The following is a 57,671-nucleotide window of genomic DNA, read 5'->3' on the forward strand; positions in this document are numbered from 1 at the left end:
AATGCAGAGTTCGATGTTTTAAATTATCAGTCAAAGGCTGTGCCCGAACATGCAGTGGTACATTTTGAAGGTAACGACTATGTATTTGTGGCAAACAATGACAGTACATTTGTAATGACGGGCGTGCAGACAGGCGCTGCTGCAGACGGTTTCGTTTCCTTAAAGACAGACAGCCTCTTCAACAAAAGAATCGTTATCAACGGCGCTTTTAATCTCTTAGGAGCTATGAAAGGAGGAGAAGAAGAATAAAATTAGTTTTACAATACAAACTTTAAAAATTAATAAAAATGAAAAAAGTACTTTTGGTTTTATTGATCATAATCATTGCCATACAATTCATACCATCCCAAAAAAACATTGCCGCAGGAGACAGCCCTAACAGTATCACCAAAGTTTATGATGTGCCGCCAGACGTGCAGCAGATATTAAAAACATCCTGTAACGATTGCCATTCCAACAATACCCAATACCCTTGGTACAACCGTATACAACCTGTAGCCATGTACCTGGCTTATCACGTTAAAGATGGTAAAAGAGAACTGAATTTTGATGAATTTGCTGCATACAGCCCGGAAAAACGCCTGCACAAGATTGAAGAAACCAGGGAAGTTATCCAGAAAAACGAGATGCCTTTACAGTCATATACCATCATTCACAGCGATGCAATACTTAGCGATGCACAGAAGCAAACCCTGATAAACTGGACGAACAGCATTGCACCGCATCACCATGAATAACAGGAACTGGTTAAAGAAATATGGATGCAGGTTCACACCCTGCATTTTTTTATCATAAAAAAGTTAAATACGTAAACCCTTAAAACTATTATCAATAATTTTTTTATTTTAGTACGAAATTTAAGCTAATAACACACGCATATTATGAGTTTTTTTAAACGACTGTTTGAGAATAAAAATACGCCGGAAACCAGGAATGCTGTGCAGGATCATACACCTGCATTGCTCTACCCGGTAATTCATCACGGCTCCTGGCAGATGTTGAATACAGTGGTGCGGCAGACTTTGTTCGGCACTACGGAGGCGCCGGAAGTGGTGGTAACTTTCGCTTATGATCAGCCTGAACTAAAATACTTTACTTACACAGAGCTTGACCGGCTTAGCAAAGAAGCGTCGGAAGCGGCTATAAAAAAGGCCTACGAAAATATTGACCAGTATCCCGCTGCCTTTACAGAAACAGATACCGGCCACGGTAAAATGCTGACAATATCAGGCGGGCGTTTCAGCAGCGAAAAAATACTTTCACCTGAATGTATGCGCGAAGCGCAAAGACGCTTGAACACAGACGAGCTGCTGGTTTCAATACCACGCAGAACCATGATGTATGTGGTTGACAACAAATGTTCTAATGAGCTCTACAATTATTTCCGCAACCTGCACCTGCTTAATTTTGGAGATCATAGCAATAAGAATGAACCAATCGTTAATGCTTTATTCCTTTTAAAAAACGGCGAGATTGTAAAATACCTCCCCATTGTAAATAAAGAGGATTTCCTGTCAGATGCAGAGATAACTGCTACCGGCGAAATTGTGGATGAATATGAATTTGCAAAGCAGTTGTACCAGGAAGAAAAGTACCCGGAGGCAAAGGCTAAGCTTATTGCCATTGTTACTAAAAATCCAGGCCACTACGAAGCGCAAAATTACCTGGCATTCCTGTACGAGCATAAGGAAAAGAATGTTGCCAAAGCAGAAGAACACTACCTTTTATCCCTGAAATACGGCCCTGATTATTCCGCAGCAAATCTTAATTATGCCAGCTTCTTATCGGCAAATGGCAGGCTTGATGAGGCTGAGGCTCGTTTAAAAAAATGCAACACGCTGAATGTAAACCAGTCTATGCTTGCATTTGAGTGGGCTTACCTGCTCGAACAACGCCAGAAATACGACCAGGCTATAGAAAAATACAAAGACTATGGCATGCTGATATACGACATTGCAGAACTGGAAGCAACGCTGGACAGGATACAAAGATGCCGCAAGAAAAAAGAAATATTTGAAAGCTAAAGTTTAAACTATGGAAAATTACGATCCCGCTTTAGAAAACGATTTTGAGGAAGCAGACCGGCTTATAAACGACAATCATATAGAAGAAGGAAAGGCATTACTGTTAAGCATCCTGGACCGTGAACCTACCTACGGCAAGGCGCACAACCATCTGGGGTGGATATACAATACCAAAGAAGACGATGCGGTGAAAGCTGAGAAACATTACAAGCTGGCATTAAAATACGCACCGGATTATCCTGCTCCGTATTTAAACTATGCATACCTGCTTTCCAAGCTGGCACGTTATGACGAGCTGCACAAACACCTGCAGCTATGCGATACCATACCGGGCATCAATAAGGCTGTACTTGCCAGGGAGTGGGGATACTATTATGAAGACATCCGCCAGTTCGACAAAGCTATAGAGAAATTTAAACAACAGGCCATTGAAGAGTACGATCTCAGCCAGGTTGAGAAAGCAGAAGATGCCATCAAACGCTGCCGGCTTAAAAAACAAATACTGGAAGCTTAGTCAATTCTTACAGGTGCCAGGTCTTCAAAGTCGAAGCTGAAATCTGTAATCGGCGAGATCGGCTTCATGCTGATTGATTGGGCCTTGCCATTTTCATTAAAGCCAAAAACCACGTAGGCATCAGCATCATAGCTCCTGTCGTCCCATTTGGCTATATAGGTGTTGTAATTGTAAGGCAGCAGTTCGCCTTTCAGCCGCGGTGAATTTTCACACGCAATACGCAATTTATTTCCCACCGTGTTGATATAAATATTTCCGAACCAGTTGTCTTTGTAAGTTCCTGCTATCTGTTCTTTCTTGGGCAGGTTATGCGGGCTGCTTTTCATTTGCTCCACCTGCTTATAAACTGCCGCTTTCAGGCTGTCTGAATGTTTGTTGAACTTTATGGTTGAGTTGGAATACGTGGTGAGCCAATCCCGGTTACTGATACCGAGATAGCTGTCTTTAATGGTATTGGAAATGGTGTTGAATGCTGCTCCGCTTTGCTGGTTGGTCAGTACTACAATGGCCAGCTTTAAGCCGGGTATCAGTATAAATTGTGTCACCGTACCTATCAGCCCGCCTGTATGTGTTATCTGTTGATATCCTTTTATATCGCTGAGAAAATAGCCGAGGCCGTAACCGCTGAACTTAGTATCGTAAGCGTTCTTAGCTGCAGTAGCTATAGGGATTTGCAAGCTGAAAACCTGGTGAAGCTGTTCCTTACTGATGAGGCGTTTTCCATCTTTGGTCACGCCATCATTCATCAGGAATTCAGCCCATACGAGCATATCGGCAACATTGCTCATAATGCCGCCGGCAGGGTTTGCCAGCGTATTCCAGTCGTGTGGTATGGCCACCACTCTGCCGTCAACAGGTGCATGTGCATCAATGATGTTGATGTTGTTTTTTACGCGGTTGTAAGATGCAGTACTGCTGGCCATTCCAACGGGTTTTAAAATACGTGTTTCAATAAATTCTTCCCAGGTTTTTCCGCTCACCCTGCGCAGTACTTCACCTGCAATATTGTACATATTGTTGTTGTATTGAAATTTAGAGCGGAATGAACTTTCAGGCTTCAGGTAGCGCACGTTGTGAATAATATCCTGTATGGTAAATTTGCCGCCTTCCGGAAAAAACATCAGGTCGCCTGCGCCCAGGGTAAGGCCCGACCTGTGTGTTACCAGGTCTTTGATGGTAAACTCCTCCGATACAAAAGGATTGTAAAGCGTAAATTCAGGAATATATTTTCTCACCTTATCATCCCAGCTTAATTTATTTTCGTCCACAAGCATAGCCAGTGCAATACACGTAAAACCTTTGCTGTTGGAGGCGATCCCGAATAAAGTTTTATCGTCTGCCGGAAGGTTATTTTTTAATGAGCGTACGCCATGGCCCTTTGAATATACTACGGTTCCATCTTTCAATACACCAACTGAAATGCCCGGAACATCAAACGCAGCGCGCGTTTTGTTGATAAGTGTATCTAAGGATGGTGCTGTTATTTGTGCTGCAAGAAAGCAAGGCAGAAAAAGCGAAACAAAGAAAATGAGGCATGCATGTTTTGATCTCATTGTTTATTTATGATTTTTTTCAAACCTACATAAATTTTTTTGAATAGATTTATCACTGTAAAAATTTTATCATGCACAAAACAGATCAGCAGGAAACCATCTGGACCATCGGACATTCTACTCATTCACTGGAGACATTCCTGGAGATGCTGCATAGTTGTAACATTGATCTACTAGTGGATGTAAGGAATTTTCCGGGTTCAAGAAGGTTCCCGCATTTTAATAAAGACCATCTTGAAAACGCCATGCCCGCCAATGGCATAGATTACCTGCATATGAAAAACCTGGGAGGCAGGCGCAAACCTGCACAGAATTCTGTCAACACCAGGTGGAAAAACGAGAGTTTCCGTGCCTATGCAGACTATACAGAGACCGATGATTTTAAAGATGCGCTGCACAAACTGGAAAAGCTCGGATCGCTGAAACGGGTTGCCTATATGTGTTCAGAAGCTGTGTGGTGGCGTTGCCACCGTTCCATCATTTCAGATAAATTAAAAATAAAAGGCTGGAAAGTATTGCACATCATGAGCGTTGGCAAAACTTCTGAACACGCTTTCACCAGCGCGGCACGCATAGAAGACGGCAATCTTTTTTATGCTGATAAAAACTTATTTGACCACTAAATTTATTACAACATTATGTGCCGCTAACAGCTTGCACAGCGGCTTTGATGCCCTCTGCATAGCTTGTTGCCTGCATTTGGAACCGCTGATCGAATTTTGAGCTGTCAAAGAAATAATCACGGTCATATTGATAAAGCATTTCTTTCAGTTCCCGCAGAATGGGGACAAAAATCCCCGCTACGCTGACCATTGTTTTGCTAAGGACATAGTGCCGCGCTTCTTTGTTCATGGCTGCGGCAGTCAGCGCGATAAGTTCTTTTCCTGTTAATTTTTCTTTGCTGGTTGGCAAATGCCAGGCCTGGCGGTAGGCATCGGGAGTATTGCCCAATAAAGCTACCGCTTTGGCAGCATCCGGTGTGTAGGTGAGTGAATGTATTTTACCGTCGTCTGCCTGCCAGAAGGCTTTTTTATTTTTCAGCAGGTTATCCGTCACGCCTATTTTCAATATACTGGCGTTTGCGCCCGGCCCATAGAAGTCTGCGCTTCTGGCTATCAGCGCCTGCAGTCCGCTCTGTTCCATTGCGTCTTCGATCATCCGAACTAATATATGCCGCACTTTTCCTTTTTCAGAGGGTGGGGCTACAGGTGTATTTTCTGTCATGTTTGCCAGGTGGTTTTTATGGTACATGTACACATTGTCGAAAAATACCAGCTTGCAATTATGCTCCAGGCACGCATTGATCACATTGCCCATAACTACCGGCCACTCACGTTTCCACACTTTCAGGTTGTAAGTCAGCCCTGCAGTAAGGTATGCTATATCTGAGCCTTTTACAGCTTCGGATACGCATGCTTTATTTTTTAAGTCACAGGAAAATAACTCATCATCGCTATGTACCTGCCGGGGATTCCTGGCTGCCAGCCTGATCTTGGGTGTATAGTTTTTGAGTTCTTTTGCCAGCAATGTTCCTATGGCGCCGCCGGCGCCTAAAATCGTTTGCATGTTCCGTTGTTTGGTTCACTGCAAATATAGATATGACTGCTGCTGCAAAACGATGACTGTGGTTAAGACTTTTGCTGCTCATACATTCTTCTTTTCATGCGGCTGAGGCTTTCGGGCGCCATGCCGATGTATTGTGCAATCAGCCTTTGAGGGAGTTTTTGAAAAATTTCAGGTGTTTCCTGCATCAGTTCATTGAAGCGTTGTTCCGGTGACAGCGATAGTAAAGACTTGGTTCTTCGAAAGCTGATGGCAGCAATCCGCTCTACCAGTATCCGGAAAAACTCATGTACAGACGCAACATTTTTAATCAGCTCCTGCAGCTCATTACAGGTGATCACAAGACAATTCGTAGCTTTTAATGTGGTAAGATAAGAGGGGCTGATAGATTTATTGGAAAAGCTTTCCAGGTCAGTGGTAAACTCATTTTCAAAAACAAAAGCGCAACTTTTTTCATTGCCTGCTTCATCAATGTAATACTGATGGATAGCGCCTTCCAGCACGAAATATACTTCTTTTGCCACTTCACCGGCACGCAAAAGGCATACATTCTTTTTATATTCCTTCGGCAAAAAACGTTGTGCTATTTCATTTTTATCATCGTCGGCCAGTTGCACATCACGGCTGATCACATCAAAAAGCTGCTGATAGGGTGTAGGCATAATGCAAGTTAACTGGTATAATTGAAATATGATCAATTTTCTTGTTTAGTCCAATTCTGTTTGTGGTGCGAGTTTGATTATTATAAATTTTTTTGATGATACCTTTGTAGTAAATTTGGTGAATAAAGAAAAGCCTTGCTTAATCCATTGACACTTTCAGTATCTACTGTTATAAAAATGACATCAATTGCTTTTATAAATTTAAAACATACTTATGAAACTACATTTGCTGATATTATTCTTAGTAATAGTATCATTGGGGTGTTCCCCAGATAATCCTGTTAGTCCTGTAAAGCCTGCAGAGGCTTACACGCTCAAGTTTAAGTCTTCTGCAGTGATAGAGACACAACAGATAAATGATGGGAAAACAGAAGCCATAGAGGCAAAAAAAGCAGAAGCTCTTTTTGGAAAACGTATTATTACATGGCATCCCAAAGAGTTGCGTTTCAGTAAGGATTCGCTCCTTATGGTAAAATCCGACGATGTTGTGGAAGCTTACAAAATTAAATGGGAAAAATCTGATTTGTTTGTCTACAACGATATAACCGAACAATGGCAATATTGCGGCAGCAAAAATGATAAAACTTCATTTGCTTTAAATACCGGGTTTTATATGATCAATAAACAAAGCAGTTTCAGCACGATAAAAGTAACAGGGCAGGAATATTTTCTAAAAAGTTCTGCTGACCTTGATCTCTCATCCCAAAAAGGAACTGCAATATGGCTTAGAGTACAATATATCTATGAATAATTGCAGCACAAAAAGTATACGGATGAAATAATCTAAAAAGCTGCTTATTCCATGTGACCATAAAGAAAAATTAAATATATAGACATGAAATAGCCATAAACAAATTTGCATACCAACCGCGAATGAATAAAGGCTATTCCATGTGACTATAAAGAAAAAATAAAAAATATACACATGAAAAAACCATAAAGATTAGGAATCTTTACCAACCGGGAATGATAATAAAGATTAAGGTTTTGGTTATTCCATGTGACAAACAGAAAAAATTAAATATTAACACATGAAAAAACTTCTGCTACTTTCCGCGAGCATTGTTGCATGTGGCTTTTGTATTAAAGCTGCTGCGCAATTAAATACCGCAATTGAATTTAGCCCTAAAGCTCCGGAAAAATTGTTTATAGGAGCACTTCTTTCAGCTAAAAGTCTGAATAAAGATCAGCATGAATTTATTGATGTTCCGCTTAATGATATCACGGTTAGTTTTAGTGTTCCGGTGAAATCCATTGATATAAATCCATCACTTCCGAATATGAAAAAAGCTTTGGAAAATGCCATACAAATAAAGCCTCCATCTCAAAACCTAAGCTTTTCTTATTCAATATGGGAATTATCTTCTTATAATCAATTGCCGCTATTGTTTGGACAACAGATTAATTTGCCTGAACTAACCGGTATAAAGAGCATCAGGAAGACAAAGAAGACACTGGTATGTATGGATATTTCACGTATAGCCGTTTCAATAGAAATGGATCTCCCGGAAGCCCTGATCGCGAAGCCCCTGCCTGACCAATATGATAAGAATGATGTTATATATGTAAGTTCGGTTAAATTCGGCCGCAGGGCAATTGTACTTATTGAGTCACGCGCTGATTATGGAGATATTAAATCTGCCCTGGAGACTATGCTTGCTAATAAACCCGCAGATGAGAAAAGCATGCGGGTACTCTCAAATGCCAATATCCGGACAATTACACAAGGAATTGAAAACTTTGAAGTAACTGATGAAAACCCCTTCAATAAGATCATCAATGACATAAATAAGCAAATAACAATTGCTGACTTCGGAGTGCCTATAAACTTTACAGCTGCCTATCTAAAGAACCATGAAGCCTTTGTAAATAAATTTTAGCAGTAAATTACTAATACGAAAACTTTGGCATAAATCTATGTTCCTCAACCCACAGAATCAATAATTTCTTTTTAGGGGAAAATGGCTACTTTTTCGCCCCTGAGTATCTGCAGTTTTTATACTTATATAGCATATTGCCAGGAAAAGTGTGAGAAATAATGCACTTTTAATAGGCAATAATTTGAATTCCTTTAAATAACTTAGACATTTGTTTCATTAAAACTCATTTTACGTTTCAGGAATAATCATTGTTAAAAACTCCATGAGCAACTACAGAAAATCATGATCTACATTTGAGATAAAAGAGTTGCTTCATACAGTAAATAGGCGTTTTGAAAAACAGGATCTGACATAAAAATGTTGTCTGTGACAGGGTATTGACACAGCTTGATAACAATGCTTCTAAACTCATATCGCTCTACGCTATGGAAGCTATCGGTAGCGAACCGGATGTGGTTGATTACAATCCTGAAATATACAAATCATATGAGCCATGATCCTGCATACCAACTGCGGATGAATAAGCGAAACAAAGTTCACTGGAAGTAATTCCATGTGGCCAAAAGGAAAAATAAAATATAAACACATGAAATAGCCATAAGCAAAGTTGCATACCGTGAATGAATATTGAATCTAAAAAAAATGGTTATTTCATGCGACGATTAAAAACAGCCGCAAAGCGGCGAACTAAAATATATACGCATGAAAAAAGTTGAAAAAATAAAACAGGCATTTCGCGATATGGATACCCGTTTATACCAGGCAGAGAAAGATTTGGAGGAAGTAATACAATTCCGTAAGCGGCTGAAAGAGATATCGAAAAATATGAAAGTATTGCAGGATTTTTACCATTCAGATGTCTGGATGAAGGGCAGAGATATCCTGTACGGCAACATTCAGGAAAATGAACATTTTTATTCTGTGAGAGAGGATCCTATATGGAATACAACCCAGGATTTTTATATCCAGAAAATAAAACTGCTTCAGCAACTGGCGAAGGAACTCTAAGAATTATTTGAAACATTTTGCATAAAAAGTCATTCAATCCGGTATGATTGTCATTTAAGGGTATATTGGTAAATAAAGTCGGCATATTTGTTTATTTTTGTAAGATAACAACTGATTTTATGGAAGAAACTTTAAAGACAGTAAGCGCTCCGTGCAGTGCGCCTCCCGCCGATAACACAAGAGTGAAGAAGCCTGACTGGTTGCGCGTGAAGCTGCCGATAGGACAGGAATACAGGAGCGTAAGGAATACCGTTGACAATCATAAACTTCATACCATTTGCGAAAGCGGCAACTGCCCTAACATGGGCGAATGCTGGGGCGAAGGCACGGCCACATTCATGATATTGGGTAATATCTGTACCCGCAGTTGCGGTTTTTGCGCAGTTGCAACCGGCAAGCCGTTGCCTGTGGATTGGGATGAACCGCAGCGTGTGGCAGAAGCCATTCACCTGATGAAAGTGAAACATGCTGTGATTACCAGTGTTGACCGCGATGAACTTCTTGACGGCGGGTCTATTATCTGGCACAACACCATTAAGGCGGTAAAAGCTTTGAATCCTGATACGACTCTGGAAACACTGATCCCTGACTTCAGGGCTCAAAAAGAAAATATTCAACGCGTGATTGATGCACATCCGGAAGTGGTATCTCACAACCTGGAGACCGTAGAGCGGCTTACCAGACAGGTACGTATACAGGCCAAATACCACAGGAGCCTGGATACGTTGCGCATCCTGAAAGAAGGCGGCATGCGTACAAAGTCAGGTATTATGCTGGGCCTTGGTGAAACCAAGGAAGAAGTGATTGAAGCTTTGAAAGACCTGGCAGCCGTGAAAGTAGATGTGATCACCCTTGGACAGTACCTGCAGCCAACACCCAAACACTTGCCGGTAGTGCGTTTCGTACATCCGGATGAGTTTAAAGAGTTAAGAAATATCGGTTATGAACTGGGCTTTGATTATATAGAAAGCGGGCCATTGGTTCGTTCATCGTACCACAGCGAAAGGCACGTGGTAGCCGGCTTCGGCAGAGAGCAATGGTTAAAAGAGCAGCAAGCAATCATTCAATAAAAAAATATTTATTATGCATAAATTATTTAAGCTGGTGATACCGGCGATCATGTTAGTGGCAGCAACGTCATTACAGGCACAGATCAAAAACCAGAAAACAGAAACCGCCAAAATATACGGCAATTGCGGCATGTGCGAATCCGTTATTGAAAAGGCAGGCAATGTGGCAGGTGTGGCCAGCGTAGACTGGGACAAGCGCACCAAAATAGCGTCGATAAGTTACGATAGTAAAAAAACAACCAAAGATGAAATACTCAAACGTATAGCAGCAGCGGGCTACGACAATGAAAGCTATACAGCTCCTGACAAGGTATACAACAATCTTCATGAGTGCTGCCGTTACAATCGTCCTAAAAGACAATGATTCAAACGGTATAAACCTGGTTCGCTCAACTATTCGCTCATCCTGATAACGACGGGAAATAAATAAAGATTAAAAGATTACCGATGAAACGTACACTATTCCTTATCGCGCTGCTGATTGGTAGTTCACAACTTTTAGCCCAGGACATCCCTGAAGGAAAGTGGCTTGGACAACTCCACAGGCCCGACGGCATAAACATCCCTTTCCAGTTTGAGACCGCTACAGTCAATGGCTCCACACAGGTACATTTTATCAATGCCGAAGAACGCTTGCTCGCCGATGAAATTGAGTTTAACGGCGATTCCGTAAAGCTGACCATGCCTTTCTTTGATGCATGGTTTATGGTAAAACCTTCCTACCAGGAACTTGTGGGAAATTACTACAAAAGATCCGGAGAGAAGATTACAATAATTCCGTTTTCCTTAGCATTTGATAATACGCAACGTTTCCAAAGTAAGCGCCCGCCAACCGCTGATATTTCAGGAAAATGGTCTGTAAGACTGGGCGAAAATATGCAGGATACCGGCATAGGGATTTTTAAACAGCATGCAAGCGGAAAGCTTACCGGTACAATACTTACGCCTACCGGCGATTACCGTTATATGGAAGGCATTGTAGACGGTGATTCATTAAAATTATCTGTATTCGACGGTGGGTTTGCTATGCTTCTTACCGCAGCCATTCGAGACAAGAACACCATTACAGGAGGTACGCTGTATTCAGGCATATCAGGCAAACAATCATGGTCTGCCACAAGAAATGATGCTATTCAGTTACAGGAAGAACCGGCATCAAAAATGCGTCCCGGGGAGAATAAATTAAACTTTTCTTTTCCTGCACTCACTACAGGCGAAATGATCAGTATCAATGATAAAAGATACAAAGGAAAAGTAGTGCTGGTACAGATACTGGGCTCCTGGTGCCCCAACTGTATGGACGAAACTGCTTTCTTAAGCGATTATTACAACAAAAACAAACAACGCGGCCTGGAAGTGATCGGCATAGCTTATGAACGTACAACTGATATAGGGAAAAATAAAAAATTACTGGAACCATACATCAAACGGTTCAATGTACAGTACCCCATCTTACAGCCGCCTGTTGCTGTTTCAGACCCGCAAAGAACTGAGAAAACATTGCCGCAAATAGATAAAATAAGTGCATTCCCTTCACTCATCTACATTGACCGCAAGGGGATTGTACGCAAAATCTACAGTGGATTCAGCGGGCCTGCTACCGGTGAGTTCTATGAAAATTATAAGCAGAAATTCTATGCAGAAATGGATAAGCTGTTAGGAGAGATGAATGGATAATGGACAATTAATAATTGATAATGGATAATTTAATTAGAGGTAATATTCATGTAAGCATTCGCCTCGCCCGAATCCTGAATAGCCTATGCCTGCATAATTTACGCTGCAATATTTCAGTATAATAATCAATTGTTCTCATGTAGGCATTCGCCTCGAAGTGAATGCCGGGAACAAAAAGAATCATTGCACCTGTTGCTTCACCAGATTTCTTCTGAAACGTTGCGCCAGGAATGAACATACCATCAGTTGTACCTGGTGAAAGATCATCAGCGGCAATATTAACCCAGCAATCGGAATGCCTGAAAAAATGATCCTTGCCATCGGCAAACCATTGGCCAGTGTTTTCTTTGAACCGCAAAAGAGAATGGCGATCTTATCTTCGCGATTAAACTTCATCGCAGTTGCCACACTGTAAATGATCACCATAACCAGTGCAAGCAGTAAACTACACACCAGTATCAGCTTCAGCAACATGATCGTGGAAATATTTCCCCAGGTGTTGCTCACCACAGATTCGCTGAATGCAATGAACACAACCAGTAATATAGTGCCGTTATCCACCGCCTTTGTAAACAGTCGTCTTTGCCCAAGCCAGCCGCCGATCTTATTGTGTAGCAAATGCCCCGCAACAAAAGGCACAAATATCTGAAGCACGGTATCCCTGATGGTTTCAAGGCCGCCGGCGGCAGCGCCCGATGCATTATTCTTCATCAGGACACCTACCAACACAGGCGTAAGAAACACTCCGATAAGATTAGATACCGAAGCGCTGCAAACTGCAGCGGGCACATTGCCTTTAGCTATGGAGGTAAAAGCTATAGAAGACTGCACGGTTGAAGGCAACAGGGATAAGTAAATAAGCCCTGCAATAATTTCGGTTGGAAACTGTGTAGCAAACAAAGGTCTCAGCGTAAATGTGAGCAAGGGAAATAAAACAAAAGTGCAACTAAATATGAACAGGTGCAGCCGCCAGTGCGTGATGCCTGCAATAACGGATTGCCTTGAGAGCAAAGCGCCATGCACAAAGAACAGCAATGCTACCACGAAGTATGAAAGATAGTCAAAGAATACCGCTGCACTGCCACGCACCGGAAAGTTGAATGCAAGGATCACCACTGCAATCAAACTCAACAGGAACGGGTCTTTCACGTATTTCATTTGTATGAATTCTAAGCGGGCAAAAATAGAATATAAATCTTTTAATCAAAAATCTTATTATTAGCAATTTTTGTGTTAAACCATATTTCTTTTAAGAAGATTTGAGTAACTTTATGTTACATAAAAACACATAGGTATGGAAGTAATAATTAACACGGATAACCATATTAATGGTTCAGAAGCGTTCAGGCAGGAGTACACAGCATTGATACAGAAATCCCTGAAAAGATTTGATGAGTACGTCACAGCCGTAGAGGTATATTTTTCAGATGAAAATAAGGCCAAATCATCGCCTGATGATAAAAGATGCGTTATAGAGGCCAGGGTAAAAGGCAGGAATCCCGACAGTGCCTCACACAATGCAGATACACTGAAACATGCATTTGACGGTGCTTTGGAAAAGATCAAGTCTGTACTTACCCGGGTGGTAGACCAGTACAAGACGCATTAAAATTAGAAGAATGGTTGACGTAAAAAGTCAGCCATTCTTTTTATATCATATGCGACAAAATGATCCCTAAAGCCACACTGGCGTTCAGCGACTCTGCTTTTCCCCTGGAAGGAATGGTGATTTTTTCGGCAATAAACCGCTGCAGGTTTTCTCTTATCCCCTTTGATTCGTTGCCTATGAGAATGACGCCTTCTGCAATTTTCGGATGTTGGGTTATATCATTGCCATCAAGCATGGCGGCATATATTTTCAGGGTATTGGCTCTCAAAAAATCTTCCAGGTCTGTATACATGATATTGATCCTGAAAATACTGCCCATGGTTGCCTGGATCACTTTCGGATTGTATTCATCTGCCGTATCCCCGGAAGCAATGATGTGTTGAATGCCAAACCAGTCTGCTATGCGTATGATCGTTCCAAGGTTACCGGGATCCTGTATGCCATCGAGCATGATCATTAACTTGTCATCTGGCTCTCTCTGCGGCTTTTGCTTTGCCAGCGCAATCACCTGGTTGGGCGTACGCAGCCCGCTTATTTGTTTTAATGCATCGGAGGAAATTACCTGTGCATTTGAATTTACACCATCAGTTTGCAGCCAATTTCCATCAACAGCGTATATTTGTTCAACCTGAAGGCCTGATTGCAGAAGTTCATTGACCATTTTCGGGCCTTCAACAATAAAAATATGCTCTTCATCCCTGTTTTTTTTCAGATGAAGGCTTTGTATATATTTGATATTATTTTTTGAGATCATCTTTATGCGTTTTATAAAAAGAATCAATACAACGGCAGCTGTTTTAATGCTGGTGATTTTATCAGTCAGCTCCTGTACAACCATTAAGGATGCGCCCTCGGGTGTGCCTTTTGTTTACCGCAACGAAGTTAAAATTATTGATCGTAATATAGCCGCTGACGAAAGAAAAACATTGCAGGAAAACCTGGGTAACTACTGGGACGACAGCCTGTATGCCAACCGCGTGCAAAAGTTCCTGGTGTTTACTGTGCTTGATAAGCCCCCTGTATTTGATACCGCCAATATATCTGCATCCATAGCTTATATGCAAGGTTACCTGCAGGCACAATCGTTTTACAATTCAGCACTAAAAGACAGCGTACGCATTGACAGCAGCAATAAAAACCTGCAAAAAACTTTTGTGCGCATGAATATAAAAACGGGAAAACCCACTATTATAGACAGTTTCGGCTATGCTTTTGATAACCCCGACCTAAAGCAACTTTCTGAACTCCACAGGAAGGAATCTGCTATCAGGCGTGGAAAAAGCAGGCTCACAAGGACTGTACTTTCCACAGAACTTGACAGGCTTACCGGTATTTACCGCAACAATGGTTATTATTTCTTAAGGAAAAATAATTTGATTGCAGAAGTTGATACAGCCGATGCCGCATTGCTGGAGCTCACGCTTGATCCTTTTGAGCAGGCAGTAAAAATGGCAGAAGTAGCCGCCAGGCGTAAAGAACAGCCTACTGCCAAAGTGCTGATAAAAGAACGCAAAAATGAAGACTCTACGCTTGCCTTGCAGGATGAAAGAGATTTTGATGTTTTTAAAGTAGGCAGGATCAATTTTTTTCCAGAAACAAAATTTACCGATATCCCGGATTCTATCCTGTTGCATACAGGCAGGTTTACCGATGTGTACACAACGCCACGCCGTGGTAACATATCTATTTATCAGAGTTTGGGAAAATTTCACCGCAGGCCTATACTGGAACACTTGTACCTTACACCGGGAGAGTTGTACAATGACAGTATGTATTTTAAAACCATCAACAACCTCAGTTCCATCGGCGCATGGCAGCAGGTAGACGCAAGAAACGTGGTGCGGGGCGATAGCGTTGATTTCAATTTCTTTATGGCGCCCGCGTTGCAGCACAATGCCACTGTGGATGTGGAGGCAAGCCGTAACAGCGGGGATTATCTCTTCGGATCAAATTTATTCGGGCTGGCACTGAACCTGAGTTTTAAAAACAGGAATGTATGGCGGCGTGCCATACAGGCTACCACCGCACTGCGGGCCGGAGTAGAATTAAATATTGCCAATTCCAATGCGCCGGGTGGATTGTTACAGACGCTGCAGCTGGGCGCAGGACAGTCACTGGTGTTCCCGAGATTTATAGTGCCTTTTGAACGCATCCGCGCTAAGAATTACAACAATGTGCGCACGGTACTGAATTTAAATGCCAGCTACACTGACCGCAAAGATTATTTCAGGCTGCGTTCGGTCACTGCCAACTGGGGATATGAATGGCAGCATGGCAGGCAGGCCTGGCTCTACCGCCCGCTCAATATAGAGCTGTATGGCTTAGATACGCTGCGTTTCCTGCGAACGGCATTTTCAGAAAACCCTTATTTGACAAAAGCATTCAATACCGGTACGGTTATCAGCCAGCAGGTAAGCTGGCGCTATACTTTTCCCAACCGGCGCATACCCGGCACCAATTTCTTCAGGGTAGGCGTAGAAGAAGCGGGCGCCCTGGCAGGCCTTATACCTGCATGGCGTGCTAATATATACCGCTACCTGCGGCTGGAATCTGAATACATTAAACACTTTGACTTCCGGAAAACAACGCTGGCCATGCGCGGCTTTGCAGGCGTTGGTTACAACTACAACCGCCTGGATAAGTTTGGTAAAACCTTACCTTTCTTTAAGCAGTTCGTTGCAGGTGGCCCCAACAGCATGCGGGGCTGGAACCTGCGCCAACTGGGGCTTGGAAGCTCGTTGCTGAGTGATACCTCCAGTACTTTCCGCGACAGGTACGGCGATATGCAGCTGGAAGCAAACCTTGAATACCGTTTTCCGATGTTCAATATCAGCTCCGTGAAATTCAATGGTGCAGTGTTTACAGATATCGGGAACGTGTGGAATGTGCACCGGCAGGAAGAACTTCCCAACAGTGAATTCAGTATCAACAGGCTGGGCAAAGACCTGGCTATTGCCCTGGGAACGGGGCTGAGAGTGGATTTCAGCTATTTTCTTATAAGATTCGACATTGGTTTTAAACTAAAAGATCCGGCACGGCTGGAAAATAACGGATGGCTTGATCCATGGAACTTTACCTGGAGAAATAATGAATTTCCGGCTACTATTAATCCGCTTAATGAAAGACCGATGTATAGAAACAACTATGCACTGCAACTGGGTATAGGACTGCCATTTTAAACAACATCAAATCATCTGCTGCAATTTTTTCTTGAATAGCTTGCTTTATGGCAAATTATACAATTAAATATAGAAAAGTTACGTGCTGCTGAATGGCAGGCGCTGGTAATACTTGTGGCAATATCTGCAAATGATTTTAAGGCTCAGCCGACAGTAAGATGGCAGGTATGTTCATTCGCTATCAGTCTTCTCCGTTTGCTATTGTTTTTCACTTAAATAGCGCCAATATCTTTTTGGAAGAAACTGGGTATGCAGTTTTATGTTTTTTCTTTCTTTGATGTTGGTACTGTTGTAGTAATCTTTCCACAAACTGGTATACAGCACTTCCGGTTCATCCACTACAGATGCGGGCAGTGTTGTGCTTTCAGCGTTCTGGAGGCTTCCATCAAAAGTAAAACTGATTTCTTGTACAGTATGCAGGTTGTAATATATGCCATAGCCTCTTTTCTTATCGTAAATGATCCATTGCTGGTCGGCAAACCGGTTCTTAAAATGCGTTGACAACAACGGTACAACATTGTGGTCAGGCTCAATGGCAGCATAATAAATATTGTCTCTGGTATGCTGAAACCTGATGAAGCCCTTCATGCGGTGCTGCTCCCTTGATACCTTGCGGGCAATTTTATTTACGGTAAGAATATGATTGTTGCCATAGTTGGTATATACAATTTGTTTAGAATCGAAAAAGTAGCAGATGCAGTCAAACAATGCCTGGTATGCATCAGGCAATTCGGAAAGGAATGCGCAATAGAGCTTAAGCTGCCATTCTTCCGTGATTTTTTTCTGCAGGCCTTTCCATACGCGCAGCGCTTTTGCCTCATCTGTATTAATAGTTAACTCATCACTGATCAGCGATGGGGTATGCAGTTGTTGGGGCACCACTTTCACATTGCGTGCTTTCCGTTCATACCGCTCAAACACACAGCACAACAATCCTTTGAAGGTATTATCAAAAATACAGGTCATTGAAAAAGGCTTAATTGGTTAGAGGTTACAGTCCTGTATTTACTATTTCCATTATGCAGGATAGCCTTTTTGATATGCATGGCTTCCGGGTCGCTGATGCGCAAGGGTGTATCTGCGCACACAATAAAATGTTGCGCACGGTTATACGAAATGCCTATTTTTTTTAACTGGTCTGTGCGCAGGCTGCCAAACTTCCTGGCCTGGATTATTTTTTTTGCGGAGGTAATACCAATACCGGGTACCCGCATAATCATTGTGTAATCTGCTTTGTTTATATCTACGGGAAACAGGTGCAGGTTGCGCAATGCCCAGCCGAGCTTAGGATCTACATCCACATCAAGATTGGGATTTCTATCGTTCAATATTTCATTCACATCAAATTTATAAAAACGCAGGAGCCAGTCTGCCTGGTACAGGCGGTTCTCTCTCAACAATGGAGGCTGGCTTCCGATTGCTGGCAGGCGCGCATCGTTGTTTACAGGCAGGTAGCCGGAATAATAAACGCGTTTCAGTGCATAGGTTTTATAAAATTCATTGGCTGTGTACATGATGTCTTTATCAGACTCCGGCGTAGCGCCGATAACCATTTGGGTGCTTTGTCCTGCAGGTACAAACCTGGGCGTATGCTTGATTATTTTTCTTTCATCTTTAAACGCAATGAGCTGGTTTTGTATCACCGACAATTCTTTTCTCACTTCTGTGTGTGATTTTTCAGGAGCTACCATCTTCAATCCCGCTTCGGTAGGCATTTCCAGGTTAATGCTCATACGGTCTGCATACAAACCAGCTTCTGTCACCAGCTCCTGGCTGGCGCCCGGTATGGTTTTTAAATGAATATAGCCGTTGAATCTTTCTTGCAGCCGCAGGCGTTTTACAATGCGCAGCAGCCGTTCCATGGTATAGTCGGCATTTTTAAAAATACCCGAACTCAGGAAAAGGCCTTCAATGTAGTTTCTTCGGTAAAAATTCATGGTAAGCTCTACCACCTCATCCACGGTAAAAGCAGCGCGTTTGATATCGTTACTTCGGCGGGAAGTGCAGAAGGCACAATCAAATATGCAGTGGTTGGTCAGCAAAATTTTTAATAATGATATACATCTGCCGTCTTCTGTAAAGCTGTGGCAGATACCGGAAGAAGCGCTGTTGCCCAGTCCTTTATTGTGATTTTCGCGCTTGCTGCCGCTGGATGCACAGGATACATCGTACTTGGCGGCTGCCGATAAAATCTGCAATTTCTCTCTTATTCTTTCAGACATGGAAAAAAGATTATTTGCTAACAAATTTAGTAAATAAAAATGCATTTGGCGCTAAAAATATTGGTAAAACTTATTTCGCCGGGCTAAGTTTTTTTTAGAAAAATATTTACCTGCTATATTTTATCTGAGGGATGCTATTGTTTACGATAACAATTTCCGTTTTTGTTGCTAAATTGCAGCCTATGCTTACAAAAAGAATTATTCCCTGCTTGGATATACATAACGGCAGGACTGTAAAAGGCGTAAATTTTGTGGAACTGCGCGATGCCGGCGATCCGGTAGAGCTTGCCAGTATGTACGCGGCGCAGGGAGCAGATGAGCTGGTGTTCCTCGATATCACAGCCACCATTGAAAAGCGCAAAACGTTTATTGAGTTGGTAGACAAAATAGCCCGGCATATCAATATTCCTTTTACGGTAGGCGGCGGCATATCTTCCGTAAAGGATGTAAGCGCTTTGTTGCAAAACGGCGCGGATAAGATCTCTGTCAACAGTGCAGCAGTGCGCAACCCGCAACTGATCAGTGAACTGGTAAAGCAGTTTGGCAGCCAATGTGTGGTAGTAGCCATAGATACTAAAAAAGAGGCGGATGGAAACTGGTATGTGTATCTCAATGGCGGCCGATTAAAAACTGATATCAACTGCATTGACTGGGCAAAACAAGCCACAGAGCTGGGTGCAGGAGAAATATTGCTTACTTCCATGAATCACGACGGTACCAGGCAGGGCTTTGCGCTGGACATTACCAAAGAGTTGTCTGAAGCGGTTTCAGTCCCTGTTATTGCCAGCGGCGGAGGAGGCACACAGCAGCATTTTCTTGATCTTTTTCAGCAAACCAAGGCAGAAGCAGCGCTTGCAGCAGGCATATTCCACTATAAAGAAATTGAGATCAGGGAATTAAAAAAATATTTACACGATAAAAAAATATCCATGAGAATGTAGATGGCTCTACTACTCATAACTACTTAACAATGGAAATTGATTTTTTAAAATATACCGACGGGCTGGTGCCTGCAATTGTCCAGGACAGCAATACCAAAACCGTGCTGATGCTGGGCTTCATGAACCGCGAAGCATTTGATAAAACAAATGAAACCGGAAAAGTTACTTTCTTCAGCAGAAGCAAAAACCGCTTATGGACAAAAGGCGAGGAGAGCGGAAACTTTCTTTTATTAAAGGAAATAAAGACCGATTGCGATAAGGATACATTGCTTGTAAAAGCTGAGCCTGCAGGCCCTGTGTGTCATACAGGAGCGGATACCTGCTGGTCAGAGGAAAATACATCAGCGGATTTCCTTTATTATCTTGAAACGGTTATAGAAGGCAGGAAAGGCGAGGATGCTGATAAGTCCTATGTTTCAAGCCTTTTTAAAAAGGGCACCAATAAGATAGCCCAGAAGGTAGGGGAAGAAGCAGTGGAGCTGGTGATAGAAGCAAAAGACAACAATGATGACCTCTTTTTAAATGAAGCTGCCGACCTGTTGTTTCATTACCTGATATTGCTAAACCAGAAAGGATTCCGGTTAAAAGATGTAATGGATATTTTAGAAAGCCGGCATAAAAAATAATGTGCAGCAGAATCATATCGCTGTTGCTATTCGGGCTATTTACAATGACAGCAAATGCCCAAAACATGCTTGAATCCATATCCGCGCTTGAAGGATATGTACAATACACAACCGGCCTGAAAGCTTATGAAGACTCCTTGCTCTACTACAGGACTGAGGTAGGGGGCAATTACACGCCTGCTGAAAGAAAGATCATTCTGGAGAAATACGCCGGCGCTATAAAAACTTATAAAAACAAACTGGCCGGTTTTATCACCGCACACAAGCACGATGCGTGGAGCGCCATTGCTTTGCTCTCTGCCATTTATGCGCAGGCAGAAAACGACCTTTCTGTATTACAACAATATGCAGATACAATCCGAACGTATGCACCGCAAACAAAGTATCAGGCCGCATTGATGGAAATTGTCAACGCCAGGAAAACTGTTGCCGCAAAACGCGCAGCAGATCTTGCCTTACCCGATAGCAACGGCAAAACAGTTGTTTTATCAGGCGTAAAAGGGAAGTTGATTGTACTTAACTTCTGGGCAAGCTGGTGCGGGCCTTGCAGGCAAAAGAATGTACAATTAAAACAGCTGTACAATGCTTACCAAAGCAAGGGCCTTGAAATAGTGGCTGTATCACTGGATCAAAACAAGCATGCCTGGCTCAATGCCGTAAAACAGGATCAGGCAAACTGGATCAACCTGTTGGCACAACATGGATTTGTGAGCTATGCTGCGTTAGGCTACAATGTATCGGGCTTGCCCAAAACATTCCTGTTGGATGGTAATGGTAACATACTGGATAGTAATTTGCAGATGACTGAACTTGTTAAGCGCCTGCAAGCGCTGTAAATACCTGTAATTGAAAATTTACCTTCATACAAAAACATTTTCATAATTTTCTGGCGGCAGATAGCGTAGCGTTATAGGTATTTCTTTTTGCGTTTTAAGCTTAACATGTCCGGCCTGCTACTGTTACCTGCATTGATGAGAACGGTTTAACCGCAACGTTTCTGCTGTTTTTATCAATGTTGATCGATGAGTACTTATGTGTAAAAAATAAAAATTAAAATATCATTTTCAAAAAAAGAAACAGGTAATAGGAAGTCCTGTAGTTTTACGCTGGCAAACATCTAAGAGCCCTATTTTTAGAATAGTAGCCTGTGTGCCATGCCAGGCTTTCGCTGTTTTATATTCCTTCACATTTATGAGAAAATAAATTTAAACTTCTTATTTAGAGCTATTTATAAATTCTATGGCACGGTTTTCCTTCTTAATATACGAACAACCATTATTCATTTATTAAAAAATAAAAACTATGGAAAACGAAAACATGCACAACGAAAACTTACACAATCAAAGTCATAACTACGACAGCGACAGAGTTTATTCAAGAGTATTTGATGACAGGGAAAGCGCTGAGGCTGCTTACAATGATCTGACTGCACGTGGATACACTCATGATGATGTAGACGTATTAATGTCAGACCAAACAAGAGATAAATATTTTAAGAATGATGCCCATGATTCAGCATTAGGCGATAAGGCTATGGAAAATGCAGGAACAGGTTCTATGATCGGTGGCGGTATAGGTGCGCTGATAGGAGCTGTAGCCGCCATAGGATCCAACGTATTATTGCCCGGTCTCGGGCTGGTAGTTGCAGGACCAATTGCTGCCGGGCTTGCAGGGGCCGGAGCAGGGGCATTAACAGGTGGTCTCATCGGCGCTTTGACAGGAGCCGGAGTACCTAAAGATAAAGCCGAAGAGTATGAAAGAAGGATTAAAGACGGTGGTATTTACATGGGCTTTAAACCCAAGAACGAAGAAGATTATTCTTACTACAACGAGAAGTGGTAGTAAAAACTTTTACCCTAAAAAAAAGAGAGTTGTATTACAGCTCTCTTTTTATATGATCCAATGTGTTTCAAAATTAAGATTGGTACTCAGGTACGGAAAAATAAAATGAACTGCCGTTTCCCTCTTTACTTTCCGCCCAAATCTTACCATTGTTTTTTTCCACAAACTCCCAGCAAAGGATCAAACCCAGGCCTGAACCTTTCTCTTCCGCGGTTCCCGGACGTGTAATATTGCTATCAATTCTGAACAATTTGTCAATGTGTGCCGCACTGATGCCGATGCCGGTGTCTTTTACACAAAATACAACCGTATTGTTTTCCAAATAGGTGGTCACTGCTATGCTTCCACCGGCGGAGGTAAATTTGATGGCATTATTTACTAGGTTGCGCAATACCGTTCGCACCATTTCTTTGTCAGCAAAGGCATAGTGATCGTTGATGTGGAAATGTATTTGAATGCTTTTCAACCCGGCAAGCTGGGTCTTAACCACCTTTATTTCTTCCAGCAAACCTTTTATCGATACCTTTTCAAAAGAAGGCACCAGCTTGCCAGACTGCATACTGGACCATTTCAGCAGGTTTTCAAATAAATTATACGCATGGCGGGATGCTGCATTAATATTCCCGGAAAAGCCGGTAATCTGGTTCGGGGACAGGCTCATGGAATTCTTGGCCAGCATATCACTATACATAGTGATGGGTGTAAAAATATTTCGCAGGTCGTGTGCTATGATAGAGAAAAACTTGTCTTTTGTAGCATTCAGATCTTTTAATTTTGATTCATTGCCTTTAAGCAGGTCATTCTGCTGTTTATACTTTTCATTCAGCAATACGTACTCTTCATTTTTCGCAGCAAGCTCATTAGATAAATTTTTGTACCTGATCTCGTTTGCCTTTATGGTTTTAAAAAGCGTCTCTGCGGGTTTCATAAAACCTTCTTCCACATTGGCACGGTATATACAAAAGAAAGTGATCACTTTAGCATAATGGCCTATCTGGTTAAAAATATCAAAGTTTGAAAAGTAGAGGGCAAAACATATTTCAGAAATGATCGCTGAAACAATAGACATAAAAATGTAGCTGTAAATCCTCTTATCGAAATAATTCTTGTTTTGATACAGCATAAACAAAGCCATCAGCAGTATAAAAATGATCACATATTCGGCATATATTTTTATAGCCGTCTGGCCGTGACCCTCAATATAAAAGGGTGGTAAAATATTCCATTTCAGGATAGCCGCAATGATTACTGCGGTAATGGCTGCATAGATCAGAAATGCCGCCGTAGGATTGGGCCGTTTATTTAATTTTAGAAAAGTAAAACCTGTAAACAAAGTGGCAGACTCCAGCAGCCGGGTCACAATCCAGAACTGAGGTGCATAATGGACATTGGATTGTATAATGTTCATACCGTCAAAAGTTACGGTATGCATTAAATCAAGCACCCCAATGAATAAAGACGATATGCCTACAACCAGCAAGTAATGGTTCTCTATATGTTTGCGAATATTCCAGGTGATGGTAAACAACGATATCATGATCACAATAGATGTAAGCTCTACCAGGATATGAAACAAGAGATAATTGTAGCGTGCAATAACGGAAAGAGCAATCAACCCGGTGAGAATGAAGCCGAAGGCCGTAAGGATATCATTTGATTTGATCTTGTTTAAAAGATGCATTGTTAGTTAGTTAACAAGGTTATTGCCTGCTCGAAAGTAAATGATTTTTTTATAATTCATTGATTTAAAATAGATATATTTCATCACCGTTCTGTAAAGTGTTTATCAACCCGCCTTTACAACTTATCAACATATCGCGTTATTTATTTGGTTTTGCTAAAAATGTTAGTAATTTCGTTGGAGAAATTATGGTGTAATGTCTTACAACAAAAACAACATTGTCAACACAGACAGAGGAAGGGTGATCATGTACATCGACATGAACAATTACTTTGCAAGTTGCGAACAGCAGTTAAATCCCCGGTTGCGCGGGCGCCCGATAGGCGTGTGCCCCTATGTGAATGATAATGCAGTGATCATTGCACCATCAAGAGAAGCAAAAAAAGCAGGGGTTACAACAGGCATGCGTTTCGATAAAGCCAAACAGCTTTGCCCCGATATAGAAATGGTGGCATGCAGGCCAGTAAAGTATAGAAAGTTTCATGTGGAGATTATGAACATACTGCGCTCTTACTGCGAAGATGTGATCCCTAAAAGCATAGACGAAGCGGTAATGAACCTTACCAGCTACAAGTACCTGTATAAAGATGTTCATGCATTGGCTAAAGAAATAAAAAGGCTTATAAGCGGCCAGGTAGGCGAGTACATTACCTGTTCCATAGGCATTTCGCAAAACGTGTTCCTGGCTAAGCTTGCCACGGAAATAGAGAAGCCTGACGGCCTGATAGAGATCACACCGGAAAATTTAGAAAATTATTTACTGCGCATGAAGCTTACCGATTTGCCGGGTATTGCATCTGCCAGCCAAAAGCGGCTGAACCTGGCGGGCATTTATCGGCCCGTAGATATGTTGAATGCTTCGGAGTCCTTGCTGCGCAAGGCTTTCGGTGGAGTAGTAGGCAACTATTGGTACCATCGCCTGCACTTTACCGAAGTGGATCTTTATACGGCAGAGTACCGGCGAATGAGCGCCATGCGTACCCTGTCTGCACAGACACGTTCCAGTAAAGCAGCCTTAATGGGTATGTTGGTATCGTTGTGCACCAAGCTGGAACAGCGCATGGTAAAGTCTGATATTTTTTGCACAGAGATCTCTTTTTATGCAGATTACTACGACAATACTTCCTGGAAAACCACTATCAAAATACAGGAGCCTTTACAGGATGGGATAGATATGTTGCACTATATTCAGCAACGCATCCGGGTGCATGAAGCTCAGTCTGCATCTGTAAATATATTTACAAGTAAAATGCGCTCCATGGGTGTGCTCGTCGGCGACTTTATCAGTGCAAGCCACCTGCAATACAGCCTTTTCGATAACAAAATACAGAAAGACCTGTTGCGCAAAACGGTTTACAATATCAAAGACAAATACGGAAAGGATATTGTGCGCAAAGCCGCAGAAACAGTAGAAGGCACGCACCTGAAAGACGCTATCGGCTTCGGCTCCGTGAAAGACCTGTATGATAATGCCAGCCCCGGAATTTTTGAAAAAGGGTTCAATAAATATTTATTGGAATGATGCCCGATTAAAAAAGCAGGCCCGTATGAGCCTGCTTCAATAATAAGTGTAAGCTATTCATTTCCTGATCTACTTATGGTATCTTCTATTAAATGATCTATATAGTTGCGCAACGGTTCGTTTTCCAGTTTCTGGGTTACATCAAATGCAAAGGCATTTACCAGCATGGTCTTTGCAGATTCTTTGCTGATGCCGCGTGTCTGCAGGTAAAACATTGACTCCTTGTTAAATTGCCCGATGGTGGAACCGTGGCTGCATTTTACATCGTCGGCAAAGATCTCTAACTGTGGTTTGGTATTGATCTGTGCATTGCTGCTGAAGAGCAGGTTGTTGTTTTGCTGGAAGGCGTTGGTTTTCTGCGCCGGCCGGAAAACATGTATTTTACCATTGAATACACCTTTACCGCCATCTAAGATTACACCTTTGTACAACTGGTTGCTTTCACAGTTGGGATAGCGGTGCTCTACCAGCGAATGGTTGTCTATAAGCTGTCCGTTGCCGGCAAGATACAAGCCGTACATATGGGTTTCGGTATTTTTACCGTCAAGAATTACGTTCAGGTTATTGCGCACCAGTTCAGATTCGGGAATGGTAATGGTGTAGTTATCATAATGGCTGTCTTGCTGCTGTGTAATCTGTACATGTGTTACAAACCTTTGCTTTTTACCGTTTTTCTGGAAAATTGCGTGAGAGCAGCGTGCATTGGATTCCACATGTATTTCGGTAACACTGTTTACAAAATAAGCATGCTCGTCCATGCACAGGTAAGATTCAATGATCTCTGCCTTAGAATCATTTTCCAGGTACACAATGTTCCTGGGTTGTATCAGCGAATTTTCAGCGGCAGAGAAAATATGCATGATCTGCACGGGCTTATCCAGATAGCAGCCTTTTTTTACATCAAAGAAATATCCTTTTTTAAAGTAAGCTGTATTCAGCGCAGCAAAAGGAAATTTCTCCACCGGCAGCTGGTAGTTTATTTTCTCAATGAAGCTGTCATCACCCAAAAGATCGGTTATAGGATGTATAATGAATTTATCATTTTCCGGCAGCACACTATAATTAAAATCTATAATCCCGTTTACCATCACCAGCCTGTAAGATTCCAAGCCCTGTATGGATAAGGCTTTTATAGCTTCTTCAACTTTTGTTTTTTCTACATCTGCTGCCAGGCCAATGTGGTATTGTTCGTTTACATAAGGCTGGATATTTGTAAAACGCCACTCCTCGTTTTTTACAGTAGGAAAGTTGCTTTGCTTAAAATAATCAAATGCCGACCTCCTTAGTGCAATAAGGGCAGGAGCTTCATAGGCATTGATATGATCTTCAAAATTATTAATTAATGATTCGTATAGAGACATCGTAATGTTTATTTGGGATAATGAAAAGCATGATTTTTCAAACGCACAATTTCTGATTACTTATTGATCAGCCAGTCGTACCCTTTTTCTTCAAGTTCCAAAGCCAGTTCTTTAGTACCTGATTTAATGATTTGCCCGTTGTACAATACATGTACAAAATCGGGAACAATATAATCCAGGAGTCTTTGGTAGTGTGTGATCAGCACAAATGCATTTTTGGCTGAGCGTAATTTGTTCACGCCGTTTGCCACGATCCTTAACGCGTCAATGTCAAGGCCTGAGTCGGTTTCGTCGAGTACTGCCAGCCTGGGGTTAAGCATTGCCAGTTGAAATATTTCATTTCTTTTTTTCTCGCCGCCGGAAAAACCTTCATTCAGAGAGCGGTTTACCAGCTTGGCATCAAACTCTACCAGTTGTTGTTTTTCTTTGGCTAGTTGCAGGAATGACTTGGCATCCATAGGCTCTTGGCCGTGATAACTGCGTATTTCGTTCAAAGCTGTTTTCAGGAAATTGATGTTAGATACACCGGGTATTTCTATCGGGTATTGAAAGGCCAGGAACAAGCCTTCGCGTGCGCGGTCTTCGGGAGACATATCCAACAGGTCTTTGCCATCCAGCATAACTTCGCCTTCTGTTACTTCAAAGTTTTCTCTTCCTGCCAGTACCGATGCCAGCGAGCTTTTTCCCGATCCGTTGGGGCCCATGATGGCATGTACTTCTCCTGCATTTACTTCAAGATTAATTCCTTTCAGAATTTTTTTATCCTCAACACCTGCGTGTAGGTTTTTAATTGTTAGCATAATTATATGTGATATAGTAATATTTCTATATTTCCTTTTATGTTTTTTAATCTTTTATCCGAGGTAAAAAATGGTATGTCTAAAAATTGCGAAGTAGCTAAAATAATGCTGTCAGGCAATTTCAACCTGTTTTTTTTCCTTATGCTGATTGTGGCGGTTTTAATTTGACTGTTGATATCAACTATCTTACAGCTTTTTAAAAGCCCGGTAATGATAGATTCCTCTTCCTCATTGAATTCTGAATAGCTTAACAGTTCAATTTCTGTTATAAAAGATATGTATATGTCACGTCCTTCCAGGATTTGGGCTATAGCCTTATTACCGTTGAGCAGATATAAAATAATATTCGTGTCAACTAAAAGTTTACTGCCATTCATCCCTCATTTTTTTTTGTATATCCATTGGCTGCTCTTTCAGCTTAATCAGGCCGCAAAACTTTGCTGCATCAAAACCGTTTTTTTTCTGTTTTGATATTCTTGCTTTCAGCAGTTTATCAATGTCCTCTCGTTTAGTGGTTTTGTCAATTACCAATACCATAATCTATATTTTAAACATCTGTAATCTGCAATTTGTAATCTGCAATTGCAATCTGCAATTTACCCCACACTTCCTTCCAATGTAAGGCTGAGCAGTTTTTGAGCTTCTACAGCAAATTCCATGGGCAGTTGGTTGAGTACTTCCTTGGCATAGCCGTTTACAATCAGTGCTACTGCCTGTTCGGTATCTATGCCTCGCTGGTTTAGATAAAAGATCTGGTCTTCGCCTATTTTAGAAGTAGTAGCCTCGTGCTCTACCATTGCTGTATTGTTCTTACTTTCTATGTACGGGAATGTATGTGCACCGCATCTGTCGCCTATAAGCAAAGAATCACACTGTGTGAAGTTTCTTGCAAATGCAGCGTTTCTGCCCATAGCCACCAGCCCGCGGTAGGAATTTTGCCCTTCACCGGCGGAAATGCCTTTTGATATGATCCTGCTTTTTGTGTTTTTACCCAGGTGGATCATTTTGGTACCTGTATCAGCTATCTGGTAGTTTTTTGTAACGGCCACCGAGTAAAATTCGCCAACAGAATTATCGCCCTGCAATATCACGCTCGGGTATTTCCAGGTAATGGAAGAGCCTGTCTCTACCTGCGTCCAGGAAATTTTAGCATTGGCGCCGCGGCAGGCACCGCGTTTGGTAACAAAATTATAAATGCCGCCTTTGCCCTCTTTATCTCCCGGATACCAGTTCTGCACCGTTGAATACTTGATCTCTGCATTTTCCATGGCTATCAATTCTACTACGGCTGCGTGCAATTGGTTTTCATCGCGTTGAGGCGCTGTGCAGCCTTCCAGGTAGCTTACATAACTGCCTTCATCTGCAATGATAAGTGTTCTTTCAAACTGCCCGGTATTCATGGTGTTGATGCGGAAGTAAGTTGAAAGCTCCATCGGGCAGCGCACGCCTTTGGGAATGTAAACAAATGATCCGTCTGTAAACACAGCCGAGTTCAATGCAGCAAAAATATTGTCGGTTTGCGGAACCACAGAACTCAGGTATTTTTGTACCAGTTCAGGATGGTTTCTGATAGCTTCGCTGATAGGGCAGAAAATAATGCCATGCTTTTTCAGCTCTTCCTGGTAAGTTGTTTTTACAGATACACTGTCAAATACAGCGTCAACAGCTACTTTGGGACGATCTTCTTCAGATTCTTTCACGCCTGCCAGTATTTTCCTTTCATTTAAGGGAATGCCCAGTTTTTCAAATGTCTCCAGCAACTCAGGGTCTACTTCGTCAAGGCTGTCATATTTTGCTTTGCTTTTGGGCGCTGCATAATAAGAGATTTCCTGGAAGTCAATTTCCGGCATTTTAAAGTTTTGCCACTGCGGCATTTTGGCTTTTTTAAAAGCTTCATAAGCTTTCAGCCTCCATTGCAGCATCCATTCCGGTTCTCCTTTTTTTTCAGAAAGAAACCGTATCACATCTTCATTCAGCCCCGGCGGGAATACATCCATTTCAATACTGGTGGTAAACCCGAATTCATATTCCTTATTCGCAATTTCTTCTAATAATATATCGTCTTTCTCTGCCACGTCAGTTAGTTATAAATTTTTGGTTATAAATAAGGTACAGCAACTACTTTCATTTTTACTATACCGCAAAGCTCTCACCGCAACTGCATGTGCGTGTAGCGTTTGGATTATTAAAAAACAGTCCTTTGCCATTCAGCCCGCCCGAATAGTCCAGTTCAGTTCCGAACAGGTAAAGCAGGCTTTTTTTATCTACAACAACCTTTATTCCTTTGTCTTCATAAACCTGGTCGTCCGGTTGTTGTTCGGTATCAAAGTCAAGCCGGTATTCAAGGCCGGAACAGCCCCCACCTTTTACGCCAACACGTACAAAAGCGTTATTGCCCAGGTTCTTCTCCGCCATTAAGCTTGTAATGTAAGATTTTGCAGTATCAGAAACAGTTATCATATCCTTTTGGTTTTGCTATGCCTGACTGGCAGGCACCGTCGGCGCAAATCTACAAATACTAAATCACTTAACTAAGTATATACCGATTAAAATTGTCAGAATTATGTATATTTATTATCTATAGCGGATTTGATATTGCTTATACTGGAATTGCCAACTACAAATTACAGATTAAATACAGATTAAACATTACAGAAAAGACATCATCCACTGCATATATTATATATTAAATTTCACTTCTTACCCTCACTTCTCACCATTTACCAGTAACTATTCACCATTCATAAATCACCATTCACCAAATCCTTTTTGGCATAAAAATTGGCTGTAATTGTCTGTTTAATAATCTGACTATTTACACAATTTAAATTTTTTGCGATGAAATGGTTGAATCCTAATAACAGCGACAGAAATATAGAGGACAAGCGTGGTAGCGGCGGTGGGAGAGGCCTTGCATTCGGAGGAATAGGCACCATTATAGCGGTGATCATAGCGCTCTTGTTGGGACAAAACCCGTTTTCTTTCATCAATTCTGTAGAACAGATGGCCCCTCAACAGGAGACTGCACCTACCGGTCCACGCCCGGATGATGCACTTGCACAACACGCTAAATATACCTTCAATAGCTGTAATGACATATGGGCAAATGTTTTTACCCAGCAGCTAAACAAGCAATACCAAAACCCGACTTTAAAAATGTTTACCGGAAGCACGCGAAGTGGTTGTGGAGGCGCATCTTCAGCGATGGGCCCTTTTTATTGCCCGGCTGATGGGAAAGTGTATTTAGATCTTACCTTTTTTAATGAACTGGCACAAAGGTTCAATGCAAAGGGAGATCTGGCGCAATCTTATGTGGTAGCGCACGAAGTGGGGCATCACGTGCAAAATTTACTCGGCATTACCCAACAAATGGAGGCGGCCAGGGGCAGGCTTAGCCAGGCGGAATACAACCAGCTTTCAGTGAAATTAGAATTACAGGCAGATTTTCTTGCAGGCTTGTGGACACACTACGCGGAAAAGAACGGTACTATTGGACTGGAGCCGGGAGATATTGAATCTGCTTTGCAGGCAGCCAATGCGATCGGCGATGATAATATTCAAAAGCAAACACAGGGTTATGTAGTTCCAGAATCCTTTACCCATGGCAGTTCGGCGGAAAGAGTATATTGGTTTAAAAAAGGATACACCTCCGGCGACCTCAGCCAGGGCGATACATTTAATTCGAGCTTAAATTGATGTGGCAGGGTGAGATGTAATGTTAAAAAAAAATGTGAGAGGTAAGAGGTGAATGGTAAATAGTTTTCTTTCCACTTTCCATTCTCCTGTTTCCATTATCAATTTTCCATTATCAATTGCCCATTATCAATTGCCCATTTTCTTCACTCTCCTGAAATATCTTTTTTCCTGGCGCTTAGCACCAGGAAGTCCAACGCTTGATTTCAGACCGCTTACTGCTGTTTTTATGTAAAAATTAATGGCGCTTTTCTCCTTATCTCTTTCAAAGAATACAGGCGCAACTTTGCCATTATTATTTTTTCGCACGATCAACAGGTTGGCCAGCCAGCTTACGACTTTATTAAAAAAGTTTTGGTTGGGCAGGTCTTTCTTGTTGAGCAACTGCAGTTTTAAACCGTTGTAATACATCTGCATTTGTCCTTTTGAATAATATTCATTGCCTGTAGCTGTCATGGTAAGGCTATCAAGGTAGCCGCTTGCAGCTTTGGCGCCTATAAAAGGAATCAATATGCGGTTGAAAGCATCCAGTGGTACAGATCCACCCCTGGCATTTAAAACAAAAGCGTTCAGAGAATCGTAATAGGATTCGCGAATGCGGGCATAAACCGGTAAATCTCCCAAAACTTTCATAGAAGCGGTAATCCATAAGGAATCCTGTGGTTGTATGTTATGATTTTTGATGTTTTCAATAGCGGCATTTAAATCTGTTACAGGGATTTTTGCGAGCGCCAGTGTTTTATTGCTGAGCTCTTCATGCAGAATATTCATATTCTTCAGGTCAAGCCTGCCAATATCCAGCTTTGAAGAAATATTTTTAATCATTGCCGTAGGTAAGGGTTTATATTTTTTTACCGTATCCGGTTGGGTCTTATCCTTGAACGTATACATAAAAAGGTCGTTAGCTTCAATCCTGCCAATGCTCAAAATACTGTCACTGCCATATTTTTCCAGGTTAAAAGGTCCGCCTGTGATCAATCCTGATCTTAAAGTAAGGTAACCGGCATTGAATTTCTTTGCGATCTTATAATCTTCCAGGCTTTGGCGCGGCTCCAGATAAAAAGAATCTGTTTTAAAAAATCCTTTATTGAAGCTTAGGTTATACCAGTACATGTTGTTGCGTTCAGATACTAAGCTACCGTCAGTACCGGTGATATGCAGGTTGTCACTGTTTTTAATAATGTCTGCTACCTTTGGAAATTTGGAGTTGAGTGATATATTCCTCACATCACCGTTGTCCATGCGGAGGATAGCATTGTTTTTGCCAAGGCTGTCAAACATTAATTTGTCAATGGAAAGAATGTTGGCTGTGGTTTTCCATTCTGCCTTGCCGCTATCATTTTTTTGCAGCAGGAAATCTTTGAACAGCAAATTGAGCTTGTTGTCGTTTGTAGCAATGCGCTTGTTTTTAGCATTGATATAATCAAAGTTGGTCAGGTAAATTTTTACTTCGTCTGCGCTTACAGGTGCCTGTGCAGTTGATTTGAGGCCGTGCACATGTATATAACTGTTTGCCTTTACGCCGTTCCATTCAACCCTCGAAGGCAAAGCATCTGCATTGGTAAAAGTGAGTAATATGTCAGGGCGTTCCAGCTTTGCTTCACCGATACTGATCTCCGGCTGCTTTTTCCCGCCGGCATTTTTATTGTCTTTTTTTCCTATACGTGCTTTGATAACCGGGTCGTGCACCACCAGGCTGTTTACGAAAATATTTCCATTGACGATCTGCGTAATATTTGGAATAATGGTAACCTGTGGTATTGATGCCGCAATTGAATCTATCGCATCTATTTTGTGGTAGCTGATGTTGCTGAGAATGCTGTTGTGATTGTCAGATATGCTGAGATTCTTAATAGTCAAGGTTTGCACCGGATCAGTTAAGAGGAAATCTCTTCCGGACACATTAAGACCGTAAATCTCCGGTCTGCCCGTTTTCTGCAGGATTTTATCAACACGGATGCTGCTCAGGTAAGCGCTTATTTTTTTATCATTGTTGATAGATCTTATCTGTGTATTGCTGCCGCGAATAGCCGAAAATACAAGCCCTGTGGCGGTTTGCCGGGTTTGTTTTTTATTGTTTTTTTGTTTTGCATTTATTGCAATTGTTGCATTGTTCCATCGCAGTCCGTTCATAACAACATTGCTGCTGCCGCTGTCCAGCACAATTGAATAAATCTTTATACCATTGGCCCGGGCGCTAACTCCTCTGCTTCTTAGCAATAAGCTGGCTGCACTGATGCCTGCCTTATCATCTGAGAGCCGTAAATTATCGAGCCTGATGTTTGCTGTGCCGCTTGAAAACTGTGCCCTTCTTGTGTAAAGGTTTTTTACAGCATGCTGAATATTCTTTATTTTCCTGGAGGCTGTGAGTTCATTTGCGCGTAAAAAGAGGTCAGTGTTTTGCAGATGCAGGCGGGCGCCTTTATCCATAAGGATCTTAATGTCTCCGTTTATGATCTCCAGGTTGCTGAGCTTCATGGCATTGCCCACGCTATTCAATGTTTGAAATATATTTTTTTGTTTTTTTTGTTTTGAAGGCAATGCTGTAAAAGTAATACGCGGGTTGTAAAACCTTGCACTTTCAGCAGCTATATAGTTATCGTACAACAAAGATTCCCAGGAGAAGCCGCGCAATGCAAAACGAGGCATTTCCAGGCTTTTTATGCGCTTGCCGTCTTTAAATTCCTCAAACGCAAATTTGTTTAAGTTCACCTCATTATCATTGAACAATAATGTATCAAACGCAAATGAGTACCTGCCGTTCTGCAAAAGCGTTTTATAGTTAAACAGGCTCATTACAAACTTATTGATTGTAACCGGCCGTTGTTGATTCTGGCGTACTGCGAGGCCCTGTATCTCAATATTGTTGTTTTTAGAAGCAAACAGGTTGCTCTTACCTTGTGTATAAGTGGTAATGTTAAGGCCTGCATTCTGCACAATCACATAGTTAAGCATAATGTCGCCCATGAGTTGCTGCAAAACCTCGTCGAGTTTTTTTACATCTTTCCTGCTGCTTACCGTTTTATCTTTTTTAGTATTATCTATATCAAGAAACACAGAAGGGTTTTTACAGAAAACAGAATCAGCTTTGATCAGTTCTGACTTATACAGGGCATCAAAATCAATGTTGGTTAATTTTAACTGATCAAAGAAAATATTGAATGCGGTTTTGGAGCTATCACCTTTGATGGCTCTTATGGTACAACTGTCGAATTCTACACGCCGGTCGCGCAGGGTAACCCTGAAATTCTTAAAGCTTAAAAAGTGCGTATTGCCGGGGAAGATCATGTCCTGGTCGGAAGTCTGCAATGATATCTCATCGGTAAAAGTAATGCGCTGATTCATGCCGCGTGTTGTTGCGCTGTCTACCTGCAGATTGTCGAGCAGAATGTTGATTTTATTTACATTAAAAGGGATTTCCTTGGGCTTGGTTTTATCAATGAGTGAAAAGCTGCCGTCATCTAAAATAAAACGGCTGATATGCAACACGTTGATTGCTTTGTTCACAGACTGCGAAATACGCCCGATCTCTTTGGCCACCGAGAAGTCTCCGCTACGCGCTGTGTCTTTATGGGTATATGCCTGTGGCGCTTCATGAAGTTTGGTTACTATAACTGCAGGCTGGTAAATATGTATGGAATCGATCAGTATTCTTTTAAAAAGCAGTGGAAGGAAGCCGGTAGCTTTAATATTTATGGCAGGCGCACTAAAAAGATAAGACATGTTGGTAGCAGAATCGTTATTAGTGTATAAAGCTGCCTTCTCCAACTTTATCTGGTTGGTAATCCAGTTGAAGTGAAACTTCTCAACCTTAAGTTTTATTTTGCCGCCAGACTGGCTTTCCACAATACTCTCCAAAGTATTTTCTGCATGCTCTATAAACCAGAAATTGAACCCGATTAAGAATGTGGCAGCCAGTCCCAGTATGATCATGAGTACACGAAAGCGTATACGCCTGAATCTCAGTCTTTTAAATTTTAGTTCTCTTAAGTTGATCTTTTGTTTCAATGAAAACTAAAGTGTTTATATGAAGTTAGTATAAAATCAAATGCGTAATAAATTTATTTTATTATGCCTTGTAATTCATGCAATCGTGATGTTATTTATCAATTCTCAATAACCGCTTTGTCAGGAATTTGCGTACCGGTTCGTCATACAGTTTCAAGGATAGCCAGGCCAGCAGTATGGAACCTGCCACAAATGCTATGGCTCCCGGCAGTGATTGCTGAAACGAAAGATTTCCGTTCTTAACCCATGCATAATACAAATAAAGAAAAGGATAATGCACCATGTACAAGGGGTAAGAAATATCACCCAGGAATTTACACAAGCGTGCGGTCCCTTTGCCGGTAGTTCTGCCTGAAGCGCCCACAAACACAAGTACAGGGAAAACAATGATAACGCAAATCGATTCATATACACCGTTTATCCAAAGCTTATCGCCACCAATACGCGGCAATGAAAGCAATGCTATTATAACCAGTGTACAAATCCAGAATGCTCCTTTTATGTAAGTTGGTTTAAATATTCTCGACAGCAGCAGCCCCGCAGAGAAAGAAAAGAGCAGCCGCAGCAAGCCGCCAAAAAAACCGCTGTCCATCAATGTCCATCCAACGCCGATGGAACCCAATGGCCCGAAAACCGCAAAGCCGGCCAATCCGAGGGCTGCCAGAAACACAAGTACGGCCAGTGCATTCGTTGTTAGCCGCCTGATTAAAACAGCGTACAAAATATTGCCGATGTATTCGAAGAACAATGACCAGCTCGGGCCATTCAACGGGAACATTTCACCAATGCCCCTTATCTCGGTGCCGGGCGTCATCGGGATAAGAAAAGCGCTTAATAAAGTGGCCAGCAACAATGAAATTACAGGGACTGCAGAAACGTTCCATGGCGCGTAATCCTGGAAATAAAACATTATCGCGCCGATGACTGCTCCCAATATAACCATCGGATGCAGGCGGATAACCCTGCGCTTAAGAAAATCCTTTACCGACATTTTATCCCAGCGGTCGTCATAAGCATAGCCGATCACAAAGCCGGAGAGTATAAAGAAAAAATCTACCGCCAGGTAGCCGTGGTTTACAACCTGGTCAAGCTGGCTTGTAGCAAACGCCTCAAAAGCATGATATACCAGCACTACTATTGCTGCCACCCCGCGCAAGCCGTTGAGAATGATGTAGTGTGGTTTTGAATCTTTAAACGCTGCAGATGAAATTTCAGACATAAAGTTTTATTCTTCTTTTAATGTACATGCATTTTCTAAAAAATGCAGGAATTTTTGAGCGATAAATATATACATTCTTGTTGATAACTCAGTGAATCACAATGGTTAATCATTTATATCCGTATTAAAATATTGTACTGCTATACTCAAAAAAAGCTGCCTCCAAGTGGAGACAGCCCTGAAACGTAATTACCTAAGATCTTTATTTTTTAATTTTTGAATCAATGATCACAATGTCTGCGGTGGCATGTTTTTCATTATATCTTACAAGTTCTTTTTTTAGCTGTTGAAACATGATAAAAAGCAGTATGCCGTCATCGACCCAGCCTATTACAGGTATAAAATCAGGAAGAATATCCAGCGGGAAAATTGCATAAGCAATAGCAAGCACAGCAACAGCGTAAGTGTAGAAGGTCATTTTATAATGGCCTTTCCAAACGTCTTTCAGCATTGTGCCAAGGGTTTTACGGTTCCTGAGCAAATGTGTAGCTTCTTTGATGTGGTTATTGTTTATTTTCATCTGTATAAATTTTAGTTCGCCGCTTTGCGGCTGTTTTTAATGGTCACATGGAATAGCCTTTATTCATCCGCGGTTGGTATGCACCTTTGCTTATGGCTATTTCATGTGTATTTAATTTATTTGTTTTTCAGTTGCCACATGGAATAACCATTTTTTTTAGATTCAATATTCATTCACGGTTGGTATAGATTCCTAATCTTTATGGTTATTTCATGTGTGTAAATTTTAGTTCGCCGCTTTGCGGATTTTTTGTTCTTGTTTTTGTGTTGTAAAAGTTTACGAGGATTAGATAGGCGTGACCAGGAAAAGTTTAAAACAAGTAAGATTGCCACCAAGACGCCACACGAAAGTTTCTTTTTGAAATTTTGTGTTTACTCAGTGACAAATGCCACAAACGAAAGCGCGAGTGGTTTTCTTTGTGAAACTTAGAATCTGCTTGGGGAACACTGTGGTTTAAAAAACTCATCTGGAACACAAAGGGCACAAGGTTTTACACATGCACTATTGATGGAAAGAATTGCCACAAACACCCAAAGGCACGAAGGCTTAACACCACAGCTATCTCAATCCGAATCGCTTACTTGCCAGCTCACTCATGCCGAAGGTGATAAGTACAATAGTGATGGAGCTTGCAGGCATGAGAATAGCTGCAATCACCGGCGACATGATGCCCTGCACAGCATAAGAAATACCTACGAGGTTGTAAATAATAGACAGCGCAAAACTGGCAACAATAATCTTTTTACCGTAGGTAGTGAACCGCAGGTAGCTGTGTAATTGTGCAAATTTAGATGCATCAAGGATGCCGTCAGAAGCAGGCGTAAAATTGTTATTGCCTTCTGAAAGCGCTATGCCTACGTGGCTTTGCCTTAGAGCGCCGGCATCATTCAGCCCGTCGCCGATCATCATTACACGCTGCTTTCTGTCTTGCTGCAAATGCGCAATGTAAGCCAGCTTGTCATCCGGTTTTTGATTAAAGTGCATTTCCGTTTCCCTGCCCAGCAAGTTTTGCAGATGGCTTTTTTCAGCATCATTATCACCGCTCAGTACAGAAATTGTATAGTCGTTTTTTAACTGCATCATCATCTGCTCAAAGCCGTAGCGGTAATCGTTTTTTACAGTAAATTGTCCATAGATATCCTTATCGATCTTCACGAAAACTGCTGAATGTGTTTCCGGTTTCTTTTCTGCTCCAACAAATTTTGCTGAACCTATCTTAATGTACTGATCATTTACCCAACCTTCAATTCCCTGGCCAATTACATTTTTAAAGTGCACTATTTCTTCATCCGGCGAAATATGTAAATGCCTGAAAATGGCATTGCTGAGGGGGTGTGTGGAGTGGGAGAGCAGGCTGGCAACAGCAGCCAGGTTCTCTTCCGGTATTTTTTTGCCTGTATAATTTACCAAAACATTGCTGTTCTGTGTAAGCGTGCCCGTTTTATCAAATACAATATGATTGATTTGCGAGATGTTCGCGATCACATCCGGGTGCCGCAGGTAAAATTTATTTTTACTTAAAATGCGCAGCACATTGCCGTTGGTAAAAGTGGCTGAAAGCAATAAGGCACAGGGACAGGCGATAATGAGAATGGTGGTAAGTGAATTCCACATGTAATCTGTTCTCCCCTGCATATACCAATATAGTCCTGCCACAGAAGCAATGCCCAGGATAATAAAAGTAAAATACCGGCTAAGCATGTGCACAAACTTATTTTCTTTCTTTTCCTGTTTAAACACATCCCTGTTCCACAGGCTGGTAAGGTAGCTTTGCGATACTTTTTTTATCACCATCAATTCAATATTGCCATGCAGCTGCTTGCCGCCCGCATATATAATTTCTCCGATCTCTTTGCGCACCGGCAAACTTTCTCCCGTAACAAAACTGTAGTCGATCTCTGCTTTCCCTTTTACTAAAATAGCATCCGCTGGTATCAGTTCGTTGGAATGAATATTGATTATATCGTCTACCTCTATATTGTTTATTTCGGTAGGCACAAATACATCTTGCTGCTTTACGTCAACAGCGATCGGGAAGAATGATTTATAATCCCTGTCAAAGGAAATAGACTGGTAGGTCACGTCCTGCACAGCCCTGCCTATAAGCATCAGGAAAACAAGCCCGCAAATACTATCGAAATAACCGGGGCCCGTCTGCGAAAAAACCTCGTAAAGGCTTCTGGCAAAAGTGATCACGATAGCCAAAGCCAGGGGTGCATGTATATTTAAAAAACGGTTCTTTATGCCTATCCACGCATTGATAAAAAATTCATTGGCACAATAAAATACCACGGGAAGTGTAAGCAGTATTTTGAGAATATTGAAAACAAAACCAAAGTTGTCTTCCCAGCGGCTTACAAAAGAAAAGTATTCAGGAAGGCTCAGGATCATGGTGTTGCCGAACGCAAACCCGGCAATGCCAATCCTGTAAATGCGTGCCCGGTTAATGCCAGAAGGCTTCTTTAGTTCTGCATCCTGCAGGCTGATGTGCGGCTCATAGCCTATCTCTGTAAGGGTAACGGCTACATCCTGTAAGGAGGTTTTAGCATTGTCAAAAACTATAAAAACTTCTTTCCTGGCAAAATTTACGCGCGAGGATATTATGCCGCCATTGATTTTATGTACATTTTCCAATAACCATAGGCAACTGCTGCAATGTATCTGCGGCAGGTAGAAAGCAACGTTGGTAGTTTTCCCATCTGTAAAGCTGATGAGTTTTTGTGCGATCTTCTGATCGTTCAGAAAATCAAACTTGCCTTCGCGCACTTCTGTTTTTTGCGAAATGCCGGGAGTTGCATTCAATTCATAATAATCACACATATCGTTGCGGTTGAGAATCTCGTACACCATTTTGCAACCCTTGCAACAAAAGTACTTATCGGCAATGGCTATTCTGGTATTGGCGCATTCGTCTCCGCAGTGGAAACAGGTAGTGATGGTTGAACCGGATTTTATGTTTTCTGACATCAGCAGCAAAAATTTAAAGCATTCCTGCTTCTCATTTTTCACCGGAAGGACAGACCTTATGAACGCTTATTTCTTTAAGGTAAGCGTGCCATTTTCCTTTGACTTCGCAGAATGAATTTTGGAAGAGAAACACAAGCCCAAAAATAGGATGTTTTTCCGGTAATCCGCAATTCATCGCTAAATTTTCAGCCCTTTCGCAGAGCAGCAGTATGCGTTTTTCTTTTTGAGAGGTAAGCCTTTCAATTTCCTCGATATTCTGACCTGTGCCCGGCAATTGATTTTTACTGATATTATCGAGCAGGCAGGGAAATACCAGCTTTTTTTCGTAATAGGACAATGAATAGAATTCGCGCTGCCATTCTTCCACCAGGTTGCTGAGGTCGCAATGCTCCTGCCAGTCGGTTGTGTTTTTCAACACTTCAAACTCTCTATCAAGCAAAGGATAAAGTTTGTTAAAGATCTCGTCTGAAAAGTGTTGCGTATCTATTATTTTGTCCATGGCCTTAGCTTTTATACAAAGTTTCTGCTTTTTCGATGGAAAAACTATGATAATAAAAGTTATGCGATATGATATTTATCACATTTCATAAACAAAATAAATACGGCTAATACAGGAGATTGGCGGTCTTGGTAAGTTTATCAAGGTTCACCACCTTGATCTTTTTGCCAACAAGTTCAACAATTTTATCTGAGTTAAATTCTGAGAGGAGGCGGATAACGCTTTCTGTGGAAGTGCCTACGAAGCCGGCAATCTCCTCGCGGCTGAACAGTACATTAAGTGTAGCCCCGTCAGCTTCGTAGCCGTAGGTAGCTATAAAAAAAAGTAAAGATTCTGCAAGGCGCTCACGTACATTCTTCTGGGAAAGAGAAACAATAATGTTTTCCGCTTTTTTCAGGTCTTCACTGATCTTTTTAAACACAGAGCGGCAAAGAGCGGCATTGGTATAGAATAAATTAAGAAAAAAACTTTTGTCGATCACGCAGATGGCGCTGTCTTCCATGGCAATAGCGCTGCAGTGATACCTATCCTGGGAGATGAGTGCACGATAACCAAAGATGTCGCCGCTTTTAGCGAAACGCAGTATTTGTTCCTTGCCGTCGTATCCGGTGGAAGAAATTTTTATTTTTCCTTCGCTTACGCAGAATAAGCCGAAGGGAATGCCGTGTTCAGAAAATATTACCTGGCCTTTTTTGTAGCTGGTACAAGACTTATGCTCGTTCATAGCGATAAGTTCTTCCTCGGTAAGCCCTGAAAATATTGTGCTCTGTTGCGGTATGCAGTTGATGCAGTTATGGTCGCAGTAGCTTGGTGAATCTTTCATGTATCTCTAAATGCTATTCTACTTGTGTGACAAGAATTGCAAATTTACTAATTAAATTCAAATTTTATGACAAAGATCATATTTCTTTTGATTGAAATTGGATAAAACAAGCATTTATTATTATTATATAATTTAACTTGCATTCTTAGTGACCTACAGTAAATTTTTGCTCTTTAAAATTTCTTTTAATAATAAAAAATAAATTTTATGAAATTGTGTAAACCCGTTCTGCTTTTCACTCTATTAATTTATGTAATGCCGTTGTTTGCCCAAGTCGGGTTAGTTTATGACTTTGATCCATATTTTTATTATACGCGGTTCAATGCATTAGGAGCCACTAAAGAAAAGAAAAAAATGGATTTCAATTTCATCACTGAATTCAAGCAAATAACAGAAAATAAAAACTTGAAGATTTATAAAGTTGATAGTGTTCAGTCATTTTCATCAATAAAATTAAAGAAACAACTTAAAGAATATTGTGAGAAAAATAATTTAGAAAAGCTAATATGTATAGAAGGCGCAAGATTTCAAAATACATTTGGCGGGTTAGCAGGCTCCCTTGTATCAGTAACAATAGAAGAAAAACTTACGAAGGAAAAAATTTATATTGGTTTTACTACTATGCTTAAAAAAAACAATTACGGCATATCACATGCATTGGTTAAATATTACGTATATGATTTTAAGAAAAATGAAATTAAAAATATTAATATCAAACATCTCAGCAAAGAAGAAAGAACAAAAGAAGATGTATACAGTAACATAGACGATATTACAGAACTGGGTTATAATATAGCTACCAGTAATATAAAAAACTCTATAGAAAAGAATGTTGCAGAAATAATCTCTGCCTTAAATTAATTTAAAACCAGTAATAGCCCCGTTTATTTAATAACTTCATAAGCAAAGTATTTCCATGTCACGCCCAACAAATAAAGAGCAGTTGCTCAATCTTTCGCAGGGAAATTACCGCAGGCTTACAGATTTCATAGACGCGCTTCCTGAAAAGCATAGTACAAAGGAGTTTCCCGCACAATATATGAACCGCAATGTCAGGGATGTTTTAGCGCATCTGCATCACTGGCATTTATTAATGCTTGACTGGTACAAAACAGGCATGGCCGGCCAGGTACCTGTGATGCCCGCAGAAGGATATAGCTGGAAAACACTGCCGGAATTGAATAAAATGGTCAATGAAAAATATAGCCGGGAAAAGCTGCAGGATGTCAGGAAAATGTTTGACGGATCTTTCCTGCAATTGCAACAGATCATTGCCCGACATACAGATGATGAGCTTTTTACAAAGAAAAAATATAAATGGACAGGCACAACTTCTCTGGCAGCCTACCTGATCTCTGCCACTTCAAGCCATTACGACTGGGGCCTGAAGCTTATAAAGAAATGCCTGAAATAATCCCCTTACTTATCAGCATTAAAAAACGGCGATCAGGAACCGCCGCCAGATGGAGTGTAAATTTTTAACCGATCACTTCGATACCTGGATGCTTCCTGATATCAAATTTAAATTTTGAATCGGGTATAGATACATTTGTTTTTATGTTAGATAGCGTAAACCTGGTGGTATTCCCATTCTTATCAACCACGTTAGCTGCTGTGATCATGTGGGTGGTTTTTGAAATAAACAGGTTTATTTTAGAAAAACTTTGTCTTTTATCGGCAGGAGCCAACTCAATATTATAGGTGTTTCCGGCAGAAGACACGAGTTTAGAAGTAAAACCTTTCGCAAAATCGCCGTTCACCAGCCGCTGTGGTGTGATGGCGCTTGCATCTTTCAGGGGGCTGCTGATCTGGACTTCATCCGAACCATTAAAATTCCACACAGAACCGCCGTCAAAGAAAATCTCATTGCTGCCTTGTTTGATGTAGTATTTATTGCCTTTCAAAGACATGATGCCATTCACCGTTCCCTGGCTTTTATTGTTGCGGTCTACAGTGGTGTAAGTAAAGTTGGCAGTAATGCCGGTAGACGCTTTGATTTTTTCACTTACTTTAGAAAGAATACTTTCTGCTGTTTGTGCATTTATTTGCGTAAACGATAATAATGCCGTACCTATAAGGACTAATAATCTGTTCATTTCAATCGTAATTTAAAAGTTCACAAAAATAATGTTTGTGTTGTATTAAAGACATTTATATAAAATCAATGTTTAAGAAACGTGATTATTTAACAAAATCAATCATTACAGGATGTATACAGATTGTTATCAATTGCTATATTTGTATGCGCTTCCGGTAAATTGTTTTCCCCAATTTGCTGAAAAGTAATACCTTTGTGAACTTTATAAATTTCCTTTGGTAAAATTTGTAAAAAAATAATTTATAAAATTTTCATGAAATAACCATATAAGTTAGGAATCTACAGCAATCGACAATGTCCTGACCTTAGAGATTAGATTTAAAACTTCGGTTATTCCATGTAACAAGTAAAATAAATTCAGCCGCGAAACGGCGAACGAAATAAATTCACATGAAAAGATCATTTTCATTTTTATTGTTTGGATTAATGTTGCTTTTGGCTGCTTCCTGCTCCACGGATTATGCTAAAATATTAAAAAGCAAAGACAATGAATACAAGCTTTCCAAAGCCAACCAGTTCTATGAGAGCGGCGTGAAATACAGCCAGGCAGGAGACAGGATTAAAGCCAACAGGAACCTGAACCATGCACATGAATTGTATGACGAGTTACTAAAAACTTTTTTGAAAGGTACGCCGCGCTATGAAGAGCATTTCTTCAAGTTTGCGATGGCTTCTTACCTGCTGAAAGATTATGTGGAAGCCGAAATGACTTTTAAAGCCTACATGGATAACTTTCCTACCGGCTCACACATTGAAGAAGCTTACTTCCTCAGAGGGAAGTCCCTGGCTAAAGCCTCGCCCCGTGCAGAGCTTGACCAGGCAAATACCATGAAAGCAATTTCCCTGCTGCAGGCATACCTTGCCACCTTCCCCAATGGCGCCAATGCTAAGGAAGGAGCAGAAATACTGCGCGGCCTGCAAAAAAAACTGGAAGAAAAACATTACCTGGCAGCCAAACTTTATTTCGACAGGGAACAATACCTTGCCGCACAGGTTACCTTCAATTCACTTATAGAAAGATTCCCGGAGTCTGAAAGGGGAGATGAATATGCTTATAAGGAAACGCTTTCTTCTTACCTGTATGCAAAAAACAGTTATTTGCATTTACAGGAAGCAAGATATACCAAGGCTTTGGAAAACGTACAGTACTTCAAAACGGGATACCCAAATAGCAAATATGCTAAGGAAGTAATTGATATAGAAAATAAAATAAACCAGGAAGTAAAAGCCCTAAAACTTCAACAAACACAATCACTCGTTAACAACATCTAATACAATGAGCAAATTAAGAAAACAAGTTGGTCAAAATATACCCGCAGTAGTTGAGACAAAAAACCTGATTGAAATTAAAGAAAAAACAGGCAACCTCTACGAATCTATTGTGGTGATCGCTAAGCGTGCCAACCAGATAAATCTGGCCATTAAAGAAGAGCTGCATACCAAGCTTGATGAATTTGCCAGCCATACAGACAGCCTGGAAGAAATTCATGAAAACAAAGAGCAGATTGAAATTTCAAAAGCATACGAAAGAATGCCCAATCCTGCTATTATAGCCACACACGAATTTATGGAAGATAAGATCTACTACCGCAGTTCAGAGGAAGACCTTTTCAGATAATTCTAAAAAATTATCAATGCAATAACCAAAAAGATTTTAGAACGACTATTGAATCTAAAAAGCTGGTTATTCCGTGTGGCAAACAGAAAAATTAAATAAGTAAATACACATGAAATAACTATAAAGATTAGGAATCTATACCAACCGGGAATGATAATAAAAATTAAGGTTTTGGTTATTCTATGTGACAAACAGAAAAAATTAAATATAAACACATGAAATTATTAGAATGCCATTCAGTTTATACCGGGTGGCATTCCTGATTTTTAAGTTACAGCCGAAGATCGCAGAATGCAGCAAGCCCTATAGAATGAAATATTAGTTTACTATCAATACCATGCAAGGAAAGAAAATACTTATCGGCATCACAGGCAGCATAGCAGCTTATAAAATTATTGAGCTGGTAAGAATGCTGGTAAAAGCAGGCGCAGAGGTGAAAGTGATCATGACACCTTCTGCCAGGGATTTTGTTTCCCCGCTGGTGTTGAGCACGCTTTCAAAAAATAAAGTACAATCAGATCTGTTTGCAGAAGATACCTGGTCAAACCATGTAATGCTGGGACGTTGGGCAGATGTATTTGTTATTGCACCGCTGAGCTGTAATACGCTTGCTAAAATGGCAACAGGCAACTGTGATAATTTTTTACTGGCTGTATATCTATCCGCCACCTGCCCCGTAATAGCTGCACCGGCAATGGATGAAGATATGTGGAAGCACCCGGCCACCAGGAAGAATGTAGAGACGATACTTGCGCATGGCGTAAAGGTGTTGAACGTAGCAAACGGTGAGCTTGCCAGCGGCCTCACGGGCGAAGGCAGAATGGCCGAGCCTGCACAAATCTTTGCAGCTCTTGCCAAAAGCTTTAGAAAAAATAGTTTTCAAGGGAAAAAAGTACTTATTACTTCCGGGCCTACTTACGAAGCAATAGACCCTGTACGTTTCATCGGCAACCATTCTTCAGGGAAGATGGGCATGGCGCTGGCAGAGGCATTTTACCTGCATGGCGCTGATGTAGTGGTGATAAGCGGCCCATCTAATATAACGCCTGCATTTGATGATATACAGGTATTGCATGTTACCAGCGCGCAGGAAATGTACAATACTGTTCATGCGCATTTCAATGAAACGGATATAGCCGTGCTTGCGGCGGCTGTAGCAGATTACAAACCGGCGACCGTAGCAGATCAGAAAATAAAGAAATCTGAAGTTCTTTTTAACCTGGAGCTTACCCGCACCAAAGATATTCTTGCATCCCTGGGAGAAATAAAAAATCAAGAACAATTGCTGGTGGGCTTTGCACTGGAAACAAACAATGCCTTCCAAAATGCAGTGGCCAAACTGGAAAATAAAAATGCCGATCTCATTGTGCTCAATTCCACGCAGGATACGGGCGCCGGCTTCGGCATAGATACCAATAAGGTCACCATATTTGACAGAGATGGAAATCAATACCCGTCTGCAGTAAAATCAAAAAAAGAAATTGCTGAGTTTATCGTGGAAATAGTACATAATAAATATTGTGCTAAGCCCGATCTGTAAACATTACTAACATTAACCCTGCTAACGCCTTAAAAACTTAATTTTGCAATCGAGTAGAAATACTAAAAATCAGAATGAGCCACAATAGTTTTAAACATCTTGCCATTTTTTTATGCTGTACAGTTTTGCTGATAGCCTGCTCTAAGGTACCGCGCAAATACATTCAGCCGGAAGAGATGAAAGAACTGATGTGGGAAATGATGTTTGCAGACAAGATAGCAGCCGAAGGCGGCCTGGTAATGCCGGCACTCACCGATACTATGTCTAAGGAATTCAGCAAAGTGCTGAAACACCACGGCGTGACACAGGCAAAATTTGTAAAGAGCCTGGAATATTACCAATCCACACCAGACATTCAAAAGGCGCTCTACGACAGCATTTTCAATTATGGCAGCCGCATGTCTGAAGCGGTGCAAGCACGTTTGCGTATAAAGGATTCTCTGCGCAATGCGCATATAGCTGACAGCCTGGAAAGCCTGGAGCCTGCAGCAAAGAATGTATCTTACATACAACGTACAAAACGTGCGTTTAAACTGTTTACTACAAACAGGTTTTACCAGAAAAGCCTCTACCGCAAGGATTAATAAGACTCAAAGCAGAGGATAACGCTGCAATATGCTACCATAGCATTCAACAAAAAAAGAGACAGCAGCAGCTATCTCTTTTTATCTTTTAGTAAGTTGGTATTACCATTTATCTACGTGTTCATTAGCCAGGTTGTCTCCTGAAGATGCAGAAGGTTTGTACTCAACAGGCGGCTCTTCCACGGTTTCGTCGGTCTTAGGTTGCTCTTCAGTCGGTTTGCTGATCTCCTGAACAGGTTCTTTTTTCTCTGCAGGCGTATACTCGCCTTCCTCGTATTCGTGGTTGAACGCATCAAAGTCAAAGTCAGGCATCAATTCTGTCTTCACGTGTTCAATGGTTTCTATAAGCGCTTTCAGGAACTTGTTGAAGTCTTCCTTATACAGAAAAACTTTATGCCTGTCGTAGCCATCGTCGTTAAAGCGTTTCCTGCTTTCGGTGATAGTAAGGTAATAATCGTTACTACGTGTTTCCCGTACATCGAAAAAGTAGGTTCTTCTTTTGCCTGCTTTTATGCGCTTACTGTAAACGCTTTCCTGTTTCTTATCATTATTTTCGTACGCCACAATACTATAATTTAATGTTCAAAAAAATACTTTATCAACTAATGTATACACAAATATAATATTGTTTTTTATCTGTCAAAATTTTTTTGCTAAAAAAATAAATAAGCATGAATTATAATTTGAAGCGTATCAATTATTATTATTTTAAAAAAGATAACGTAATGGTCTTAAACACGTTGCTGATAGTTGCATTTTATTTTAAAATATTAGTTTGAGCGGCTTACATATTTTTTAAAGTAGCCGCATTCTGCGATCACTTCCCGGTAATATTTTGTATCTGCGTATTTTTGTTTAAGGTCTTTGAATCCTTTCCATGCTTTGAAATTTATTACACCCTTTTCGTAAGGATAGTAATAATCTTTTTTGAAATACGTGTTTGCATAAAATTCATTACGTTCCACTTTTGCCAGCATGTATGCCATCCTGGCTTTTTCCTCCCTGTCATGGGCAGCCTTGTCGGCGATCTCATAATAATATTTCGCATATTTCATGCTGTGGAGGTATGGTTTATTGCGATCGAGGATATAGTTGCTCCCGTATTCTCCCACAATATCGTTGTAATAAAATGCGCGCGCATTGCCGAAGTAGGATGCATTGTAGAAGGCATTGCCCAGCAGCAATGCATTGTTGTATATATCTTCACCTGCGGCCAGTTTGCGTTGCATTTCCTGTACTTTTTCCAAAAAAGCGAGCTTGGTATATTTTACGCTTTGCTTTGCCTGGTGGTCGCAATCATTGCAGTCAGCGATCTTTCCGTTGAAGGGATTGCCGTACAATTGCATATCTTTATAAGATGAAGTATAGCGTTCACCATTACTGTAAGTACGCGTCACAGGTGTGGCTTTTTTCATAACCTCAATAGCATCGTCTATTTTATTATTGTAAAAAAGATATATGGCGCGGCTTTCGTAAATATCACTCAGGTTATATTGATACATTCCCGTAAACAATTCTTCCCAGGGTGTTTTGTTATTCTTCAGCAGAAATTGCTCTATGGCCCTGCTGTTATCCTGGTTTTGAAAGTATTTGCCGTCGCTGAAAACCAATTCCGACAAAAGGTGCTGGCCGTTGTCTCTGTACACTGCCGACAAATATTTCTTTATCCAAGTTTCTGTGTATGTGTGGCGGAAAGCATTGCTATGATCGGTGTTTGCTGCCGTTTCTTTATATAGCCAGACCAGGTGGGGCAATAAATCTTTTTCCACGGCAGCATCAATCTTTTTCACTTGCGAAATTTTATTTACCAGGTTAAACAATTTTATTTGTTTATCCACCAGTTCATTTCCTTTGTTTTGTGTTTTTGCCAGGGCAAATGCTTTTTCGGCGAGCCCATAATTTCCCTGGAAAATATTCAGGTATCCGGAAGCTAATGTCCACAATGCAGGATTATCCAGCAGCTCAGGCTTAGCCGCCACTTCGTTTATCCACTTCAATGTTGGCTGGTCTATCTTTCCTTTTATATGTTTAAAATAATCCCCGGTGGCTTTAAAACCGTTTTCGATGAATACATTAATGTTTTCTTCCTGTGAGTTTACCCAGCGAGTAAGCAGGAAATTCAGGTGCGGGCTGGCCGGGCTTAGCTTGTATATTTCCTTCATGGCAAGAGCCTCATCGCCATAATAGCCGTTCATAGCCCAGGCAGCAGCTTGTACATTTTTGTCCGAAGCCTGATGCAATACGCCCTGCAATTTATCTTTAGACATTGGCTTGAAATTGTACACCGCCATCTGGCGCAGAGAAGGCGCTGCATTGAATACCTCAGCAAACACGGCATTTGACTTCTCAAAATTCTTCTGGTTGTAATAAACGCCGCCCACATAAGCCAGGGCCCTGTAATAAAGTGTATTCCTGGGCTGTTCTTTTTCTGTTTTATTAAAATACCCGATCAGCGATTTCTGATCTACCGAATAGAACTTTGCTTTCATTGCCTGGAACCACATACGGTTGGCGATAAACGGGTCCGATTTGCCGGTCTTGTTATAAATTTGCTCGATTTTTCCTGCAACGGATGCATCAGCCTTTAGCGTTACGCGGTTTTGATAATCCCAGTAGTCATAAGTTTGTGCTGTATATTTTTCTATACTTTTCGCTACCTTCAGGAACTTTATGAAGTTTTTTACTTTGCTGTTGCCCAGGTTAATGTTATAAGGTGTTTCTGTATGTTCATTATTGTCAGCTGCTTTTTCAATACGGCCCAGGTCTTTTGTAATGCTGTCGTTGAGCAAATAATATTTCAGTGCATCCGGCTTCATAGCATTGCCCAGGTAGTCTTGCCAATCGGCCACTATATCCTCATTGTACATGGTGCTGTTTTCCATGTATGCATTATTGTAAAACCTGTCTGAAGGCGCGTAGAACATGGGCTCGTAAGACTTGTCGGCAAAGGCTTCCGGCGTGAATGATGACAGGTAAGAGAAATCCCAGCCGCCGTCTGCACAGGCGAATGCATAAGCCCCGCCGCCAAGTATGGCAGCAATGCTAAAAGCTGTTAACGAGTTTTTTAAAGATAGTTTTTTCATAAGCATTGATATTTGTAGAATCTAAATCGTAAAAAATAATTTCACCAGGCGGTTGTTTCAGGCTTTTACGCAGATCTGCCACCATTTCCTTCAAATCTTTTTCGCTGATGCTTTCTATTTTTACTTCATCGTCTTTTTTAAAATAATGACCAAAGTAATTACCTGATTGCAGCACAATAAAGCGGCTGTCATCTATTTTTTTAAAAGCCTTTTGCGCTTCCATATCTTTTAGACGTATCCTGCTCACAAGGCGTAAAATCTTGTTTTGGCGGCTGTGTATCATCCAGGCATATAGCGGTACTGCTACGTTTAACTGCAACGGATAGTTTTTCAATGAAGGTAAATATCTTTTGGCAATGTTGCGGTCGTAAATAGAATTTAAGGAGTCTGCGGCTATAGTACCCATGTTGTAATACATCAGTACGCCCTTGTGCACCTTAGGAATACCGGTCCTGTTGTGATATTTTGCCTGGTGCAATCGGATGGTGGCAGACAAGGTATCCTTCGTTTTTTCTGCCAACAGGTTTACAAAAGCAAGAAAACGGTCTTTGCTGTTAAGCGTCCAGTCGCAGTCCAGCTGAATTTCGCGGGTAGTGATATTGTTCTCCCGGTTTATCTGCCCGATGTAATCAACCACATGTGCTGCCAATTGAGGTAAGTCTGCACGTTCATTGAGCATCACCTCATTTTTTATATACACAACGGGTACAATTTCCTTTACAGGCGGTTTGCTCTCAAAAAATACAGGCATTACAGGAACGGGCGTATTATTTTTCATGGCTATATCAAAGTAGCGTACATATAGCTTGTTTACATCTAACTCTTCCAGGATTTGTTTTTCCGGCGCGGTTAAAGTAAAGTTTGTTTTCCAGTAATAAAATGCTGCTTCAACAGGATGTTTTTCTTCCTTACATCCTACCATAAAAAAAATGATCAGCAGCAGCCGGCATCGGTACATGCCGACGAAATTAAATATATTTTTCTGATTACTGAAACAAGTGCGTTGTTTGTGATATAAGTTATGCAAAGAGCTTATGCCTGCATCACCTGTTTGTTGTAGAGTTCTGCATAGTAACCGTTGTTTTTGATAAGCGCTGCATGGCTGCCCTGCTCTATAATGCGGCCTTCATCCAGTACAATGATCTTTGAAAAATCAAACACGGTAAATATCCTGTGTGTGATGATGATGGCTGTTTTATCGCCCAGCACTGTGTTGAGGTTGTTGATGATAATGTTTTCTGTCTTTGCATCTACGGCGCTGAGGCAATCGTCAAATATCATCAGCTCGGGTTTTTTGATCAGCGCCCTTGCAATGGATATACGTTGCTTCTGTCCTCCGCTAAGCGTAACGCCTCTTTCGCCTACACGTGTCTGGTAACCATTATCAAGCGATAAGATCTCGTTGTGGATACCGGCAAGCTTAGCTGCATTTTCCACCTGTTGTACAGTCGGGCTTTCTTTCAGCCCGAAAGCAATATTGTTGTAAACGGTATCGCTGAAAAGAAACACATCCTGTGGCACATAGCTGATATGATCGCGCAGGTGCGAAAGCCTGATGTTGTTGATGTTGGTATTATCAATCAATATTTTACCTTCGTCAGGTTCATAAAAATGCAACAGCAATTGTGCAAGGGTAGTTTTGCCGCTGCCGGTTTTACCCAGCACCAATACTTTTTCTCCTTTCCTGATATCAAGCGATAAATGATCAAGCGCTTTGATGCCGGTATTTTTATAGGTGAATGAAACTTTGTCGAACCTGATATCCGCATTAATATCCGCATTGATTGTTCCCGGCTTATCTTCAATCTCAGGCTGTGTTTCCAGGAACTCATTGAGCCTTTTCTGGGATGCAGACGCACGCTGTATCATATTGGCCACCCAACCGATGGCAGTAAAAGGAAATATCAGCATGTTGATGTACATCACAAACTCAACCACAACACCAATGCTGGATGAATTGTTCAGTATCATCATACTGCCGATGAAAATGGTCAGCAACGTGCTTAAGCCCACGATCATAGCGGTAGTAGGGAAGAAGACAGACTCTATCTTGGCCAGGCTTATAGCGTTGGTACGGTAGGCATCGTTGTTGATGCGGAAAAAGTTGATCATCGATTTCTCCTGCACGAAAGATTTGATCACCCTGATGCCGGAGTAAGATTCCTGTGCCGTGGTGGTAATGTCGGAAAGCTTAGCTTGTACAACTTCGCTTTTTTTGTGAATGATGGAGTTGACGAAATAAATGGTGACAGCCAGTACCGGTAGGGGAGCGAGGGTCAGCAACGAGAGCTTAACGTCTTTCCCAAACATATTGAAGAGGCAAAAAGCAATGATAGAAACGAGGTTTACCAGGTGCATAATGGCCGGGCCGGTGTAAAATCTTACCCTGCTGACGTCTTCAGCCATACGATTCATGAGATCTCCGGTGCTGTGCATCTTATAAAAACCCGCATCGAGCTTCTGGTAGTGATCGTAGACCTCATTCTTCTGGTCGTATTCAATATGCCTGCTCATTACGATCATGGTCTGGCGCATAAAGAACATCATCACCCCGCGGATAACTGCCAGTAGCAAGATCACCAGGCTGGATATCACCACGATTTTACCGTAGTCGAATTGGTCTACCCAGGCAAAGAAATTATTGATAAGCGCAAATTGGGAAGGATTTACAGAAGCAGGCTTGCCATTTGGCAGCATTTCCTGCACTTTGTTTATAACGTAGCCCGTAATTTCCGGGGCAAGCACCGCGAAATAATTGGAAGCGCATATGAACAGGATGCCGGCAAAAAACCTTAGCCTGTACTTCCATAAATATTTGTTGACTGCTTTAAGATGCTTCAATTGTTTTTTGGCAAAAATACGGCAAGTTGGCCAGATTTTTTTGGAGAAATAATAAAGTTACTGTTATTTTGCACCCGGAGAGATGGCAGAGCGGTCGAATGCGGCGGTCTTGAAAACCGTTGACTGTCACAGGTCCGGGGGTTCGAATCCCTCTCTCTCCGCTGAGAGGGGCTTCATCAAGAAGCCCCTCTTTTTTTTTGGCAAATCAGCAATCCTTTTTCTTTCATTTTCAGATGGTTATGGATCAGTTTCAAAACCTGTGGACTAAGCAAATAATTTAGTCAATCTAAAGAGGAAGAAATTAATATTTCCGACACCCCTAAACTGACTTCTGAACGCTTTTATCTTAGCATTGAACGATTCTGCTGAAGCATTGGTGCTCTTGTTATCAAAGTAGTTCAGTATGTTTCTATAATGGTTCTTTATCGTCCTGGACCGTATTGAATGATTTGAATCCCGAAGCCTCAACATGCTGATGCCACAGCCCCAATCTGGCATAGGCGACCCCCTTGTCCTTGATGCTGTTATAGATCCACGATAATCTCTGGCTTAACTCATAGGCTTTTTCTAGGTCTGCGTAGAGCCCAATAATATCCTGCCTCTATCCTTCTGGTCTTGGGTCCACTTGTCCTGGGATTTATAGAGCAGGTACCTGGATCTTGCGAGCAGCTGCTTAAGCTTTGTCATAAGCTGCTATAGCTTCTATTGAAACCTCTAACTTTTCAGCTATTTTCGCTAACTCTTTTTATTAAGTGTTGTTTTATTTCCACCTAGCTTATCCTGTAGCACATCATTTAGACCAGCAACCATCCCCTCTATAGCGGAGAAGCCCAAGTCCAAACAGCGTAAAATGTTACGGAGATAGCCGCACTATTACTGGTTTATCCACAATTATGGGTTGGGGATATTTCATTGTATATTCTCCGGTTTTCATTCTATCAATGATATTACCAATATAAAAAACTAATCCAATATCGTATTGAGCCATCTCCTTGTTTAAGCCGATTACATTTACCATAGGCTCATTAATTTTCCAAATGCGCCAATTAGCAGTATATTCTATTACGGGGTCTCCACGCCTTATGTCATAGTCTAATGTACTTCTGAAAAAAATATTTTCTGTATTTCCGACCTGTGGGCAGGAACCCATTTTTTCTATAATATTTTCCCATATCCCTACCTTTATAACAGTATGTGCATAAAGATCTACTTCATAACTGAGAATATCTTTGGTTGAAAAAGCATTAACTGTAAATTCATTTTTAAAGACTTTATGACCTGACTGTTTAGTTGCGTATAATCATCTGCAATATATTGGAAGCACTTAAATTTCTTTTCTGTTATTTGTACTTTAAAAATGTCTCCTTTTTTTATGTAAACTCTTTTTCTTTTTTTCATTAGTTTAGTATCTTATAATTGGATAAGTCGTATAGGTAGTGCGAATTTCAGCGCCCGGCAAAATTTTGGTGCGACCGAATTAATTTTATTGAATAATTGTCTCCACTTTTTTTAAGATCATAGAAGTTAATCAATTTTTGTTCTATTACCCTTGCATCTTATAAACTCATAGATTTTTGAAGTACAACTTGATACTCAAGTTTTGCCTTAGGTGTTAATGCTTGAAGATCCTCGCCAAATATCATTATAAAAGAAATTGTAAATCTGTTTTTTCTATGCTTCGACATGCCCTGTGGAATATGCGTTTTATTCAACATACATAGCTGATAACAACAATAACAAAGTATCTTTCTTTCTTATCACAAATACTGTATCGTTGTTTTTCTTTTTCAACAATTGATAAGGAATTTGTACATCAGAAATTTTATATTCATACGCTTTATTTGAAAATGAAATGATAGGACGCATGGCATCCCAATCTTGAAATTCTTTAGGAACATAAATAAAAGGAATGCTACTAGCAATCACTAAACTATCATTAATAAAAATACCTCCTCTGCTTTGCTTATTTGTAATAAGTAAATTTATACTATCTTTTTTTTCAACTGGCCTATAGTTTTCAACTCTTTTATTTTCTATAAAAAAAGCAATTATGCAAAGCGTAAAAAAAGTTGTTAATATAATAACAATCCATTTTGCAGGTATTATAATTACCTTTTGTTGAGCCATAAAACATCTTTAATTCTTTTCGAGAAATCTTTAAATCTTTGTACCGTTGCTCCTCTATTGATATTAAATCCATTGAAAGAAACTGCATCTCCTGCAATTCGACATTTGCAATTTCGAATAGCTCTTTTATTCTACTTTAGTAAATCATCAGAACAATAAATTTTTTGCTCAAGTATTCAAATTAACTATTCCAAATATACTAAACAATACAATATTATACGAACCGAAAAAATATACATTTACCATTCAGAAACATCAATGCTATTCTACATTTGCAATGTAGAATTTGCTATCCGGAGATTTGAAATCTCCCGATACGGCTTCGTGACTGCAAATCACGAAGAGCAGGGCGAAACAGTTTGGTTGAATGAAGTAACTGACGAGGAATATAAACAATAATCAAAACCGAACGAAAAAAAAGCTAAATGAATTTTAGCTAAAAGTGGCTAAATGCCCCAAATTTAGGCACTTATAGCATTAAAGCTAACCCCAAATCAGGAATTTCAAAATGAAGCGAATGGATAAATTTTACAATGAAACCTATCTTTAATTGTCATCCCGCAGGTATAATATTCAATACCATTAAACCCCATTTGATTCAACCGTTAAATGGGGTTCTTTTGTAGGTATTCAATTTTACCATATTTCTACAAGTTAATTTACCTAAAGCATTTTACATATTTATACGACAGGTTAATGACATCAATGTAGCAACCGAACTAATCAAATTCTCGGATTGGCGATTCACAACTTACATCATTCAGAAGACGGTAAAGACCGTAAGATGGATATGAATGCCGTGAAATACTATGGAGGATTGAATAATTTTTTCGGTAAATTTCGGGGCGATTAGCAACCAATTAAAAATAGATTGTAAGGTTATTGAACGCCAATTTTTCGGAGAAAAAGCATCTGCATAGCTTTATAAATTAAAAAACAGACGGCAGAAATGAAAAAATGTTGCTAAACGTTTTAATTCTTATCAATGAATATGAGAAGAAATACCTGAATAAAGAGCAGCAAAATAATTGCCGCCAGTGAAAAAAAGAATTTATTTCAGTTTACTTCTCATAGACATATTATAGGGAACAAATCCCTCTCTTAAATACAGTTGATAGGCTTTTTTATTTTTAGCTAATACTGATAATTCGAGATAGTCCACGTCATTTCGGAAACTCCAATCTTTTATTTTGTCAATCAGTTTAGCACCGATCCCTTGCCCTCTATAATGTTCATCGACAACAATATCCATTAAATAAACAGAATTTAATTGTTTAAAACATTCATAGGGCGGGGATGTTTGTAATTGTGCAATTACAAACCCGGCAACTAAATCGTTTTTTTCATACACATAGCCTACAAAACCGTTTTGTTGGTCAATTATGCTTTTTAAAAAATCTTCATTTTGATAGGTTGGCTTATGATAATACGGTTCTGTTTGAGCAGTTAATTTGAATAATGCAAAATACAATTCATTCACTCGTTGTATATCTTCTTTTGCAATCAATCGAATCATTGTTTGTAATTGTTTGTTGGGAAGCTAAAATTATAAAATAATTCATAGATCACTGAATTTGAAAACAGATGCTGAGTAAATAAATAAAGACATAGACAGACTTGTCTGTTTGTTTTTTATTACATACTGTTATCATGCAACAAACAAAAGATCATCCTGCGAAATTGCCGGTATGCTGCCGCTTGAAAGATCTGTTATGCCTGCTGCCGGAAAACTTTTTTCTTATGCCGGCCGTGGGTATTGTTATTCCTTCTTTCCGCAGTAAAAGGCCTGTTGCCCACGGGTGGTTTTGATAATGCATTTTTTGAAGAAAACTCTAACACGGTATGAAAAGGATGTGCTTCTACCAGAGGTATTTTTTTACCGATCAGTTTATGGATATCTTTCAATGCAGCTAATTCCTCTGATTCACAAAAAGAAAATGATATACCGCTTGCACCTGCACGGCCTGTACGCCCTATGCGATGTACATAAGTTTCGGGTACATCGGGCAGGTCGTAATTGATCACATGCGTCAGGTCATCCACATCAATGCCACGGGCAGCAATATCGGTTGCTACGAGTACCCTTGTCTGGCGTGATTTAAAATTGCTCAGTGCGCGCTGACGCGCTGCCTGCGATTTGTTTCCATGGATAGCTTCCGCGCTGATGCTATTGCGCAGCAACCCTTTCACAACCTTGTCGGCTCCGTGTTTGGTACGGGTAAAAACCAAGGCGGTTTCTATTCCTGCATCAGACAGAATGTGCATCAGCAGATCCGGTTTATTTTTCCGCTCCACGTAAAATAAAGACTGGTCAATG

55 protein-coding genes and 1 tRNA gene (2 of these 56 running past the window's edge) are annotated in these 57,671 nt (G+C 40.9%); 26 read left to right on the forward strand and 30 right to left on the reverse strand.

Translation table 11 applies throughout. The features are described 5' to 3' along the window. The 4 genes from OD355_RS04530 to OD355_RS04545 form a co-directional block, all read left to right on the forward strand. On the forward strand, positions 1-249 hold the 3' portion of the coding sequence (locus OD355_RS04530; protein ID WP_263037267.1) for an efflux RND transporter periplasmic adaptor subunit. The gene continues 888 nt to the left of window position 1, outside the view; the window shows 249 of its 1,137 coding nt (coding positions 889-1,137); the start codon falls outside the window, past its left edge; its stop codon occupies positions 247-249. Between the two features lie 38 nt (positions 250-287). Beyond that, positions 288-737 carry a heme-binding domain-containing protein gene (locus tag OD355_RS04535; protein WP_263037268.1) on the forward strand — a complete coding sequence of 150 codons (450 nt, stop codon included), beginning with the start codon at positions 288-290 and terminating at the stop codon, positions 735-737. 144 nt (positions 738-881) lie between these two features. Beyond that, a complete protein-coding gene (locus OD355_RS04540; protein WP_263037269.1) occupies positions 882-2,024 on the forward strand; it encodes a tetratricopeptide repeat protein in 1,143 nt (380 codons plus the stop codon). A 10-nt stretch (positions 2,025-2,034) separates the two neighbouring features. Continuing rightward, positions 2,035-2,538 carry a hypothetical protein gene (locus OD355_RS04545; protein WP_263037270.1) on the forward strand — a complete coding sequence of 168 codons (504 nt, stop codon included), beginning with the start codon at positions 2,035-2,037 and terminating at the stop codon, positions 2,536-2,538. Here the strand turns inward: OD355_RS04545 and OD355_RS04550 are convergent. Beyond that, positions 2,535-4,091, reverse strand: coding sequence for a serine hydrolase (locus OD355_RS04550; RefSeq protein WP_263037271.1), 1,557 nt, complete (start codon positions 4,089-4,091; stop codon positions 2,535-2,537). The genes OD355_RS04545 and OD355_RS04550 overlap by 4 nt on opposite strands. Positions 4,092-4,162: 71 nt before the next feature. On the opposite strand from OD355_RS04550, the gene OD355_RS04555 reads away from it, so the two are divergent. Further along, positions 4,163-4,714, forward strand: a complete 552-nt coding sequence (locus OD355_RS04555) for a DUF488 domain-containing protein (RefSeq protein ID WP_263037272.1) — start codon at positions 4,163-4,165, stop codon at positions 4,712-4,714. A 13-nt stretch (positions 4,715-4,727) separates the two neighbouring features. Here OD355_RS04555 and OD355_RS04560 read toward each other — a convergent pair whose 3' ends face one another. Further along, complete coding sequence (locus OD355_RS04560; protein ID WP_263037273.1) at positions 4,728-5,657, reverse strand: NAD-dependent epimerase/dehydratase family protein; 930 nt, start codon at positions 5,655-5,657, stop codon at positions 4,728-4,730. Between the two features lie 62 nt (positions 5,658-5,719). Beyond that, entirely contained in the window at positions 5,720-6,316 is a 597-nt protein-coding gene (locus OD355_RS04565) for a Crp/Fnr family transcriptional regulator (protein ID WP_263037274.1), read from the reverse strand. A gap of 214 nt (positions 6,317-6,530) precedes the next feature. On the opposite strand from OD355_RS04565, the gene OD355_RS04570 reads away from it, so the two are divergent. The 6 genes from OD355_RS04570 to OD355_RS04595 all read left to right on the forward strand — a co-directional run bounded on the left by OD355_RS04570 (position 6,531) and on the right by OD355_RS04595 (position 11,951). Further along, positions 6,531-7,067 (forward strand): hypothetical protein, encoded by a 537-nt coding sequence (locus OD355_RS04570; protein ID WP_263037275.1) that lies wholly within the window; start codon positions 6,531-6,533, stop codon positions 7,065-7,067. A 280-nt stretch (positions 7,068-7,347) separates the two neighbouring features. Then, positions 7,348-8,196 (forward strand): hypothetical protein, encoded by an 849-nt coding sequence (locus OD355_RS04575; protein ID WP_263037276.1) that lies wholly within the window; start codon positions 7,348-7,350, stop codon positions 8,194-8,196. Between the two features lie 702 nt (positions 8,197-8,898). After that, positions 8,899-9,204 (forward strand): DUF4298 domain-containing protein, encoded by a 306-nt coding sequence (locus OD355_RS04580; RefSeq protein WP_263037277.1) that lies wholly within the window; start codon positions 8,899-8,901, stop codon positions 9,202-9,204. A 119-nt stretch (positions 9,205-9,323) separates the two neighbouring features. After that, positions 9,324-10,274, forward strand: a complete 951-nt coding sequence (lipA, locus tag OD355_RS04585) for a lipoyl synthase (protein WP_263037278.1) — start codon at positions 9,324-9,326, stop codon at positions 10,272-10,274. Between the two features lie 13 nt (positions 10,275-10,287). After that, positions 10,288-10,638 carry a heavy-metal-associated domain-containing protein gene (locus OD355_RS04590; RefSeq protein WP_263037279.1) on the forward strand — a complete coding sequence of 117 codons (351 nt, stop codon included), beginning with the start codon at positions 10,288-10,290 and terminating at the stop codon, positions 10,636-10,638. 83 nt (positions 10,639-10,721) lie between these two features. Further along, positions 10,722-11,951, forward strand: coding sequence for a peroxiredoxin family protein (locus OD355_RS04595; protein ID WP_263037280.1), 1,230 nt, complete (start codon positions 10,722-10,724; stop codon positions 11,949-11,951). A gap of 180 nt (positions 11,952-12,131) precedes the next feature. On the opposite strand, the gene OD355_RS04600 is transcribed toward OD355_RS04595, so the two are convergent. Then, entirely contained in the window at positions 12,132-13,109 is a 978-nt protein-coding gene (locus OD355_RS04600) for a bile acid:sodium symporter family protein (protein ID WP_263037281.1), read from the reverse strand. 136 nt (positions 13,110-13,245) lie between these two features. Here OD355_RS04600 and OD355_RS04605 point away from each other — a divergent pair, with 136 nt between their 5' ends. Beyond that, positions 13,246-13,560, forward strand: a complete 315-nt coding sequence (locus OD355_RS04605) for an HPF/RaiA family ribosome-associated protein (protein WP_263037282.1) — start codon at positions 13,246-13,248, stop codon at positions 13,558-13,560. A gap of 40 nt (positions 13,561-13,600) precedes the next feature. Here OD355_RS04605 and OD355_RS04610 read toward each other — a convergent pair whose 3' ends face one another. Then, positions 13,601-14,314 (reverse strand): TrmH family RNA methyltransferase, encoded by a 714-nt coding sequence (locus OD355_RS04610; RefSeq protein WP_263037283.1) that lies wholly within the window; start codon positions 14,312-14,314, stop codon positions 13,601-13,603. A 4-nt stretch (positions 14,315-14,318) separates the two neighbouring features. Between OD355_RS04610 and OD355_RS04615 the strand changes: the two genes are divergently transcribed. Continuing rightward, positions 14,319-16,739 (forward strand): BamA/TamA family outer membrane protein, encoded by a 2,421-nt coding sequence (locus OD355_RS04615; protein ID WP_263037284.1) that lies wholly within the window; start codon positions 14,319-14,321, stop codon positions 16,737-16,739. A gap of 198 nt (positions 16,740-16,937) precedes the next feature. On the opposite strand, the gene OD355_RS04620 is transcribed toward OD355_RS04615, so the two are convergent. Together OD355_RS04620 and OD355_RS04625 are read right to left on the reverse strand one after the other, a co-directional pair. After that, entirely contained in the window at positions 16,938-17,705 is a 768-nt protein-coding gene (locus OD355_RS04620; RefSeq protein WP_263037285.1) for a TIGR03915 family putative DNA repair protein, read from the reverse strand. Then, positions 17,702-18,961: a putative DNA modification/repair radical SAM protein gene (locus OD355_RS04625; RefSeq protein ID WP_263037286.1), complete on the reverse strand. Its 1,260-nt coding sequence runs from the start codon at positions 18,959-18,961 to the stop codon at positions 17,702-17,704. The genes OD355_RS04620 and OD355_RS04625 overlap by 4 nt, the downstream gene beginning before the upstream one ends. A 182-nt stretch (positions 18,962-19,143) precedes the next feature. On the opposite strand from OD355_RS04625, the gene hisF reads away from it, so the two are divergent. The 4 genes from hisF to OD355_RS04645 all read left to right on the forward strand — a co-directional run bounded on the left by hisF (position 19,144) and on the right by OD355_RS04645 (position 22,370). Continuing rightward, positions 19,144-19,902: an imidazole glycerol phosphate synthase subunit HisF gene (gene hisF / locus OD355_RS04630; RefSeq protein ID WP_263037287.1), complete on the forward strand. Its 759-nt coding sequence runs from the start codon at positions 19,144-19,146 to the stop codon at positions 19,900-19,902. 29 nt (positions 19,903-19,931) lie between these two features. Beyond that, positions 19,932-20,528 carry a bifunctional phosphoribosyl-AMP cyclohydrolase/phosphoribosyl-ATP diphosphatase HisIE gene (gene hisIE / locus OD355_RS04635; RefSeq protein ID WP_263037288.1) on the forward strand — a complete coding sequence of 199 codons (597 nt, stop codon included), beginning with the start codon at positions 19,932-19,934 and terminating at the stop codon, positions 20,526-20,528. After that, complete coding sequence (locus OD355_RS04640) at positions 20,528-21,364, forward strand: TlpA family protein disulfide reductase (RefSeq protein WP_263037289.1); 837 nt, start codon at positions 20,528-20,530, stop codon at positions 21,362-21,364. The genes hisIE and OD355_RS04640 overlap by 1 nt, the downstream gene beginning before the upstream one ends. Positions 21,365-21,830: 466 nt before the next feature. Then, positions 21,831-22,370: a hypothetical protein gene (locus OD355_RS04645; RefSeq protein WP_263037290.1), complete on the forward strand. Its 540-nt coding sequence runs from the start codon at positions 21,831-21,833 to the stop codon at positions 22,368-22,370. 73 nt (positions 22,371-22,443) lie between these two features. On the opposite strand, the gene OD355_RS04650 is transcribed toward OD355_RS04645, so the two are convergent. Beyond that, positions 22,444-24,051 carry a sensor histidine kinase gene (locus OD355_RS04650; protein ID WP_263037291.1) on the reverse strand — a complete coding sequence of 536 codons (1,608 nt, stop codon included), beginning with the start codon at positions 24,049-24,051 and terminating at the stop codon, positions 22,444-22,446. A gap of 196 nt (positions 24,052-24,247) precedes the next feature. On the opposite strand from OD355_RS04650, the gene OD355_RS04655 reads away from it, so the two are divergent. Continuing rightward, positions 24,248-25,573 (forward strand): DNA polymerase Y family protein, encoded by a 1,326-nt coding sequence (locus OD355_RS04655; RefSeq protein WP_263037292.1) that lies wholly within the window; start codon positions 24,248-24,250, stop codon positions 25,571-25,573. Between the two features lie 53 nt (positions 25,574-25,626). On the opposite strand, the gene sufD is transcribed toward OD355_RS04655, so the two are convergent. From sufD to OD355_RS04685, 6 genes are read right to left on the reverse strand one after another with little or no spacing between them, the layout of a single operon-like run. Further along, complete coding sequence (sufD, locus tag OD355_RS04660) at positions 25,627-26,934, reverse strand: Fe-S cluster assembly protein SufD (protein ID WP_263037293.1); 1,308 nt, start codon at positions 26,932-26,934, stop codon at positions 25,627-25,629. Between the two features lie 56 nt (positions 26,935-26,990). After that, positions 26,991-27,734 carry a Fe-S cluster assembly ATPase SufC gene (gene sufC, locus OD355_RS04665; RefSeq protein WP_317619105.1) on the reverse strand — a complete coding sequence of 248 codons (744 nt, stop codon included), beginning with the start codon at positions 27,732-27,734 and terminating at the stop codon, positions 26,991-26,993. Between the two features lie 2 nt (positions 27,735-27,736). After that, positions 27,737-28,111: a type II toxin-antitoxin system VapC family toxin gene (locus OD355_RS04670; RefSeq protein WP_263037294.1), complete on the reverse strand. Its 375-nt coding sequence runs from the start codon at positions 28,109-28,111 to the stop codon at positions 27,737-27,739. Next, a complete protein-coding gene (locus tag OD355_RS04675; protein ID WP_263037295.1) occupies positions 28,098-28,271 on the reverse strand; it encodes a hypothetical protein in 174 nt (57 codons plus the stop codon). Before OD355_RS04675 ends, OD355_RS04670 begins: the two co-directional genes overlap by 14 nt. A gap of 59 nt (positions 28,272-28,330) precedes the next feature. Further along, positions 28,331-29,809 (reverse strand): Fe-S cluster assembly protein SufB, encoded by a 1,479-nt coding sequence (sufB, locus tag OD355_RS04680; protein ID WP_263037296.1) that lies wholly within the window; start codon positions 29,807-29,809, stop codon positions 28,331-28,333. A gap of 58 nt (positions 29,810-29,867) precedes the next feature. After that, the gene (locus tag OD355_RS04685; protein WP_263037297.1) at positions 29,868-30,194 is read right to left on the reverse strand and encodes a HesB/IscA family protein; all 327 of its coding nucleotides are present in this window, start codon (positions 30,192-30,194) and stop codon (positions 29,868-29,870) included. A gap of 378 nt (positions 30,195-30,572) precedes the next feature. Between OD355_RS04685 and ypfJ the strand changes: the two genes are divergently transcribed. Continuing rightward, on the forward strand, positions 30,573-31,430 hold the full coding sequence (gene ypfJ / locus OD355_RS04690; protein ID WP_263037298.1) for a KPN_02809 family neutral zinc metallopeptidase: 858 nt from the start codon (positions 30,573-30,575) through the stop codon (positions 31,428-31,430). Between the two features lie 126 nt (positions 31,431-31,556). On the opposite strand, the gene OD355_RS04695 is transcribed toward ypfJ, so the two are convergent. The 6 genes from OD355_RS04695 to OD355_RS04720 form a co-directional block, all read right to left on the reverse strand. Further along, positions 31,557-35,435 (reverse strand): AsmA family protein, encoded by a 3,879-nt coding sequence (locus tag OD355_RS04695; protein WP_263037299.1) that lies wholly within the window; start codon positions 35,433-35,435, stop codon positions 31,557-31,559. Between the two features lie 91 nt (positions 35,436-35,526). Continuing rightward, positions 35,527-36,654 carry an acyltransferase family protein gene (locus OD355_RS04700; RefSeq protein ID WP_263037300.1) on the reverse strand — a complete coding sequence of 376 codons (1,128 nt, stop codon included), beginning with the start codon at positions 36,652-36,654 and terminating at the stop codon, positions 35,527-35,529. Between the two features lie 202 nt (positions 36,655-36,856). Further along, positions 36,857-37,174: a YkvA family protein gene (locus OD355_RS04705; RefSeq protein ID WP_263037301.1), complete on the reverse strand. Its 318-nt coding sequence runs from the start codon at positions 37,172-37,174 to the stop codon at positions 36,857-36,859. Positions 37,175-37,732: 558 nt separating this feature from the next. Beyond that, positions 37,733-40,141 (reverse strand): heavy metal translocating P-type ATPase, encoded by a 2,409-nt coding sequence (locus tag OD355_RS04710; protein WP_263037302.1) that lies wholly within the window; start codon positions 40,139-40,141, stop codon positions 37,733-37,735. A gap of 31 nt (positions 40,142-40,172) precedes the next feature. Further along, positions 40,173-40,640 carry a hypothetical protein gene (locus tag OD355_RS04715; RefSeq protein ID WP_263037303.1) on the reverse strand — a complete coding sequence of 156 codons (468 nt, stop codon included), beginning with the start codon at positions 40,638-40,640 and terminating at the stop codon, positions 40,173-40,175. Positions 40,641-40,746: 106 nt separating this feature from the next. Beyond that, entirely contained in the window at positions 40,747-41,463 is a 717-nt protein-coding gene (locus OD355_RS04720) for a Crp/Fnr family transcriptional regulator (protein WP_263037304.1), read from the reverse strand. Between the two features lie 207 nt (positions 41,464-41,670). On the opposite strand from OD355_RS04720, the gene OD355_RS04725 reads away from it, so the two are divergent. Both OD355_RS04725 and OD355_RS04730 read left to right on the forward strand, forming a co-directional pair. Further along, positions 41,671-42,324: a hypothetical protein gene (locus OD355_RS04725; RefSeq protein ID WP_263037305.1), complete on the forward strand. Its 654-nt coding sequence runs from the start codon at positions 41,671-41,673 to the stop codon at positions 42,322-42,324. Between the two features lie 55 nt (positions 42,325-42,379). Beyond that, positions 42,380-42,877, forward strand: coding sequence for a ClbS/DfsB family four-helix bundle protein (locus OD355_RS04730; RefSeq protein WP_263037306.1), 498 nt, complete (start codon positions 42,380-42,382; stop codon positions 42,875-42,877). 64 nt (positions 42,878-42,941) lie between these two features. Here OD355_RS04730 and OD355_RS04735 read toward each other — a convergent pair whose 3' ends face one another. Next, entirely contained in the window at positions 42,942-43,559 is a 618-nt protein-coding gene (locus OD355_RS04735) for a LolA family protein (protein WP_263037307.1), read from the reverse strand. A 392-nt stretch (positions 43,560-43,951) separates the two neighbouring features. On the opposite strand from OD355_RS04735, the gene OD355_RS04740 reads away from it, so the two are divergent. From OD355_RS04740 to OD355_RS04755, 4 genes are all read left to right on the forward strand, one after another. Beyond that, entirely contained in the window at positions 43,952-44,833 is an 882-nt protein-coding gene (locus OD355_RS04740) for an outer membrane protein assembly factor BamD (RefSeq protein WP_263037308.1), read from the forward strand. Between the two features lie 4 nt (positions 44,834-44,837). Further along, positions 44,838-45,179 (forward strand): DNA-directed RNA polymerase subunit omega, encoded by a 342-nt coding sequence (locus tag OD355_RS04745; protein ID WP_263037309.1) that lies wholly within the window; start codon positions 44,838-44,840, stop codon positions 45,177-45,179. Between the two features lie 337 nt (positions 45,180-45,516). Further along, complete coding sequence (coaBC, locus tag OD355_RS04750) at positions 45,517-46,719, forward strand: bifunctional phosphopantothenoylcysteine decarboxylase/phosphopantothenate--cysteine ligase CoaBC (RefSeq protein WP_263037310.1); 1,203 nt, start codon at positions 45,517-45,519, stop codon at positions 46,717-46,719. Between the two features lie 74 nt (positions 46,720-46,793). Further along, on the forward strand, positions 46,794-47,303 hold the full coding sequence (locus OD355_RS04755) for a DUF4296 domain-containing protein (RefSeq protein ID WP_263037311.1): 510 nt from the start codon (positions 46,794-46,796) through the stop codon (positions 47,301-47,303). A gap of 102 nt (positions 47,304-47,405) precedes the next feature. Here the strand turns inward: OD355_RS04755 and OD355_RS04760 are convergent, their stop codons facing one another. The 4 genes from OD355_RS04760 to OD355_RS04775 all read right to left on the reverse strand — a co-directional run bounded on the left by OD355_RS04760 (position 47,406) and on the right by OD355_RS04775 (position 53,227). Then, the gene (locus OD355_RS04760; RefSeq protein ID WP_263037312.1) at positions 47,406-47,867 is read right to left on the reverse strand and encodes a PUR family DNA/RNA-binding protein; all 462 of its coding nucleotides are present in this window, start codon (positions 47,865-47,867) and stop codon (positions 47,406-47,408) included. A 206-nt stretch (positions 47,868-48,073) separates the two neighbouring features. Further along, positions 48,074-50,386: a hypothetical protein gene (locus tag OD355_RS04765; protein ID WP_263037313.1), complete on the reverse strand. Its 2,313-nt coding sequence runs from the start codon at positions 50,384-50,386 to the stop codon at positions 48,074-48,076. Next, positions 50,346-51,344: a hypothetical protein gene (locus OD355_RS04770; protein ID WP_263037314.1), complete on the reverse strand. Its 999-nt coding sequence runs from the start codon at positions 51,342-51,344 to the stop codon at positions 50,346-50,348. The genes OD355_RS04765 and OD355_RS04770 overlap by 41 nt, the downstream gene beginning before the upstream one ends. A gap of 74 nt (positions 51,345-51,418) precedes the next feature. After that, complete coding sequence (locus tag OD355_RS04775) at positions 51,419-53,227, reverse strand: ABC transporter ATP-binding protein (protein ID WP_263037315.1); 1,809 nt, start codon at positions 53,225-53,227, stop codon at positions 51,419-51,421. 76 nt (positions 53,228-53,303) lie between these two features. Between OD355_RS04775 and OD355_RS04780 the strand changes: the two genes are divergently transcribed. After that, positions 53,304-53,388: transfer RNA gene (locus OD355_RS04780), tRNA-Ser, on the forward strand. 103 nt (positions 53,389-53,491) lie between these two features. Here OD355_RS04780 and OD355_RS13930 read toward each other — a convergent pair. The 5 genes from OD355_RS13930 to OD355_RS04805 all read right to left on the reverse strand — a co-directional run. After that, the gene (locus OD355_RS13930) at positions 53,492-53,725 is read right to left on the reverse strand and encodes a transposase (protein WP_382303462.1); all 234 of its coding nucleotides are present in this window, start codon (positions 53,723-53,725) and stop codon (positions 53,492-53,494) included. Between the two features lie 355 nt (positions 53,726-54,080). Then, on the reverse strand, positions 54,081-54,377 hold the full coding sequence (locus OD355_RS04790) for a hypothetical protein (RefSeq protein ID WP_263037317.1): 297 nt from the start codon (positions 54,375-54,377) through the stop codon (positions 54,081-54,083). Positions 54,378-54,931: 554 nt separating this feature from the next. Next, positions 54,932-55,354, reverse strand: coding sequence for a hypothetical protein (locus OD355_RS04795; RefSeq protein ID WP_263037318.1), 423 nt, complete (start codon positions 55,352-55,354; stop codon positions 54,932-54,934). Positions 55,355-56,405: 1,051 nt separating this feature from the next. Further along, complete coding sequence (locus OD355_RS04800; RefSeq protein WP_263037319.1) at positions 56,406-56,870, reverse strand: GNAT family N-acetyltransferase; 465 nt, start codon at positions 56,868-56,870, stop codon at positions 56,406-56,408. 194 nt (positions 56,871-57,064) lie between these two features. Continuing rightward, positions 57,065-57,671: the 3' end of a DEAD/DEAH box helicase gene (locus OD355_RS04805; protein ID WP_263037320.1), read on the reverse strand. 656 nt of this gene lie beyond the right edge of the window; only the last 607 of its 1,263 coding nucleotides appear in the window; its start codon lies off the right edge, out of view — the gene reads right to left on this strand; the stop codon is at positions 57,065-57,067.

Origin of the sequence: Haoranjiania flava, assembly GCF_025631005.1 — a bacterium.
GTDB lineage: Bacteria > Bacteroidota > Bacteroidia > Chitinophagales > Chitinophagaceae > Haoranjiania > Haoranjiania flava.

Excerpts from the sequence above, each read along its gene's own strand:
- OD355_RS04535 (WP_263037268.1), top strand. The coding sequence starts at position 288 with ATGAAAAAAGTACTTTTGGTTTTATTGATCATAATCATTGCCATACAA.
- OD355_RS04540 (WP_263037269.1), top strand. The coding sequence starts at position 882 with ATGAGTTTTTTTAAACGACTGTTTGAGAATAAAAATACGCCGGAAACC.
- OD355_RS04545 (WP_263037270.1), top strand. The coding sequence starts at position 2,035 with ATGGAAAATTACGATCCCGCTTTAGAAAACGATTTTGAGGAAGCAGAC.
- OD355_RS04550 (WP_263037271.1), bottom strand. The coding sequence starts at position 4,091 with ATGAGATCAAAACATGCATGCCTCATTTTCTTTGTTTCGCTTTTTCTG.
- OD355_RS04555 (WP_263037272.1), top strand. The coding sequence starts at position 4,163 with ATGCACAAAACAGATCAGCAGGAAACCATCTGGACCATCGGACATTCT.
- OD355_RS04560 (WP_263037273.1), bottom strand. The coding sequence starts at position 5,657 with ATGCAAACGATTTTAGGCGCCGGCGGCGCCATAGGAACATTGCTGGCA.
- OD355_RS04565 (WP_263037274.1), bottom strand. The coding sequence starts at position 6,316 with ATGCCTACACCCTATCAGCAGCTTTTTGATGTGATCAGCCGTGATGTG.
- OD355_RS04570 (WP_263037275.1), top strand. The coding sequence starts at position 6,531 with ATGAAACTACATTTGCTGATATTATTCTTAGTAATAGTATCATTGGGG.
- OD355_RS04575 (WP_263037276.1), top strand. The coding sequence starts at position 7,348 with ATGAAAAAACTTCTGCTACTTTCCGCGAGCATTGTTGCATGTGGCTTT.
- OD355_RS04580 (WP_263037277.1), top strand. The coding sequence starts at position 8,899 with ATGAAAAAAGTTGAAAAAATAAAACAGGCATTTCGCGATATGGATACC.
- lipA (WP_263037278.1), top strand. The coding sequence starts at position 9,324 with ATGGAAGAAACTTTAAAGACAGTAAGCGCTCCGTGCAGTGCGCCTCCC.
- OD355_RS04590 (WP_263037279.1), top strand. The coding sequence starts at position 10,288 with ATGCATAAATTATTTAAGCTGGTGATACCGGCGATCATGTTAGTGGCA.
- OD355_RS04595 (WP_263037280.1), top strand. The coding sequence starts at position 10,722 with ATGAAACGTACACTATTCCTTATCGCGCTGCTGATTGGTAGTTCACAA.
- OD355_RS04600 (WP_263037281.1), bottom strand. The coding sequence starts at position 13,109 with ATGAAATACGTGAAAGACCCGTTCCTGTTGAGTTTGATTGCAGTGGTG.
- OD355_RS04605 (WP_263037282.1), top strand. The coding sequence starts at position 13,246 with ATGGAAGTAATAATTAACACGGATAACCATATTAATGGTTCAGAAGCG.
- OD355_RS04610 (WP_263037283.1), bottom strand. The coding sequence starts at position 14,314 with ATGATCTCAAAAAATAATATCAAATATATACAAAGCCTTCATCTGAAA.
- OD355_RS04615 (WP_263037284.1), top strand. The coding sequence starts at position 14,319 with ATGCGTTTTATAAAAAGAATCAATACAACGGCAGCTGTTTTAATGCTG.
- OD355_RS04620 (WP_263037285.1), bottom strand. The coding sequence starts at position 17,705 with ATGACCTGTATTTTTGATAATACCTTCAAAGGATTGTTGTGCTGTGTG.
- OD355_RS04625 (WP_263037286.1), bottom strand. The coding sequence starts at position 18,961 with ATGTCTGAAAGAATAAGAGAGAAATTGCAGATTTTATCGGCAGCCGCC.
- hisF (WP_263037287.1), top strand. The coding sequence starts at position 19,144 with ATGCTTACAAAAAGAATTATTCCCTGCTTGGATATACATAACGGCAGG.
- hisIE (WP_263037288.1), top strand. The coding sequence starts at position 19,932 with ATGGAAATTGATTTTTTAAAATATACCGACGGGCTGGTGCCTGCAATT.
- OD355_RS04640 (WP_263037289.1), top strand. The coding sequence starts at position 20,528 with ATGTGCAGCAGAATCATATCGCTGTTGCTATTCGGGCTATTTACAATG.
- OD355_RS04645 (WP_263037290.1), top strand. The coding sequence starts at position 21,831 with ATGGAAAACGAAAACATGCACAACGAAAACTTACACAATCAAAGTCAT.
- OD355_RS04650 (WP_263037291.1), bottom strand. The coding sequence starts at position 24,051 with ATGCATCTTTTAAACAAGATCAAATCAAATGATATCCTTACGGCCTTC.
- OD355_RS04655 (WP_263037292.1), top strand. The coding sequence starts at position 24,248 with ATGTCTTACAACAAAAACAACATTGTCAACACAGACAGAGGAAGGGTG.
- sufD (WP_263037293.1), bottom strand. The coding sequence starts at position 26,934 with ATGTCTCTATACGAATCATTAATTAATAATTTTGAAGATCATATCAAT.
- sufC (WP_317619105.1), bottom strand. The coding sequence starts at position 27,734 with ATGCTAACAATTAAAAACCTACACGCAGGTGTTGAGGATAAAAAAATT.
- OD355_RS04670 (WP_263037294.1), bottom strand. The coding sequence starts at position 28,111 with ATGAATGGCAGTAAACTTTTAGTTGACACGAATATTATTTTATATCTG.
- OD355_RS04675 (WP_263037295.1), bottom strand. The coding sequence starts at position 28,271 with ATGGTATTGGTAATTGACAAAACCACTAAACGAGAGGACATTGATAAA.
- OD355_RS04685 (WP_263037297.1), bottom strand. The coding sequence starts at position 30,194 with ATGATAACTGTTTCTGATACTGCAAAATCTTACATTACAAGCTTAATG.
- ypfJ (WP_263037298.1), top strand. The coding sequence starts at position 30,573 with ATGAAATGGTTGAATCCTAATAACAGCGACAGAAATATAGAGGACAAG.
- OD355_RS04700 (WP_263037300.1), bottom strand. The coding sequence starts at position 36,654 with ATGTCTGAAATTTCATCTGCAGCGTTTAAAGATTCAAAACCACACTAC.
- OD355_RS04705 (WP_263037301.1), bottom strand. The coding sequence starts at position 37,174 with ATGAAAATAAACAATAACCACATCAAAGAAGCTACACATTTGCTCAGG.
- OD355_RS04710 (WP_263037302.1), bottom strand. The coding sequence starts at position 40,141 with ATGTCAGAAAACATAAAATCCGGTTCAACCATCACTACCTGTTTCCAC.
- OD355_RS04715 (WP_263037303.1), bottom strand. The coding sequence starts at position 40,640 with ATGGACAAAATAATAGATACGCAACACTTTTCAGACGAGATCTTTAAC.
- OD355_RS04720 (WP_263037304.1), bottom strand. The coding sequence starts at position 41,463 with ATGAAAGATTCACCAAGCTACTGCGACCATAACTGCATCAACTGCATA.
- OD355_RS04725 (WP_263037305.1), top strand. The coding sequence starts at position 41,671 with ATGAAATTGTGTAAACCCGTTCTGCTTTTCACTCTATTAATTTATGTA.
- OD355_RS04730 (WP_263037306.1), top strand. The coding sequence starts at position 42,380 with ATGTCACGCCCAACAAATAAAGAGCAGTTGCTCAATCTTTCGCAGGGA.
- OD355_RS04735 (WP_263037307.1), bottom strand. The coding sequence starts at position 43,559 with ATGAACAGATTATTAGTCCTTATAGGTACGGCATTATTATCGTTTACG.
- OD355_RS04740 (WP_263037308.1), top strand. The coding sequence starts at position 43,952 with ATGAAAAGATCATTTTCATTTTTATTGTTTGGATTAATGTTGCTTTTG.
- OD355_RS04745 (WP_263037309.1), top strand. The coding sequence starts at position 44,838 with ATGAGCAAATTAAGAAAACAAGTTGGTCAAAATATACCCGCAGTAGTT.
- coaBC (WP_263037310.1), top strand. The coding sequence starts at position 45,517 with ATGCAAGGAAAGAAAATACTTATCGGCATCACAGGCAGCATAGCAGCT.
- OD355_RS04755 (WP_263037311.1), top strand. The coding sequence starts at position 46,794 with ATGAGCCACAATAGTTTTAAACATCTTGCCATTTTTTTATGCTGTACA.
- OD355_RS04765 (WP_263037313.1), bottom strand. The coding sequence starts at position 50,386 with ATGAAAAAACTATCTTTAAAAAACTCGTTAACAGCTTTTAGCATTGCT.
- OD355_RS04770 (WP_263037314.1), bottom strand. The coding sequence starts at position 51,344 with ATGTACCGATGCCGGCTGCTGCTGATCATTTTTTTTATGGTAGGATGT.
- OD355_RS13930 (WP_382303462.1), bottom strand. The coding sequence starts at position 53,725 with ATGCCAGATTGGGGCTGTGGCATCAGCATGTTGAGGCTTCGGGATTCA.
- OD355_RS04790 (WP_263037317.1), bottom strand. The coding sequence starts at position 54,377 with ATGGGTTCCTGCCCACAGGTCGGAAATACAGAAAATATTTTTTTCAGA.
- OD355_RS04795 (WP_263037318.1), bottom strand. The coding sequence starts at position 55,354 with ATGGCTCAACAAAAGGTAATTATAATACCTGCAAAATGGATTGTTATT.
- OD355_RS04800 (WP_263037319.1), bottom strand. The coding sequence starts at position 56,870 with ATGATTCGATTGATTGCAAAAGAAGATATACAACGAGTGAATGAATTG.